Origin of the sequence: Pseudomonas sp. 2FE (assembly GCF_005503735.1) — a bacterium.
GTDB lineage: Bacteria > Pseudomonadota > Gammaproteobacteria > Pseudomonadales > Pseudomonadaceae > Aquipseudomonas.
Window position 1 is genome coordinate 56,046 of record NZ_SCMO01000006.1, and the last position, 57,671, is coordinate 113,716.

The 57,671-nt window shown below is 63.6% G+C and carries 47 protein-coding genes and 1 pseudogene (1 of these 48 only partly in view); 28 read left to right on the forward strand and 20 right to left on the reverse strand.

Annotated features, from left to right (window positions below; all coding sequences use genetic code 11):
- Positions 1-174: 174 nt before the first annotated feature.
- A complete protein-coding gene (locus tag FFS12_RS11895) occupies positions 175-468 on the forward strand; it encodes a hypothetical protein (RefSeq protein WP_137887018.1) in 294 nt (97 codons plus the stop codon).
- A 75-nt stretch (positions 469-543) separates the two neighbouring features.
- Here the strand turns inward: FFS12_RS11895 and FFS12_RS11900 are convergent, their stop codons facing one another.
- Positions 544-5,448, reverse strand: coding sequence for an alpha-2-macroglobulin (locus tag FFS12_RS11900; RefSeq protein WP_137887019.1), 4,905 nt, complete (start codon positions 5,446-5,448; stop codon positions 544-546).
- Positions 5,449-5,634: 186 nt separating this feature from the next.
- Here FFS12_RS11900 and FFS12_RS11905 point away from each other — a divergent pair, with 186 nt between their 5' ends.
- Together FFS12_RS11905 and FFS12_RS11910 are read left to right on the forward strand one after the other, a co-directional pair.
- Positions 5,635-6,978, forward strand: a complete 1,344-nt coding sequence (locus tag FFS12_RS11905) for an MATE family efflux transporter (RefSeq protein ID WP_137887020.1) — start codon at positions 5,635-5,637, stop codon at positions 6,976-6,978.
- A gap of 68 nt (positions 6,979-7,046) precedes the next feature.
- Complete coding sequence (locus FFS12_RS11910; protein WP_137887021.1) at positions 7,047-7,505, forward strand: DUF2214 family protein; 459 nt, start codon at positions 7,047-7,049, stop codon at positions 7,503-7,505.
- Between the two features lie 57 nt (positions 7,506-7,562).
- On the opposite strand, the gene speA is transcribed toward FFS12_RS11910, so the two are convergent.
- The 4 genes from speA to FFS12_RS11930 form a co-directional block, all read right to left on the reverse strand.
- Positions 7,563-9,476, reverse strand: a complete 1,914-nt coding sequence (gene speA, locus FFS12_RS11915) for an arginine decarboxylase (protein WP_137887022.1) — start codon at positions 9,474-9,476, stop codon at positions 7,563-7,565.
- 127 nt (positions 9,477-9,603) lie between these two features.
- On the reverse strand, positions 9,604-9,975 hold the full coding sequence (locus tag FFS12_RS11920; RefSeq protein ID WP_119953642.1) for a translation initiation factor Sui1: 372 nt from the start codon (positions 9,973-9,975) through the stop codon (positions 9,604-9,606).
- Between the two features lie 199 nt (positions 9,976-10,174).
- Positions 10,175-10,723, reverse strand: a complete 549-nt coding sequence (locus FFS12_RS11925; RefSeq protein ID WP_137820387.1) for an NUDIX hydrolase — start codon at positions 10,721-10,723, stop codon at positions 10,175-10,177.
- 3 nt (positions 10,724-10,726) lie between these two features.
- Positions 10,727-11,800 carry a DUF2333 family protein gene (locus FFS12_RS11930; protein ID WP_137820388.1) on the reverse strand — a complete coding sequence of 358 codons (1,074 nt, stop codon included), beginning with the start codon at positions 11,798-11,800 and terminating at the stop codon, positions 10,727-10,729.
- A 337-nt stretch (positions 11,801-12,137) separates the two neighbouring features.
- On the opposite strand from FFS12_RS11930, the gene FFS12_RS11935 reads away from it, so the two are divergent.
- The 14 genes from FFS12_RS11935 (at position 12,138) to FFS12_RS12000 (ending at position 30,524) form a co-directional block, all read left to right on the forward strand.
- Positions 12,138-13,784 carry a diguanylate cyclase gene (locus tag FFS12_RS11935; protein WP_137887023.1) on the forward strand — a complete coding sequence of 549 codons (1,647 nt, stop codon included), beginning with the start codon at positions 12,138-12,140 and terminating at the stop codon, positions 13,782-13,784.
- Between the two features lie 313 nt (positions 13,785-14,097).
- Complete coding sequence (locus FFS12_RS11940; RefSeq protein WP_137887024.1) at positions 14,098-15,882, forward strand: protein-disulfide reductase DsbD; 1,785 nt, start codon at positions 14,098-14,100, stop codon at positions 15,880-15,882.
- A 177-nt stretch (positions 15,883-16,059) separates the two neighbouring features.
- Positions 16,060-16,503: a type II 3-dehydroquinate dehydratase gene (aroQ, locus tag FFS12_RS11945; protein ID WP_137818538.1), complete on the forward strand. Its 444-nt coding sequence runs from the start codon at positions 16,060-16,062 to the stop codon at positions 16,501-16,503.
- Positions 16,504-16,528: 25 nt separating this feature from the next.
- Positions 16,529-16,990 (forward strand): acetyl-CoA carboxylase biotin carboxyl carrier protein, encoded by a 462-nt coding sequence (gene accB, locus FFS12_RS11950; RefSeq protein ID WP_137887025.1) that lies wholly within the window; start codon positions 16,529-16,531, stop codon positions 16,988-16,990.
- A 17-nt stretch (positions 16,991-17,007) separates the two neighbouring features.
- Positions 17,008-18,357: an acetyl-CoA carboxylase biotin carboxylase subunit gene (accC, locus tag FFS12_RS11955; RefSeq protein ID WP_137818540.1), complete on the forward strand. Its 1,350-nt coding sequence runs from the start codon at positions 17,008-17,010 to the stop codon at positions 18,355-18,357.
- Between the two features lie 173 nt (positions 18,358-18,530).
- Positions 18,531-19,409, forward strand: a complete 879-nt coding sequence (gene prmA, locus FFS12_RS11960) for a 50S ribosomal protein L11 methyltransferase (protein ID WP_137887026.1) — start codon at positions 18,531-18,533, stop codon at positions 19,407-19,409.
- Between the two features lie 121 nt (positions 19,410-19,530).
- Positions 19,531-20,751, forward strand: coding sequence for a DUF3426 domain-containing protein (locus tag FFS12_RS11965; RefSeq protein WP_137887027.1), 1,221 nt, complete (start codon positions 19,531-19,533; stop codon positions 20,749-20,751).
- 167 nt (positions 20,752-20,918) lie between these two features.
- Positions 20,919-21,917, forward strand: coding sequence for a tRNA dihydrouridine synthase DusB (dusB, locus tag FFS12_RS11970; RefSeq protein ID WP_137887028.1), 999 nt, complete (start codon positions 20,919-20,921; stop codon positions 21,915-21,917).
- On the forward strand, positions 21,914-22,234 hold the full coding sequence (fis, locus tag FFS12_RS11975; RefSeq protein WP_137818544.1) for a DNA-binding transcriptional regulator Fis: 321 nt from the start codon (positions 21,914-21,916) through the stop codon (positions 22,232-22,234). The genes dusB and fis overlap by 4 nt, the downstream gene beginning before the upstream one ends.
- A gap of 82 nt (positions 22,235-22,316) precedes the next feature.
- On the forward strand, positions 22,317-23,924 hold the full coding sequence (gene purH, locus FFS12_RS11980; protein WP_137887029.1) for a bifunctional phosphoribosylaminoimidazolecarboxamide formyltransferase/IMP cyclohydrolase: 1,608 nt from the start codon (positions 22,317-22,319) through the stop codon (positions 23,922-23,924).
- Between the two features lie 237 nt (positions 23,925-24,161).
- On the forward strand, positions 24,162-25,451 hold the full coding sequence (purD, locus tag FFS12_RS11985; RefSeq protein ID WP_137887030.1) for a phosphoribosylamine--glycine ligase: 1,290 nt from the start codon (positions 24,162-24,164) through the stop codon (positions 25,449-25,451).
- A gap of 124 nt (positions 25,452-25,575) precedes the next feature.
- Positions 25,576-28,386, forward strand: coding sequence for a hybrid sensor histidine kinase/response regulator (locus FFS12_RS11990; protein ID WP_137887031.1), 2,811 nt, complete (start codon positions 25,576-25,578; stop codon positions 28,384-28,386).
- Positions 28,387-28,440: 54 nt separating this feature from the next.
- Positions 28,441-29,037: a MarC family protein gene (locus tag FFS12_RS11995; protein ID WP_137887032.1), complete on the forward strand. Its 597-nt coding sequence runs from the start codon at positions 28,441-28,443 to the stop codon at positions 29,035-29,037.
- A gap of 221 nt (positions 29,038-29,258) precedes the next feature.
- Positions 29,259-30,524, forward strand: a complete 1,266-nt coding sequence (locus tag FFS12_RS12000) for an Hsp70 family protein (protein WP_137887033.1) — start codon at positions 29,259-29,261, stop codon at positions 30,522-30,524.
- A gap of 20 nt (positions 30,525-30,544) precedes the next feature.
- On the opposite strand, the gene FFS12_RS12005 is transcribed toward FFS12_RS12000, so the two are convergent.
- Positions 30,545-31,027 carry a GreA/GreB family elongation factor gene (locus FFS12_RS12005; RefSeq protein WP_137887034.1) on the reverse strand — a complete coding sequence of 161 codons (483 nt, stop codon included), beginning with the start codon at positions 31,025-31,027 and terminating at the stop codon, positions 30,545-30,547.
- Between the two features lie 201 nt (positions 31,028-31,228).
- Complete coding sequence (locus FFS12_RS12010) at positions 31,229-31,600, reverse strand: hypothetical protein (RefSeq protein WP_137887035.1); 372 nt, start codon at positions 31,598-31,600, stop codon at positions 31,229-31,231.
- Positions 31,601-31,978: 378 nt separating this feature from the next.
- Here FFS12_RS12010 and osmE point away from each other — a divergent pair, with 378 nt between their 5' ends.
- Together osmE and FFS12_RS12020 are read left to right on the forward strand one after the other, a co-directional pair.
- The gene (osmE, locus tag FFS12_RS12015) at positions 31,979-32,341 is read left to right on the forward strand and encodes an osmotically-inducible lipoprotein OsmE (protein WP_137887036.1); all 363 of its coding nucleotides are present in this window, start codon (positions 31,979-31,981) and stop codon (positions 32,339-32,341) included.
- A 97-nt stretch (positions 32,342-32,438) separates the two neighbouring features.
- Positions 32,439-33,182 carry a Mut7-C RNAse domain-containing protein gene (locus FFS12_RS12020; protein WP_137887037.1) on the forward strand — a complete coding sequence of 248 codons (744 nt, stop codon included), beginning with the start codon at positions 32,439-32,441 and terminating at the stop codon, positions 33,180-33,182.
- Here FFS12_RS12020 and FFS12_RS12025 read toward each other — a convergent pair.
- Positions 33,179-34,153 carry a cysteine synthase A gene (locus FFS12_RS12025; protein ID WP_137887038.1) on the reverse strand — a complete coding sequence of 325 codons (975 nt, stop codon included), beginning with the start codon at positions 34,151-34,153 and terminating at the stop codon, positions 33,179-33,181. The two genes, FFS12_RS12020 and FFS12_RS12025, sit on opposite strands and share 4 nt — an antisense overlap.
- A 332-nt stretch (positions 34,154-34,485) precedes the next feature.
- Between FFS12_RS12025 and FFS12_RS12030 the strand changes: the two genes are divergently transcribed.
- From FFS12_RS12030 to FFS12_RS12045, 4 genes and pseudogenes are all read left to right on the forward strand, one after another.
- Positions 34,486-34,830, forward strand: coding sequence for a hypothetical protein (locus FFS12_RS12030; protein WP_256657375.1), 345 nt, complete (start codon positions 34,486-34,488; stop codon positions 34,828-34,830).
- 237 nt (positions 34,831-35,067) lie between these two features.
- Positions 35,068-35,391 carry a hypothetical protein gene (locus tag FFS12_RS12035; protein WP_137887039.1) on the forward strand — a complete coding sequence of 108 codons (324 nt, stop codon included), beginning with the start codon at positions 35,068-35,070 and terminating at the stop codon, positions 35,389-35,391.
- A gap of 118 nt (positions 35,392-35,509) precedes the next feature.
- Positions 35,510-35,590: pseudogene (locus FFS12_RS12040) on the forward strand (TetR family transcriptional regulator); the annotation flags it as partial.
- 151 nt (positions 35,591-35,741) lie between these two features.
- Entirely contained in the window at positions 35,742-36,656 is a 915-nt protein-coding gene (locus tag FFS12_RS12045; RefSeq protein ID WP_137887040.1) for a glycerophosphodiester phosphodiesterase, read from the forward strand.
- On the opposite strand, the gene FFS12_RS12050 is transcribed toward FFS12_RS12045, so the two are convergent.
- The 9 genes from FFS12_RS12050 to FFS12_RS12090 form a co-directional block, all read right to left on the reverse strand.
- Entirely contained in the window at positions 36,634-37,398 is a 765-nt protein-coding gene (locus FFS12_RS12050; protein ID WP_137887041.1) for an SDR family oxidoreductase, read from the reverse strand. The genes FFS12_RS12045 and FFS12_RS12050 overlap by 23 nt on opposite strands.
- A gap of 771 nt (positions 37,399-38,169) precedes the next feature.
- Complete coding sequence (locus FFS12_RS12055; RefSeq protein ID WP_137887042.1) at positions 38,170-39,141, reverse strand: ornithine cyclodeaminase family protein; 972 nt, start codon at positions 39,139-39,141, stop codon at positions 38,170-38,172.
- A gap of 155 nt (positions 39,142-39,296) precedes the next feature.
- Positions 39,297-40,013, reverse strand: a complete 717-nt coding sequence (locus FFS12_RS12060; RefSeq protein WP_137887043.1) for an ABC transporter ATP-binding protein — start codon at positions 40,011-40,013, stop codon at positions 39,297-39,299.
- Positions 40,010-40,885, reverse strand: a complete 876-nt coding sequence (locus FFS12_RS12065; protein ID WP_137887044.1) for an ABC transporter ATP-binding protein — start codon at positions 40,883-40,885, stop codon at positions 40,010-40,012. The genes FFS12_RS12060 and FFS12_RS12065 overlap by 4 nt, the downstream gene beginning before the upstream one ends.
- Entirely contained in the window at positions 40,882-42,204 is a 1,323-nt protein-coding gene (livM, locus tag FFS12_RS12070; protein WP_372239462.1) for a high-affinity branched-chain amino acid ABC transporter permease LivM, read from the reverse strand. The genes FFS12_RS12065 and livM overlap by 4 nt, the downstream gene beginning before the upstream one ends.
- Positions 42,205-42,206: 2 nt before the next feature.
- A complete protein-coding gene (locus tag FFS12_RS12075) occupies positions 42,207-43,121 on the reverse strand; it encodes a branched-chain amino acid ABC transporter permease LivH (RefSeq protein ID WP_137887045.1) in 915 nt (304 codons plus the stop codon).
- 190 nt (positions 43,122-43,311) lie between these two features.
- On the reverse strand, positions 43,312-44,433 hold the full coding sequence (locus FFS12_RS12080) for a branched-chain amino acid ABC transporter substrate-binding protein (protein ID WP_137887046.1): 1,122 nt from the start codon (positions 44,431-44,433) through the stop codon (positions 43,312-43,314).
- Between the two features lie 423 nt (positions 44,434-44,856).
- Positions 44,857-46,140 carry an FAD-binding oxidoreductase gene (locus FFS12_RS12085; protein ID WP_137887047.1) on the reverse strand — a complete coding sequence of 428 codons (1,284 nt, stop codon included), beginning with the start codon at positions 46,138-46,140 and terminating at the stop codon, positions 44,857-44,859.
- A gap of 135 nt (positions 46,141-46,275) precedes the next feature.
- Positions 46,276-47,766: an aldehyde dehydrogenase family protein gene (locus tag FFS12_RS12090; protein WP_137887048.1), complete on the reverse strand. Its 1,491-nt coding sequence runs from the start codon at positions 47,764-47,766 to the stop codon at positions 46,276-46,278.
- 145 nt (positions 47,767-47,911) lie between these two features.
- On the opposite strand from FFS12_RS12090, the gene FFS12_RS12095 reads away from it, so the two are divergent.
- The 3 genes from FFS12_RS12095 (at position 47,912) to FFS12_RS12105 (ending at position 51,266) form a co-directional block, all read left to right on the forward strand.
- A complete protein-coding gene (locus FFS12_RS12095) occupies positions 47,912-48,814 on the forward strand; it encodes a LysR family transcriptional regulator (protein ID WP_137887049.1) in 903 nt (300 codons plus the stop codon).
- A gap of 170 nt (positions 48,815-48,984) precedes the next feature.
- Positions 48,985-50,013: a DUF1338 domain-containing protein gene (locus tag FFS12_RS12100; RefSeq protein ID WP_137887050.1), complete on the forward strand. Its 1,029-nt coding sequence runs from the start codon at positions 48,985-48,987 to the stop codon at positions 50,011-50,013.
- Positions 50,014-50,399: 386 nt separating this feature from the next.
- Positions 50,400-51,266, forward strand: a complete 867-nt coding sequence (locus FFS12_RS12105; RefSeq protein WP_137887051.1) for a hypothetical protein — start codon at positions 50,400-50,402, stop codon at positions 51,264-51,266.
- Between the two features lie 85 nt (positions 51,267-51,351).
- Here the strand turns inward: FFS12_RS12105 and FFS12_RS12110 are convergent, their stop codons facing one another.
- Positions 51,352-52,200, reverse strand: a complete 849-nt coding sequence (locus FFS12_RS12110; protein WP_137887052.1) for a mechanosensitive ion channel family protein — start codon at positions 52,198-52,200, stop codon at positions 51,352-51,354.
- Positions 52,201-52,516: 316 nt separating this feature from the next.
- On the opposite strand from FFS12_RS12110, the gene FFS12_RS12115 reads away from it, so the two are divergent.
- Positions 52,517-52,699: a hypothetical protein gene (locus tag FFS12_RS12115; protein ID WP_137887053.1), complete on the forward strand. Its 183-nt coding sequence runs from the start codon at positions 52,517-52,519 to the stop codon at positions 52,697-52,699.
- Between the two features lie 176 nt (positions 52,700-52,875).
- Here FFS12_RS12115 and FFS12_RS12120 read toward each other — a convergent pair whose 3' ends face one another.
- The gene (locus FFS12_RS12120; RefSeq protein WP_137887054.1) at positions 52,876-55,173 is read right to left on the reverse strand and encodes a YgiQ family radical SAM protein; all 2,298 of its coding nucleotides are present in this window, start codon (positions 55,171-55,173) and stop codon (positions 52,876-52,878) included.
- Between the two features lie 214 nt (positions 55,174-55,387).
- Between FFS12_RS12120 and FFS12_RS12125 the strand changes: the two genes are divergently transcribed.
- Entirely contained in the window at positions 55,388-57,295 is a 1,908-nt protein-coding gene (locus FFS12_RS12125) for a diguanylate cyclase domain-containing protein (RefSeq protein WP_372239463.1), read from the forward strand.
- A gap of 145 nt (positions 57,296-57,440) precedes the next feature.
- Here the strand turns inward: FFS12_RS12125 and alr are convergent, their stop codons facing one another.
- Positions 57,441-57,671 carry the 3' end of an alanine racemase gene (gene alr / locus FFS12_RS12130; RefSeq protein ID WP_137887055.1) on the reverse strand. It continues 843 nt past the right edge of the window, so the window shows 231 of its 1,074 coding nt (coding positions 844-1,074); the start codon falls outside the window, past its right edge; it ends in the stop codon at positions 57,441-57,443.

A 57,671-nucleotide genomic window follows, 5' to 3' on the forward strand; every position in this document is an offset into this window, starting at 1 on the left:
GCCCCGACAATACGGGCAAGGCGCCGGGAAAGTCCGTCTCGAGCGCGCCCGCGAAGCCCTAAGCCCAGGTACGCTAGCCGCCCTCGCGGGTCGACTAGCTAGCGTGGCCCCTAGGGAATTCCCTAGCAGGGCACACAGCCAAAGTCCCAGGCCATCAGTGCAAAGGACGACAACATGCAGGTAGAAGGCTTTTTCGATTGGCTCGGCCAGGCCCTCGGCACCCCGATCCGTTTTATCGTCGAAGGCTTGAGCGGCTTTCTGCAGCTGCTGGGCAATGCCGGCAGCCAGTTTATCGCCGGCCTCTCGCGCGCACTGGGCATCACGCCATCGCTGCTCAGCATTGTCGCGTTGGTGATCGGCCTGCTGCTGGTGTTCAACGCCGGGCGCGCCTTCATCCGCCGCGCGTTCATCCTGGGCACGATCATGCTGCTGCTCGGGCTGTGGTTGCTGAGCCTGCTTATCAGCTGACAGCCCTTGGGGTGCTCGCCCACAAAAAAGCCCGCAGTTCGATCATCGAGCGGCGGGCTTTTTGTCGAGGCGGGCTTAGCGCTCCTTCACCACCAGCGCCGCCGGGGCCTCACCGAGTGCCTGCCAGTTCGGCCGGTACATCGACTCCACCTGCGGCGGCGGCACGCGGTAGCGGCCGGGGGTCACGGCGCGGGCCAGGTAGAGCAGATGGGTGGTGCCGTAATCGCCCAGATCCAGCGCGGCGACATAGCGGTCGTCACGGAACTCCTGGTGTTTCAGGTTGGCGTTCTGCATCGACTGCTGCCACTCCTTCACCGCGCTGCTGGCGTCGGCCAGGCTGGCGGCGCTCTGCGCGAGGTTCTGGTTTTCCAGCTCGAGGCCGGCCGGCAGCAGGTCCACCACCAGGGCATCCGGCACCCGCTGCTGGGCTTCCACGGCGAGATGCACCAGCACCAATTCGCCACTCTGCAGCGCCGCCAGGTTCAGCGGCTGGCCCTCCATGTCCAGGTACTCGCGGCGGATGCTGAGGTTCTCGCCACCGACGGGCGGTGCGGCCAACGGATAACCGGAGAGGGTCAGCTGCTGGTAGAGCGGCTCGCTGCCGGCGTTGTGCAAGGTCAGCGGAGCGGCCAGCCCTGCCCCTTCCAGCTTCAGCGCCGGCTGGGCGGTGCTCAGCACCCGAGCAACGCCAGCGGTGCTCAGCTGCGCCGTCCAGTCGCGTTCAGGCTTGCTCAGCAAGCCACGGCCCGCCAGATACAGCGAGTTGCGCTCCTGGGTCGAGAGGTACTGATTGGCCGCCAGCTCATCGGCCAGGGCGAACAGCCGTTCCTCGCGACTGGTCGCCGCCAGGTCGTGCTCTTCCAGCAGGGCCAGGATCAGCGCCTGATCGCGCAGCGGGCTGCCGTAGTCCGCCAGCCAGTCATTGGCCTTACGCGCCCGCGCCAGGCCCGCCGCCAGGGCGTCGTCGGCGCGCGGCTGATCGCCCATCTGCTGCAGGGCTACCGCCAACTGCACCAACGGCAGGCCGGACAAGGCCTCGGCGCGGCGTTCATACAGCGTGCGCAAAGCCCCCAGCGGCGCCTGTTGGCTGCGCGCCAGCACGTAGCCGGCGTACGCCTGCACGGCGAAGCGGGTGTGTTCGGCGTTTTCGCTGTAGCTGACCTCGATCAGGCTGCGTTCCTGCAGGTAACGCAACAGCCGTTCGTTGGCCTTTTTCAGCGCCTCTGGCGGCACGGCGAAACCTTGCTCGCGGGCCCGCAGGAGGAAGTCGGTGACGTAGGCGGTCAGCCAATATTCCTCATCACCGTCGGCGCCCCACAGGCCGAAGCTGCCGTTATAGCGCTGCATGCCAAGCAGGCGTTCGACGCCCAGCTCGATCGACTGGCGCCGCTGTTCATCCGGCTCGCCAGTCAGGCCGAGGCGCTTGAGGCTGGCGGCGTCGGCGTACAGCGACGGATAGAGGCCGCTGGTGGTCTGCTCCAGGCACCCGTAGGGGTAGGCCTTGAGCGCGCGAATCTGCTCGCCGAGGTTCAGCGGCGGGCGGCTCGAGAGTGCCAACAGCGCCTCACGACCGGCCGGCTCGTAGGCATCGAGCGCACCGTCCGGCAGGCTCCAGGTTTCGCCCTTGAGCACCGCACGGAAGTGTTTGAGTAACGCTGGGTAAGCCGGACGAATGCCCAGCGTCCACTCGCGGGTAAAGGGCGGCAGGCTTTCACCGGGTAGCTCCAAGCCCTGCACCGTGACCTTGAAACGACCCTGTCCGTAACCACCCAGGGCCCGCACCGGAATGCGTAGGGTGATGCGTTGGCCCTTGCTCAATTGCAGCGGCGCCACTTGCCCGCCGGCGCTTTGCGCCAAGTCCAGTTGACCTTCGGCGCTCAGTTGCACGTCCAGTTGCTGGGTTTTATCGGTGAGGTTGCTCAGGTCCAGCGCCAGCGTGGTTTCATCGCCACCGGCGAGAAAGCGCGGCGCCGACAGCTCGGCGACCAGCGGCGCCGCCACCAGCGTTTTGCCCTCGGCCACGCCATAGCGTTCATCCGTCCAGGCTTGCGCCATCAGCCGCAGCTCGCCATTGAACTCGGGGATATCCAGGCTGACTTCGCCCTCGCCCTGTTCGTTCAAGCTCAGCGGCTGGCTTTGCAGGGCGACTATGGTGACGCTGGTGTCCGGGCGTTTGCCGCCCTTGGCCAGTGCCGCGTCACCGCCGAAGGCCAGGCTGGCCAAGCGGCCCTGACCGGCCTCGATCAGCTGACCATAGATATCCAGCTGGTCAACGCCGTAGGCCTTGCGCCCGAACAGGCTGGAGTATGGGTCCGGTGTCGGGTATTCGGTGATATTGAGGATGCCGACATCCACCGCCGCAACCAGCACCTGCACCTGTTTCGGCACGCTGCCATCGGCATTCTTGGCCTGCACTTTGACCGTCAGCGGCTGTTTGGGGCGCATCTTCTCCGGCGCCGTGAGCGTCAGCGCCAACTTGCGCGGCGCGCGCTCCAGTGGCAGATGCAGCAGGCCGACCGCCCGTTTGGGCGTGACCTTGGCCTTACGCTCACCGGGACGAATGATCAGGGCGCTGACATACAGGTCATGCCGCGCCCAGTCTTTGGCGATGGGGATGTCGAAGCTTTTGCCTTCGGCCGGCACCTCGATTTCCTGCCACCAGAGCGGCCCATCGCTCGACTCGACCAGCAGATAACCCTTGCCGGCCGACGGCGGCGTGACCCTGACCTTGGCCGTGTCGCCGTCGACATAGGCCGGTTTATCCAGCGCCAGCTTGACCTGGTCGGGGCGTACCGCACCGCCTTCGGTGTTGTCCTGCCAGCGGTAGCCGGCCCAGAAGCGCAGGCTGCTGACGATGCCGGTTTGCGGGTCTTCCAGCTCGACGCGATAAGGCCCCCACTCGACCGGGAAGCTGACCTTGGCGGTGCCGCCGGCCTGCACGCCGAGGGTCTCTTCGCTAAGGTTCAGGTACTTCTCGTTGTAGTGGTAGCTCCAGCCGTCGTTCTCGGAGTAGTTCCAGTAGTAATCGCGGCGCTCGCGAATCAAGCGCACCTTGAGACTATCGGCAGCCAGCTTGTTACCGGCCGGGTCGGCCACTAACAATTCGAATTCGGCCAGCCCATCGGCGTCGATCTCCTCACCCTCGAACAACCCCCGCAGCCCTGGCAGGCGCTCGGCCGGCCAGACCGGCTGGACGAGGCGCCGGGTGATCGGCCGGCCACCGGATTCTTGCAGGCTGGCCTGGAGGATCAACTTCAGCGGCGACTTGGCCTCGGCCCACTTGCTTGGGATATCCAGGGTGGTTTCGCCATCGGCGTCCAGGACGGTTTCGTCCAGCTCGATATCCTGGCTCAGTTCCTCTTCGGTCAGCGAGCCGAACTGGTAACCCGGTAGCGCCGCAACCGCTTCACGCAGGGGGCGCACATAGAGTTGCCCGCTCAGGCGATTACCCGCCGCCGGCGCGCCGTAGAGGTAGCGGCCGTTAACGCCGAACTGGGCGTTGTCCGCCGGCGCGAACGGCGTCTCACTGCCCTTCAGCTCCAGGGCCAGGCGCTCTGGCAAGAAATCTTCGACCAGGAATTCATACAGCTGCGGCTTGCCGTCGCCGAGATCGAACAGCAGTTGCCAGCGCCCGGTGGGGGCCTCACCAGCCAGTTGCAGTTGATATTGATAGAGGCCGGAAGCGTCCGCCTCCCAGACGAATTTGCGGCTGACTTGTTCGTCCGGACGGCGCACCTCGACGCTCACCGGCTGGGTTTTCACCGCGCGGCCATCGGCATCGCGCAGCAAGGCATTGAGCAGCACGGTTTCACCGGGGCGGTAGAGATCCCGCGGGCCGAACACGAAAAATTGCAGCGGGTGTGCCTGCGGCCCGGCGATATCGAACTCGGCCAGGTCCAACGCCGCAGCGTTTAGCCGCAGCAGGCTGGTCTGCTCACCCTGGCGGGCCAGCAGTACTTCGGCCTTAGGCGCCAGCGGCAGCTCGGCATGGCCGGCGCCATCGGTCTTGCCTGTGGCCAGTACGCGGCCGGAGCTATCCAGCAGGTCCAGCTCGACGCCGTCCAGCGCCTTGCCGCCCTCCAGGGCCTGGGTGAAGACGTCCAGGCGCTCCTGGTAGCGGTGCGCCGACAGGCCGATATCGCTGAGGGTGAAGAGCGTGGCGGGCTGCGAATAGGGGTAGGTGCCGGCGCCGCGCATCACCGCCAGGTAGACCCCGGGCTGCTTGAACGGCTCCAGCCCGGCAATCGGCAGCAGCAAGGTTTCGCGGGTGTTACGCGCGGGGTTCAGATCGAAGCGGCCGCCGTAGACCAGATCCGCCAGCGGCAAGAGCTCGCGGGCCTCCCAGGTGCCCAGGCTGGTGCCGCGCCCCCACTGGCTGAGAAAGGCCGGCAGGGCTTGCGGTTTGATGCGGAAGAACTCGACGTTGACCTTGTCGACGTTCAGGGTCAGCACCGGCAGGCCTTCGGCCAGGCGGGTCGGCAGCAGCGAGCCACGGCTGGCGAAACCGATGCTGGCCTCCAGGTCGCGGGTTTCCAGCTGGCTGATGAAGTCCTCGGCCAGCGTGGCGTCGTTCACCGCGCGCAGGCCGGCGTCCACCGTCAGCACCAGTTTGCGCTTGGGCTCCAGGTGGCGTAGGCGCAGCTCCATCAGGTTGTCGGACAGCTCCCAGGCGCCGTCGACCTTGCCGTTTTTGCTGTCGACCAGGTGCAGCTGCTCGGCGAACTTCTGCTCGGGATCGAGCGGCACACCGAAGCTCACCGACAGCGCGCTGGCGCCGTCCAGCTGGACCTCGGAGACGTCCACCACCGTCAGCTCGCGACCGGCGTAGCGCTTGGCCAGCGCTGCCGGGTCGGCGGCAGGCCGCGCCGCCTGCTGCACAATGGCGGCTGGCGGCTTGTTCGCAGTCTGCTCGGGGGTGGAAGAATCGCAGGCGCTGAGCAGGCTCAGGACCAGGGCCAGAAGCAATCCTTTCTTCGGCATCTAGGGCTCCGACATATCGGGGGAAACGGAAGCCGAGAACTATAGCCGAGCGGCACCGCTGATGCCGGTTAACCAGAGCACAGGTGGATAAGAAAAGCGTTATCCCAGCAGACGCCCCCAGGCACCTCAACACGCACGCGGCGGCGTGCCGCCCCTATAATGCGGCGTCCTCAGGAGCCCCTTCTTATGCTGCGCGACGCCTGGCAACACGCACCGACCCACCGACGAGTCTGGGCGCTGGCCGCGCCGATGATCCTGTCCAACCTCTCGGTGCCGCTGGTGGCGCTGGTCGACAGCGCCGTGGTCGGCCATCTGCCGCATGCCTATCAACTGGCGGCGGTGGCGGTCGGCGGTAGCCTGTACACCTTGCTGGTCTGGGCCATGGGCTTCCTGCGCATGGGCAGCACCGGCTTCGCCGCCCAGGCCGCCGGGCGCGGGGATGGCGGCGCATTGCGGCAGGTCCTGTGCCAAGGCCTGCTGCTGGCGCTGGGCCTGGCGCTGCTGCTGGGGTTACTGGCCGCGCCCTTTAGCGGCGGCGCCTTGGACCTGATGCAGCCCTCGGCGGAGTTGCAGCAACTGACCCGCGACTTTCTCGCCACCCGCCTGTTCGGCCTGCCTGCCGCACTGGCCAGCTACGCGCTGGTCGGCTGGTTTCTCGGCACGCAGAACGCCCGTGCGCCGCTGGCGATTCTGCTGACCACCAATCTGATCAATGTGCTGCTGGCGCTGTGGTTCGTCCTCGGCCTGGACTGGGGCGTGATCGGCGCCGCACGCGCCTCGGTGTTGGCCGAGTGGAGCGGCGCCCTGCTCGGCCTGGTGCTGACGCGCAAGGCCTTGCGCAGGTATCCCGGCCACGTCGACTGGGCCGCACTACGCCGCTGGCTGAACTGGCGACCCTTGCTGGCGGTGAACCGCGACATCTTCATCCGCACCCTGGCGCTGGAATTGGTGTTCTTGCTGATCACCGTACAGGGCACGCGCCTGGGTGACGCGACTGTCGCCGCCAACGCCCTGCTGCTCAACGGCTTGCTGCTCACCGCCCATGCCCTCGATGGCCTGGCGCATGCCGTGGAAGCACTGTGCGGCCATGCGATTGGCGCCCGCGATCGCATCGCACTGCGCCGCTCTCTGATAGTCGCCGGCGGCTGGTCGCTGTTGGCCAGCCTGGGTTTCGCGCTGTTCTTCCTGCTCGCCGGCCCGCTGTTTGTCCAGCTGCAAAGCGACATCCCCACGGTGCGCGCCACCGCCCAGCTCTACCTGCCCTACCTCGCGCTGCTGCCGCTGATTGCGGTGTGGAGCTATGTGCTCGACGGCCTGTTTATTGGCGCCACCCGGGCGCGGGAAATGCGCAACGCCATGCTGCTCAGCGTACTGCTCGCCCTACCACTCGCCTGGAGCCTGCAAGGCCTGGGCAATCACGGCCTGTGGCTGGCGTTTCTCGGCTTTATGCTGCTGCGCGGGCTGAGCCTCGGCGCGCTCGCCTGGCGCCTGAGCCGTGACGATGCTTGGCTTAGAGCGGCCCCCGCTTGAAAGGATTAGCTACGGCGTTTACCAACGATCAATAACACCAACCCCGTGACGACCTGAAAGGAGTTCCCATGGCCCAAGCCATCGCCGCGTACCTGCATTACCTGTCGATCTTTCTGCTGTTCGCCCTGCTGGTGCTGGAGCATCGGCTGTTCAAACTGCCGCTGGATCTGCAGCGGGCCCGCAGCCTGATCCGCATCGACATCGCCTACGGCCTGACGGCCGGCCTGGTGCTGGCCACCGGCGCGGCGCGAGTCATCTGGTACGGCAAAGGCGCCGCCTATTACCTGCACAACAGCCTGTTCCACGCCAAGCTGGGGTTGTTCATCCTAATCGCCCTGCTGTCGATTCTGCCGACCTTCACCTTCCTCAACTGGCGCAATGCGCTGAAGGCCGGCCAGGTGCCGCAAATCGGCCCACGGCAGGCCCAGCTGACGATCATCAGCATTCGCCTGGAACTGCTGTTGCTGCTGATTCTGCCGCTGTTGGCCAGCCTGATGGCGCGCGGTTATGGGGTGATGGGGCAGTAATTTCCGAACAGAAAAAAACCGACTTCGCGTCGGTTTTTTTCTGCCTGCGGAACTGACTCAGCTCGACAGGTAAGACGAACGCGTCAACCCCAGCCGCAGCGCGTCGAGGAACTGGGTGCGTTCGCCGGCGCTGAGCTTGGCGCTGGCGACCTTGTCGCGGTAGTGGGTCATCAACTCTTCCGGCGACAGGTGCACGTAACGCAGCATGTCCTCGATGGTGTCGTGGGTTTCGATCCCGGCGTGGTACACGCTGCCGTCCGGGTTCTGGTAGATGTTCACCGAGTCGGTGTCACCGAACAGGTTGTGCATGTCGCCCAAGATCTCTTGATAGGCGCCGACCAGGAAGATGCCCAGCAGATAGTCTTCGCCCTCACGTACTTCATGGACCGGCAGGCTGGTTTCGATGCTCTGCTCGTCGACGTACTGCTTGATCTTGCCGTCGGAGTCGCAGGTCAGGTCTTGCAGCACCGCGCGGCGCAGCGGCTCTTCGTCGAGGCGGTGCAGCGGCAGAATCGGCAGCACCTGGCCGATGGCCCAGGTGTCGGGCAGGCTCTGGAACACCGAGAAGTTGCAGATGTACTTGTCGGCGAGCTTGTCGTTCAGCTCATCCAGCACCTGACGATGGGAGCGCTGGCGAGCCTTCAGCGAGTTGTGCAGCCGGCGGCAGACGGCGAAGTAGCACTGCTCGGCCAGGGCCTTCTGCACCAGGCTGATCTTGCCGTCGGCGTACTGGCTGGCGACGTCGCTCATATAGTGGGTGGCGCGCCAGTAGGTTTCGGTGACCATCTCGAGATCGGTCGGGCCGAGCAGGTCGACCAGCCATTGCACGGTTTCCGGCAGGCTGTCCTGGTCGTCGATGACCGGCACAGCATCGTTGTGCTTCTCGACGTCGGTCACCTGCACCACCAACATCGCGTGGTGCGCGGTCAGCGAACGGCCGCTCTCGGAGAAGATATGCGGGTGCGGCAGCTCCTGGGCGTCGCAGAACTCCTTCAACATGCCGACCACCACGCCGGCGTAGTCGTCCATGTCGTAGTTGATCGAGCTGGCATTGCGCGAGTGGGTGCCGTCGTAGTCGACACCCAGGCCACCGCCCACGTCGATATGATCGACCGGCAGGCCCAGACCACGCAGCTCGCCGTAGTAACGTATGGCTTCCTTGAAACCGTGCTGGTAGTCCGCAAGATTCGCTATTTGCGAGCCCATATGGAAGTGCAGCAGACGGATGCCCTGATCCAGCTTGGCCGCGCGGAAGCGCTCGACCACCGACAGCAGCTGCGCCGCCGACAGGCCGAACTTGGACTTCTCGCCACCGGTATCGGCCCATTTGCTCGAAGCCAGGGACGACAGGCGCACGCGCAGCCCGATCTGCGGGGCGACCTTCAACTCGGCCGCCTCCTCGATCACCAACTGCACCTCGGATTCTTTCTCGATGACGATGAAGACGTTGTGGCCGAGCTTCTGCCCCATCAGCGCCAGGCGGATGAACTCGCGGTCCTTGTAGCCGTTGCAGACGATGGTGCCGCCCTTAGGCGCCAAGGCTAATACGGCCAGCAGTTCGGGCTTGGAGCCGGCTTCCAGACCGATGGAGACGTCCTGGGTGGCGATGATGTTCTCCACCACCGCTTCCTGCTGGTTGACCTTGATCGGGTACAGCGCGGTGTAGCGGCTCTGGTACTCGAGCCGGGCGATGTTGGCGTCGAAGGCACCGGTCAGCTGACGCACGCGGTCTTGCAGAATGTCCGGAAAGCGCACCAGCAAGGGCAGCGACAAACCGCTGCTGCGCAGCTCGTCGAGCTGGGCGAACAGGTCGATCGGCGCGCTGTTCGGGCCACTCGGGCGCACCTCGACGCGGCCCGCGTCGTTGATCGCGAAATAGCCGGCGCCCCAATGGCGAATGCCGTAGACGCTACGGCTGTCCGCTACGGTCCACTGGCTGCCGTCATCTTTACGTGTGCGTCGTACGGACATCGAGGTCCCCTTCTATCAAGAAATCAAAAGCTCCGACCATGCCGGACCGAAGCAGAATAAGCATTGGCAATGACGATTACTGAGGTGTTGACCGACGGCCCAAAGCAGAAGTTTAGAAAGTGCCGGGCTAGCCGCCAGATTTCTTCGCCTTGAAGCCGTGCTTGATCAGCTCATCCAGCAGCAGTTGCACGTGGTCGCCCTGAATCTCGATGACCCCGTCTTTCAGCGAACCACCGCAGCCGCAGCGCCGCTTGAGCTGGCTGGCCAGCTCCTTGAGCGGTTCTTCGGCCAGCGGCACACCGCTCACTGTGGTCACCGTCTTGCCGCCGCGACCCTTGGTTTCGCGGCGCACACGGGCGATCCCATCCCCGGCGGGGATGACACTCTGCTTGCAGATACAGGCATCCACCGGCTGGCTGCAGTCCGGGCAATGCCGGCCTGCATCGGTGGAAAACACCAAACCGCCAAGGGCGGCAAAGGACGAAGCTTTCTTGACCACCGGGCTATCCTCGTAGGGGTCAGAAGGGTCTATCTCGGCAGCTGATGATTGAAATAGACCTGAAAGCGACTGGCTGACGCTGGTCAGCCGCGAAGCCCCACTCTGGCAGGGGCAGCGCACCTGGGCCGGGAGGCTCAGGCTTGAAAAGCCGCGCAGTGTAACGGCAAAAACCAACAATGCTAAGAGCGAAATTGCGCCATTAATCGGCGGATTGGCGACCTCGGGCCAGATAGCGCTGCAGGGCGGCCAGGGAGTCCGGGCAATAGGGCTTTTCCCGGGTTTGCGCCAGGACCTCGGCGACAGGGAGGAAGCACGCCTCCAGCACCTCCTCCGGCTGCAAGCGCAGCGGCCCATCCGCCACAGCGGAAAACGCCGTGCACCAGAGCCGGCTTTCCGGCGCGTCATAGAAAAAGTGCGCGTGCTCGATCAGCGGCACACCGGCCACCCCCAGTTCCTCCTCCAGCTCACGGGCGGCGGACTCGGCGTAGCTTTCCCCCTCCAGCACCATGCCGCCGGCGGCCACGTCCCAGTAGCCGGGGTACAGCGCCTTGCTCAGGGTGCGCCTATGTACGCAGAGCTCACCGGCGGAATTGAACAGCAGGATATAGGTGCCACGGCCGATCAGGCCGCGCCGCCGCAGCTCGAGTCGCGGCATACCGCCCAGCGGACGGTCGGCCTCGTCGACCCAGGCCACGCGTTCCGCATCGGAGGCCGCCCGGTGGGCCGCCTCTCTGGCTGAAAAACCCATGACTCAACCCTGACTCAACAGCTGACGCAGGTCGATGATCGCGGCATTGGCCCGCGAGATGTAGTTGGCCATCACCAGCGAGTGGTTCGCCAGCACACCATAACCGCTGCCATTGAGGATCATCGGGCTCCACAGCGGCTCCTGCGAAGCCTCCAGTTCGCGGATGATCTGCCGCACGCTGACGGCGGCGTTCTTCTTCGCCAGCACATCGGCGAAGTCCACCTCGATCGCCCGCAGCAAGTGCGACAACGCCCAGGCCTGACCACGCGCCTCATAGAACACGTTGTCGATCTGCAGCCACGGCGTTTCATAGGCTTGTTCGCTGACCGCCGGCGCCTCAGCGTCGGCGACCGGCGCGGCATTGTCCTTCAGCCCGGTATTCAGGCGAACCTGACCGACGCTGGCGGACAAGCGCTGCGACAAGGAGCCCAAACGCGTGGCGGTATCGCCCAACCAGTTATTCAGGTTGTCGGCGCGGGTATAGAACCGCGCATTCGGCTGGCTCGGGTCGGACAGGCGCGCCAGGTAGCGATCCAACGACCTGATCCCCTCGCGGTATTCCGCCTCGCTCTCCGGCAGGGCCCAGCTTTTATTGTCGAAGTTGAAACGCGGCTCGGCCTTGGCCAGATCAGGGTCTTCGGTGGACTGTGTCTGCGAGCGGGCGAAGTCTTTGCGCAGGGCCCGCGACAGGTCACGCACCTGCACCAGCACGCCGTATTCCCAGCTCGGCATGTTGTCCAGCCACACACCCGGCGGGGCGAGGTCGTTGGACAGGTAGCCGCCCGGCTTGTCGAGCAGGGTGCCGACGACCTGTTTCAAGGTTTCCACCGTGGTGTAACCGCTGACCAGCTGGCGTTGCGCCTGCTCGGCGGCCGCCTGGGCATTCTGTTGCACCGGGAACAGCTCAGGTTCCTGGTTCCAATACCAGCCGACCACCAACGCCACGAGCAGATAGAGGCCCAGCAGCGAGCCCAGCGCCCGGCTGAGCCAGAGGCCGCCAAAGTAGCTACGCACATCATCCACCGAGTCATCGACACTGTCGCGCAAGCTGCCCGCGCGGTTCTTCCAGTTCAGCATGGCCATGTCCTTCAATCATCGAATTCAGCTGTTCGAGCACAACCCCGCTGCAGGGTTGCCGTCCTGCCTCGCACTATAAGGGAAGCGCTAGTCGATGCGCAGCGCCGACAGCGCAAACTTATAGTTCGCGCAGAACCTAGGCTGGGTAGAGCCGTTTTTTGGCGAAACCCAGCCTACGGATACCGCGATAGGTAAACCAAGCAACTGCCCAGCAGCAGCTCGAAGGTTGGCGGCAAATGCTCGGCGGTGCTAGCGTACCTAAAGACCAGTAGCGGCATAGCGCCAGCACCGGGCCGCTCTGCGGCGGCACATAAACATAATAAGAAGAAGCCAGGCCATGACCGAGCAAGAAGATCCCAGTCGCGACCGCCTCAAACACCACTTTGCCCAACGGGTCATCCATCAAGCGCGGCAAGTGCTGGAGGTCTGGCAACGGCTGCAGCACAGCGAATGGAACGCTGCGGAGCTGGCCGCGGCCAATCTGCGGCTGCGCCGTTATGCCGAACGCTTCGAGCAAGCCGAACACGCGCAACTGGCACAAGCCATCGCCAATTGCCTGGAGGCCAGCAGCGCCAACCGCGGACGCCTGACCAGCAGCCTGATCAGCGAACTCAACCAACTGATGCAGCGCCTGTCGCGTACCGGCCTGCGGCATGGCGACCCGTTCGAACACACCTTCCTGCCGCCGCTGCGCAAGCCGGTCTACCTGGCCTTGCAGGATACTGAGCATGCCGAGCGTCTGGCCCAGCAATTGGAGTTCTTCGGCCTGATTGCCCAGCCGTTCGACCACGCCGAGGCCTTTCGCGCCGCCATGCTCAAGCGCCACCCGGCCGCCATCCTTATGGAAGTCGACTTCGCAGGCACAGGCCTAGGCCTGCAACTGGCGGCCGAAATTCAGCAAGACCTGGAGCAGAAGTTGCCGCTGCTGTTCTTTAGCCACGCAGACACCGACACCCCGACCCGTCTGGCAGCCGTGCGCGCCGGCGGCCAGGCGTTCTTCACCGGCAGCCTGGACGCCTCCAGCCTGCTGGAACGGATCGAAATCCTCACCCATGTCGCGCAGTACGAGCCCTACCGCGCGTTGATCATCGACGACTCCCGCGCCCAGGCCACGCATACCGAGCGCGTACTCAACGGCGCCGGCATCATCACCCACACCCTGGTCGAGCCGATCCAGGCGATGGCCGCGCTGGCCGAGTTCCAGCCGGACCTGATCATCCTCGATATGTATATGCCGCAGTGCAACGGCACCGAACTGGCCAAGGTGATCCGCCATAACGACCGCTACGTCAGCGTGCCAATCATCTACCTGTCGGCCGAAGACGATCTGGACAAACAGCTGGAGGCGATGAGCGAAGCCGGCGACGACTTCCTCACCAAGCCGATCCAGCCGCGCCATCTGATCGCCACCGTGCGTAACCGCGCAAGCCGCGCGCGCAACCTGAAAGCGCGGATGGTGCGCGACAGCCTGACCGGTTTGTACAACCACACCCATATCCTCCAACTGCTGGACGACTCGCGCCTGCGCGCCCGCCGCGATGGCCAGCCGCTGACCTTCGCCATGCTCGATATCGACCACTTTAAAAAGGTCAACGACACTTACGGCCACCCGATGGGCGACCGGGTGATCAAGAGCCTGGCGCTGTTCCTCAAGCAGCGCCTGCGCAAGACCGACCATATCGGCCGTTACGGCGGCGAAGAGTTCGCCGTGGTGTTGCCGGACACCGATGCCAGCACCGCGCGCAAGGTGCTCGACGAAATCCGCCGACGTTTCGCCGAAATCCACTACCCGGCACAGCCACAGGAGCTGTCCTGCACCTTTAGCTGTGGCATCGCCCAGCTGCACGAGGGCATGGATATCAATACGCTGTCGAAACAGGCCGACGAGGCCCTGTATGTCGCCAAGCATGGCGGGCGCAACCGCGTGGAAGTCTTCAGCGACGAGACCGCACCGACTCGGCAGCGCGTATCGACCACAGCGTGACGCCCCTCACGCCGTCATCAGCCCACACTGCAAACGCAATAAATTTAGAGGCCTAGCGTTGCATCGTCGGTCGAGCCGCACCTGGTCCTGGGGCGACTCTCTGGTGCTCGCAGCACGCCCTGGAGCGCCCCGCCCCACCGACAACCCCAGTTCTTAGACTGCGACCCCAGGTCACGCCCAGCAGCCGGAACTCGCCCGAGCGATGCCACGCTCAGCAGCGCTCGCGCCAGCGGCCCGACCCTCCCGGCAGTGTCCCGGTCGCAGCGGGCGGCTTTCCGTTATCATTGCGCCATCTTCGACTTGCGAGACCTCCATGCGCCGCCTGCTCAGCCTGATCCTGCTGTTGCTCGCCCTGCCTGCCAGCGCGGGCCTGTTCGACAACCGCCCAAGCCCGGTGCTCGGTGCGCCGCTGAACAACAGCGCGGACTTCCTGCCGGTGCGCGAAGCCTTCCGCCTGAGCCTGGTGGACAGCAATGCCCAGTCGCTCAAACTGCGCTTCGTCGCCGCCGAGGGCTATTACCTCTACCGCCACCGCTTCCAGTTTCGGATCGAACCCGCGGATATCGCCAACGGCGCGGCTCAACTGCCACCCGGCGAGGCGAAGACAGACCAATATTTCGGCGAGGTCGAGGTGTATCACGGGGTACTCGATGTCGAGTTGCCGCTGAAAAATCCGAACCAACTGCCCTTCAGCCTGCAGGTGACCTATCAAGGCTGCGCGGATAAGGGCCTGTGCTACCCACCGGAAACCGAACGCCTGGAGATCGGGGATAACAGCCCGGCCAGCGCCCCCGTCGCTATCGGTGCCGCCACGCCCCCAGTGCCGCCGGCCGGCTGGAATTGGCACGAACTGGCGCTGTTCTTCCTCGCCGGCCTCGGCCTGACCTTCACCCCCTGCGTGCTGCCGATGCTGCCGATCCTGTCCGGGGTGGTGCTGCGCGGGCAGATCGGCGGCCTGCGCGGCTTGAGCCTGTCACTCGCCTACGTGCTGCCGATGGCCGCCTGCTTCGCCTTGCTCGGTGCGCTGATGGGCGTATTCGGCGCCGAACTGAATCTGCAGGCGCGCCTGCAATCGGCCTGGGTGCTGGTGCCCTTCGCGTTGTTCTTCGGCCTGTTCGCCCTGGCCATGTTCGGGGTCTTCGAGCTGCGCCTGCCGCGTCTACTCAGCGAGCCCTTGGACCGTCTGGCTGGCAACACCCGCGGCGGTTCGCTGTGGGGGGCGGCACTGCTCGGGGTGGTTTCCAGCCTGCTGGTTTCGCCCTGTGTTTCCGCGCCATTGGCCGGTGCGCTGCTGTATATCAGCGCCAGCGGCGATGCCCTCGGCGGCGGGCTCAAGCTGTTCGCCCTCGGCCTCGGCATGGGTGCACCGCTGGTGCTCTTCGCTGCCGGTGGCGGCGCCCTGCTACCGAAGAGCGGCATCTGGATGGTCATAGTGCGCAACGCCTTCGGCGTATTGCTGCTGGCGGTGGCGGTCTGGCTGCTCGAACGCGTGCTGCCCGGTGCCTGGGCGCTGGCGCTCTGGGGCCTACTGGCCGGCGGCGTGGCCTTGTTCCTCGGGGCCTTGGAGTTCGGCTATAAGTCACCCCGTCAGCGCTTGGCGCAATTGGCCGGCCTGGCTCTGCTGGCTTACGCCCTGAGTGCCTGGGTCGGCGCGCTGCGAGGCGAATCCGATCCGCTGCACCCGCTCGGCCGCCCATCGCTGGCCGGCAACTCAGCCAGCACGGTAGTCAGTGGCAGCTGGCAAACCCTTAAAACCGCAAACGAACTGGATGCCGCCCTCGCCGCCGCCAAAGCTGCCAAGCAACCGCTACTGCTCGACTGGTATGCCGACTGGTGCATCAGTTGCAAGGTGATCGAACGCGAAGTGCTGACCGCCCCGGAAGTCGTCCGCCAACTTGCCGGCTACCGACTGATTCGCTTCGACATGACCGCAAGTACCCCCGAACAGCGCGCCCTGCTCGATCGCTACCAGCTGTTCGGCCCACCTGCGCTGCTATTTTTCTCGCCCCAAGGTGACGAATGGGCGGATTTACGTGTCGTAGGTGAGATCGATGCGGGCAACTTTGCCGAACGGCTGCGCAAAGCCAGCAGCCGCTAAGTAGCTGTTCACTCTCGCTGCGCTTGACTCAGCTGCATTGAAAACTGCCTTTTAACGCAGAGCGTCATACATTTGCCGCAAATAGCGGCCATCGTGTGGGCTATTGCCGACATCTAGACAGTCTTTACCGCTCTGCGGCATAGTCCTGCGCAGCGTGACAATATGGAAGACAACGATATGGCCACCTTACTGGTGTTGCACGGCCCCAACTTGAACCTGCTGGGCACTCGCGAGCCCGGCGTCTATGGCGCCGTCACCCTCGAACAGATCAACCTCGATCTGGAGCGCCGCGCCCGTGAGGCTGGCCACCACCTGCTCTATCTGCAGAGCAATGCCGAATACGAGCTGATCGAGCGCATTCACGCCGCACCGGGCGAAGGAGTGGACTTCATCCTGATCAATCCGGCGGCATTTACACATACCAGCGTCGCATTACGTGACGCGCTGCTGGCGGTGAGCATCCCATTCATCGAAGTGCACCTGTCCAACGTGCACAAACGCGAAGCTTTCCGCCATCACTCGTACTTTTCCGACGTTGCCGTGGGAGTGATCTGCGGCCTTGGCGCCAGCGGTTACCGGCTGGCCCTGGAGGCTGCCCTGGAACAACTTGAACGCCCCTGACCTTACCCTTGGGAGTTGCTGCTTAATGGATATTCGTAAAGTTAAGAAACTGATCGAGCTGCTGGAAGAATCCGGTATCGACGAACTGGAGATCCGCGAGGGCGAAGAGTCCGTACGGATCAGCCGCCACGGCAAGCAACCGCAGTTCGCCGCACCGCAAATGTATGCCGCCCCCGCACTGGCGCCAGTCGCTGCTGCCGTCGCCGCAGCGCCAGCCGCCGAAGCCGCCGCTCCGGCCGCCGCCAAGCTGAACGGCAACGTGGTGCGCTCGCCGATGGTCGGCACCTTCTACCGCACCCCTGCACCGACCGCGCCGGCTTTCGTCGAGATCGGTCAGAGCGTGAAAAAAGGCGACATCCTCTGCATCGTCGAAGCGATGAAGATGATGAACCACATCGAAGCGGAAACCAGCGGCGTTATCGAATCCATCTTGGTGGAGAACGGCCAGCCGGTGGAATACGACCAGCCGCTGTTCACCATCGTTTGAACCGCGGAGAGCCTGCGATGTTGGAAAAAGTTCTGATCGCCAACCGCGGCGAAATTGCCCTGCGCATCCTGCGCGCCTGCAAGGAGCTGGGCATCAAGACCGTGGCGGTGTACTCCACGGCCGACCGCGAGTTGATGCACCTGGGCCTGGCCGACGAAACGGTGTGCATTGGCCCGGCCTCTGCCGCCCAGTCCTACCTGCATATCCCGGCCATCATCGCGGCGGCGGAAGTCACCGGCGCCACGGCGATCCACCCGGGCTATGGCTTTCTCGCGGAAAACGCCGACTTTGCCGAACAGGTCGAGAAGTCCGGCTTCGCCTTCATCGGTCCGAAAGCTGACACCATTCGCCTGATGGGCGACAAGGTCTCGGCCAAGCACGCCATGAAGAAAGCCGGTGTGCCGACCGTCCCGGGCTCCGATGGCCCGCTGCCGGAAGACGAAGAAACCGCCCTGGCGATTGGCCGCGAAGTCGGTTACCCGGTGATCATCAAGGCCGCCGGCGGCGGCGGTGGCCGCGGCATGCGCGTGGTGCATGACGAGGAAGAGCTGATCAAGTCGGCCAAGCTGACTCGCACCGAAGCCGGCGCAGCCTTCGGCAACCCGATGGTCTATCTGGAAAAGTTCCTCACCAACCCACGCCACGTGGAAGTGCAGGTGCTGTCTGACGGCCAGGGCAACGCCATCCACCTCGGTGACCGCGACTGCTCGCTGCAGCGCCGCCATCAGAAGGTTCTGGAAGAAGCGCCAGCCCCGGGCATCGACGAGAAGGCCCGTGCCGAAGTGCTGGATCGTTGCGTGCGTGCCTGCATCGAGATCGGCTACCGCGGCGCCGGCACCTTCGAGTTTCTCTACGAGAACGGCCATTTCTACTTCATCGAAATGAACACCCGCGTGCAGGTGGAGCATCCGGTGTCGGAGATGGTCACCGGCATCGACATCGTCAAGGAAATGCTCAGCATCGCCGCTGGCAACAAGCTGTCGATCAAGCAGGAAGACGTCGTGATCCGCGGCCACGCGCTGGAATGCCGGATCAACGCGGAAGACCCTTCGTCCTTTATGCCGAGCCCCGGCAAGGTCAAGCACTTCCATGCGCCGGGCGGTAATGGCGTGCGCGTCGACTCGCACCTGTACAGCGGTTACACCGTGCCGCCGAACTACGACTCGTTGATCGGCAAGCTGATCACCTACGGCGCCACCCGTGACGAAGCCCTGGCGCGCATGCGCAATGCGCTGGACGAGATCGTCGTCGACGGGATCAAGACCAACATCCCGCTGCACCGCGACCTGGTTCGCGACAAAGGCTTCTGCAAAGGTGGAGTCAATATCCATTACCTGGAAAAGAAACTGGGTATGGATAAGCACTGAGTAACCTGTCGCTGAAATGACAAGGGCTGCCCACGGGCGGCCCTTGTCATTTCAGCCCGTCGCAAGCTTGACCCATAGCAGTGGAAGCCCGTTCGCCCCTCAAGTAAGCTTGCCCGCCAATTGCGCCAGCCCACGCCATCGGCTAGCCGCGTCATCGTTCAAGAGGTTTGCCCATGCCCTGGTTACAAGTCCGTCTCGCCATCAGCCCGGAACAGGCGGAAACCTACGAAGACGCCCTGCTCGGCGTCGGCGCCGTGTCGGTGACCTTCATGGACGCCGAAGACCAGCCGATCTACGAACCGGACCTCGGCACCACGCCGCTCTGGTCGCACACGCACCTGCTCGCCCTGTTCGAAGCCGACACCGATGAAACCAACCTGCTCGCGCACCTCGAACTGCTGACCGGCGCACCGCTGCCGCCGCACCAGCTCGAACGCATCGAAGACCAGGACTGGGAACGCAGCTGGATGGACAACTTCCAGCCGATGCGCTTCGGCCGACGCCTGTGGATAGTGCCGAGCTGGCATGCCGCACCGGAGCCGGACGCCGTCAACCTGCTGCTCGATCCAGGCCTGGCCTTCGGCACCGGCACCCACCCGACCACCGCACTGTGCCTGGAGTGGCTGGACGGCCAGGACCTGCAGGGTTGCAACGTGCTGGACTTCGGCTGTGGCTCCGGCATCCTCGCCATCGCCGCACTGCTCTTGGGCGCCAAGCAGGCGGTCGGCACCGATATCGACCCGCAAGCGCTGGAAGCTTCGCGCGACAACGCCGGGCGCAACGGCATCGATCCGGCATTGTTCCCGCTTTACCTGCCGGCCGATCTGCCGCCACAACCGGCCGAAGTGGTGGTCGCCAACATCCTGGCCGGTCCGCTGGTGCAATTAGCCCCGCGAATCACCTCGCTGGTGCAGACCCATGGGCGCCTGGCACTCTCGGGCATCCTCGCCGAACAGGCGGAAGAAGTGCGGGCGGCCTACCGCGACGCCTTCGAGCTGGACCCCACGGCAGAAAAAGACGGCTGGGTACGCATCACCGGGCGCCGCCGCTGAGAGCCTGTTCAAGATCGTCGCGAGCGCAGCAGATCATCAACAGGCTCCGAGGCGCCATCCGCAGTAGCCTTGAGTTAGACTAACCGCCCCGATTGACTCGCGTACAACGCCGGATCGCCGCATGACCGCCAGTTTCGTCACCCAGTGCCCCCATTGCCGCACCAGCTTTCGCGTGAGTCGCGCGCAGTTGGGCGCAGCCCATGGCGCGGTGCGGTGCGGTGCCTGTTTGCATGTGTTCAATGCCGCGGTCCAGCTCGTTGGCGCACAACCGGCCGCCAAAGCGGCCGTTAGCCCGCCACCGACTGCCGCGCAGCCGCCCCCTGCCAGTCCTGCCACGCCGCCGGGCAAAGCCGCCGGCGACACGCTGTGGATCCATGACGACCTCGACCTCGACAGCCTCGATGAAGAGCTGGCCAAGCAGGAACAGCAGGAGCTGCACCTCTCGCAAGAGTTTCTCGCCCTGGAACCCGGCCCGAAATCGGCCGAGGACCTCCTCAAGGCGCCGGAACAAGCGCGCGAGCAGGACGACGAAGACTGGGCCGAGGCACTCCTGAAGGACCACCCCGCGCCGCCAGCCGAAGCGCCGCCGCCCAGCCTGGCGAGCGATGAGTCCGCGCAGCCCTGCGGCATCGCGGATGCCGCGGATGAGGAACCGGAGCACGACTTCAAGCTCAGCGCCGAGCGCGACGAACCGGAGGCCGGCTTGTCCGCCACCGACGAACATGACGATCCGGACAGCAGCTTTGCCGCCGTCAGAACCCTGCAAAACCCCGGCCGCAGCGAGCCTGGGCCGCGTGACGAAGGGCTGTTCAATCTGACCGAAGAGCCCCTGCACCTCGACTGGCAAGAGCAGCGCAAACCCTGGGGCCGCTGGCTGGGCTGGGGCCTGTTGAACCTGATCGGCGCGCTCGCCCTGACCAGCCAATACATCGCCTACCATTTCGACGAACTGGCGCGTCAGGATCAGTACCGCCCCTGGTTCGAGCAGTTCTGCCCAAGCCTCGGCTGCAGCCTGCCATCCAAGGTCGAGATCAGCCTGATCAAGAGCAGCAACCTGGTGGTGCGCAGCCACCCGGAGTTCACCGGTGCCCTGGTGGTGGACGCGATCCTCTACAACCGTGCGCCTTTCGCCCAACCCTTCCCCTTGCTGGAAATGCGCTTCGCCGACCTCAACGGCCAACTGCTTGCCAGTCGTCGTTTCAAGCCCAGCGAATATCTGGCGGGCGAGCTGGCCGGTCAGGCCGAAATGCCACCGCAAACGCCGATCCACATTTCCTTGGACATTCTCGATCCAGGCACCAAGGCCGTGAATTACAGCCTAAGCTTCCACTCGCCCGAGTAGCCGCCGCGCCCTGGTTTTTGGCATTTTCACGGCCATCCGCGGGCACCCTGAGCCGCCAACAACTGTTCATAATTTATCCAGAACAGCCTTTATCCAGCCCTCGAGAGCGGGTATTATGCCCACCCTTTTTCGCACTCCCAGATCCGCCTTTTCAGCAGGGAAGCCCCATGTCGGCGGTACGCATCGGTCCATACACACTGCCCAATCAGTTGATACTCGCGCCCATGGCGGGAGTCACTGATCGCCCGTTCCGTCAGCTCTGTCGCCGCCTTGGCGCGGGTCTGGTGGTGTCGGAGATGGTCACCAGCGATATGAGCCTGTGGAACACCCGTAAATCGAGCCTTCGGCTGATTCATGCCGGCGACCCGGAACCCCGTTCGGTGCAGATTGCCGGCGGTGATCCGCAGATGCTGGCGGATGCCGCGCGCGCGAATGTCGAACTGGGTGCGCAAATCATCGACATCAACATGGGCTGCCCGGCCAAGAAGGTTTGCAATAAGGCGGCCGGTTCGGCGCTGCTGAAGGATGAACTGCTGGTCAGCGCGATTTTACACGCCGTGGTGGCCGCGGTGGATGTCCCTGTGACCCTGAAAATCCGCACCGGCTGGGATCGCGAGAACAAGAACGGCATCGCCGTGGCGAAGATCGCCGAACAATCGGGGATTCAGGCGCTCGCCGTGCATGGGCGGACGCGCGCGGATCTGTACAGCGGCGAGGCCGAGTACGAGACCATCGCCGCGATCAAGCAGGCGGTGTCGATTCCGGTGTTTGCCAATGGCGATATCGACTCGCCAGAGAAAGCCCGGCACGTGCTCGCCGCCACCGGTGCCGATGCCCTGCTGATTGGGCGTGCCGCACAAGGGCGGCCATGGATTTTTCGTGAGATCGAGCATTACCTGCGCACCGGCGTAAAATTGCCGGCGCCAACGCTGCACGAGGTGGAACGCATTCTGCTAGAGCATCTGGCCGAACTGCACAGTTTCTATGGCGACGTGATGGGCGTGCGTATCGCCCGCAAGCATGTCGGCTGGTACCTCGCCACCCTGCCGGGCGCCAGGGAGTTTCGCGCCCAATTCAATCGTCTGGAGAACACGGACGTGCAATGCGCCAGCGTTCGGCAGTTTTTCGCCGAACGTCATAACGACGGAGAAGGGGTCGCTGCATGACGATGATGACTGAGACATTAGTGAGTGGAACTGCACCCGTGACCGATAACGTCAATTTGAAACAGCACCTGAACACGCCGAGCGCCGAGGGCCAGACCCTGCGCGGCAATGTGGAAAAGGCGTTGCACAACTACTTTGCCCACCTGGATGGGCAGGATGTCTCTGACGTCTACAACCTGGTGCTCTCCGAAGTCGAGGCACCGCTGCTGGAGACCGTGATGAATTACGTCAAGGGCAACCAGACCAAGGCCTCCGAACTGCTCGGGCTGAACCGCGGCACGCTGCGCAAGAAGCTCAAGCAATACGATTTGCTGTAAGCATGCATTCCAACGAAGAAGGGCGGCCTCTGTTGAGGGCCGCCCTTTTTTGCTGATTTCTCTGCTTTAGATGGAAATTGAGATGACCGACCAAACCACCCGCCTGCCCATCCGCCGCGCCCTGATCAGCGTTTCCGACAAGACCGGAATTCTCGAATTCGCCCGTGAGCTGTCAGCCCTCGGGGTCGAAATCCTCTCCACCGGCGGCACCTTCAAGCTGCTCAAGGACAATGGCGTGGCCGCCGTGGAAGTCGCCGACTACACCGGCTTCGCGGAAATGATGGATGGCCGGGTGAAGACCCTGCACCCGAAAATTCACGGTGGCATCCTCGGTCGCCGTGGCATCGACGACGCCATCATGGCCGAGCACGGGATCAAGCCGATCGACCTGGTCGCGGTCAACCTCTACCCCTTCGAAGCGACCGTCTCGAAACCGGGTTGCGACCTGCCAACCGCCATCGAGAACATCGACATCGGCGGCCCGACCATGGTCCGCTCGGCGGCCAAGAACCACAAAGACGTCGCCATCGTGGTCAACGCCAGCGACTACAGCGCCGTGCTGGACAGCCTGAAAGCCGGCGGCCTGACCTACGCCCAGCGCTTCGACCTGATGCTCAAGGCCTTCGAACACACCGCCGCCTACGATGGCATGATCGCCAACTACTTCGGCACCGTGAACCAGGCCGCCGAGACCCTGGGCACCGAAGCGCGTGGCGCCTTCCCGCGGACCTTCAACAGTCAATTCATCAAGGCCCAGGAAATGCGCTACGGCGAGAACCCGCACCAGAGCGCGGCGTTCTACGTGGAGGCCAAGCCGGTGGAAGCCAGCATCGCCACCGCGATCCAGCTGCAAGGCAAGGAGCTGTCGTTCAACAACGTGGCCGACACCGACGCCGCGCTGGAATGCGTGAAGAGCTTCGTCAAGCCCGCCTGCGTGATCGTCAAGCACGCCAACCCGTGCGGCGTGGCCGTGGCCCTCGACAGCGAAGGCGGCATCCGCCAGGCCTACGAGCTGGCCTACGCCACCGATACCGAGTCGGCTTTCGGCGGCATCATCGCCTTCAACCGCGAGCTGGATGCGCAAACCGCCAAAGCCATAGTCGAGCGTCAGTTCGTCGAAGTCATCATCGCGCCGAAAATCAGCGCCGAAGCCCGTGCCGTGGTCGCCGCCAAAGCCAATGTGCGCCTGCTCGAATGCGGTGAATGGGCCGCCGAGCGCACTGCCGCCTGGGACTTCAAGCGGGTCAACGGCGGCCTGCTGGTACAGAGCCGCGATATCGGCATGATCACGGCCTCCGATCTGAAGGTGGTGACCCAGCGCGCGCCGAGCGAGCAGGAAATCCACGACCTGATCTTCGCCTGGAAAGTCGCCAAATACGTCAAATCCAACGCCATCGTCTACGCCAAGAATCGCCAGACCATTGGCGTCGGCGCCGGCCAGATGAGCCGGGTCAACTCCGCCCGTATCGCCGCGATCAAGGCCGAGCATGCCGGCTTGCAGGTGCAGGGTGCGGTGATGGCGTCGGACGCCTTCTTCCCGTTCCGCGACGGCATCGACAACGCCGCCAAAGTCGGCATCACCGCGGTGATCCAGCCCGGCGGTTCGATGCGCGATAACGAAGTCATAGCTGCGGCCGATGAAGCCGGTATCGCCATGGTGTTCACCGGCATGCGCCACTTCCGTCACTGATTTTTGTCTGGGCGGCCGCGCTGAAGCAGGCATCTGCTGCGTTGGAGTCGGTCCCGCTGATGCTCATTGCCAAAAGGCAACTCCGCTCATCGAGACCGCCTCCGCCTTGCATCTACCCGCTTGATCGCGACCTCGATAAACGTCGCCAGTTTTTCTGACTTGTAGAGCGTAGGTTGGGCTGAGTTCCGCGAAGCCCAACGATCCAACGCGAAGTCCAATATTCGCAGGAGAGTTCCCATGAACGTATTGATCATCGGCAGCGGTGGCCGCGAGCACGCCCTGGCCTGGAAGGTTGCGCAAGACCCGCGCGTTGCAAAAGTCTTCGTCGCCCCGGGTAACGCCGGCACCGCCACCGAAGCCAAATGCGAGAACGTCGCCATCGACGTACTGGCTCTGGAACAGCTGGCTGACTTTGCCGAGCAGAATGTCGGCCTGACCATCGTCGGCCCGGAAGCGCCACTGGTGGCGGGCGTGGTCGATCTGTTCCGCAGCCGCAACCTCAAGTGCTTTGGCCCCACCGCCGGCGCCGCGCAATTGGAAGGTTCCAAGGCCTTCACCAAGGACTTCCTCGCCCGCCACAACATCCCCACCGCCGACTACCAGAACTTCACCGAAGTCGAGCCGGCGCTGGCTTACCTGCGCGAGAAAGGCGCACCGATCGTGATCAAGGCCGACGGCCTGGCCGCCGGCAAAGGCGTGATAGTCGCCATGACCCTGAGCGAGGCCGAAGACGCCGTGCGCGACATGCTCGCCGGCAATGCCTTCGGTGACGCCGGTTCGCGCGTGGTGATCGAGGAGTTCCTCGACGGCGAAGAAGCCAGCTTTATCGTCATGGTCGATGGCCACAACGTGCTGCCGATGGCCACCAGCCAGGATCACAAGCGCGTTGGCGACGGCGACAGCGGCCCGAATACCGGCGGCATGGGCGCCTACTCGCCGGCGCCGGTGGTCACCGCCGCGGTGCACCAGCGCGCCATGGACGAAGTGATCTGGCCGACCGTGCGCGGCATGGCCAGCGAAGGCAATGTCTACACCGGCTTCCTGTATGCCGGGCTGATGATCGACAAGGCCGGCAAACCGAAAGTCATCGAGTTCAACTGCCGCTTTGGCGATCCGGAAACCCAACCGATCATGTTACGCCTGCAATCGAGCCTGGTGCTGCTGGTCGAAGCCGCCTTGGCCGAAGCCCTGGATAAAATCGAGGCGCAGTGGGATCCGCGCCCCAGCCTGGGGGTGGTGCTGGCTGCCGGTGGTTACCCCGGCGACTACGCCAAAGGCGCGGTGATTAAAGGCCTGGACGCCGCCGTCAGCGACCAGGGCAAGGTGTTCCACGCCGGCACGGCGCTGCAGGACGGCCAGGTGCTCACCTCTGGCGGCCGCGTACTCTGCGCCACAGCCCTTGGCGAGACTGTCTCGGCGGCCCAGCAACAGGCCTATGCGCTGGCGGCGAAGATCGACTGGGACGGCTGCTTCTACCGTCACGACATCGGTTATCGGGCCATCGCCCGCGAGCGCGGCGAAGATTAAGCGCCTGAATTCATAGAACAAGCTGTAAGGCGTGCCAAGGCAGCCATTTGGCTGCCTTCCGCGTATTACCGCCAAGCAGGCGCTTGGCTATAATCGAGCCATTCACCTTCGAAGGGACTTCGCCGTGCGCGGGCTCAGGATCGCCATAGGACTCACCGTCAGTCTGCTGCTGACTGCGCTCAATCTATTCCCGGCGCAGGCGGCCGAGCCAGGGCAATGGTCCGCACTGATCGATAGCGAAGCCGCATTGCAACTGGACGATATCCGCTCCCCGCGCTATCTCCCGCAGTTCAGCCCGATCGATCTCCAGCAGCTCTACACCCCCGGTGGGCACACGGCGTTGTGGCTGCACTACCGTCTGCCGGCCAGTGAGCGGGAGCAACTGCTGCGGGTCTTCGCCCCGTACCTGGACTTCCTCGACCTGTACGTGCTGCAGGGCGATGAACTGGTCGCCAGCACCCGCACCGGCAGCCGCCTCCCCTTTGCCAGCCGCCCGCTGCCCAGCCGTGATTTCCTCCTGCCGCTGCCGGTGGCCAAGGAGCCGCTGGATCTCTACCTGCGCCTGGCCTCGGCCCATGCTCTGCGCCCGAGCATCAGCCTCGAGTCGGCCGCCGCGCTGGCCGCCAACGACACCCGCCCATTGCTCTATGGCCTGCTGCTCGGCGCCTTTGGCATGTTGCTGCTCTACAACCTGGTGCGTTTTGCCTACGCCCGCATCCGCAGCAGCCTGTGGCTAGCGGCCACCCAAGTCTGCTTGCTGGTAACCAGCCTGAGTCTGCTGGGGATCAGCAGCCCTTGGTTGGCTGACTGGCAGACCACCCAGCCACAGATCGCCAATCTGGCGATGCTGCTGGCGATGCTGTGTGGCCTGGCCTTCACCGTTAGTTTTTTCCGCAAGGTCTGTCCGGGCACTTCGCTACGGCGCGTGCTGATCGGCGAAGGCGTGCTGATCGGCCTGACCGGCATCGTGCTGCTGATCGCCAGTAATCTGCAGCTCAGCCAACTGGTGTATGTGCTTGCCGCCGTGACCAGCCTGAGCATCTTGGTCGTTGCCGCCTTTCACTGGCAGCACGGCTATCCGCCGGCACGGCTGTTCACCCTGGCCTTGCTGGTGTTTAGCCTGGCATTTATCGGTGCCCTGCCGGCGCTGTTCGGCTACTGGGCGGTGCCGTCCGACTGGCTGGCTTTCGGCCTGCTGAGCGTGGCCGCCCTCAGCGGCTTCATGCTGAGCATCGCACTCAGCGAGCGCCAGCGACGAATCATTCAGGACGACTTCAGCGTCAGCCGGGAGCTCGCCGCCAGCTCCGCCGAGCTGAAGGCCAAAGCCGAATTCCTCGCCAAGATCAGCCACGAAATCCGCACGCCGATGAACGGCGTGCTGGGCATGACCGAATTGCTCCTCGGCACTCCGCTCTCGGCCAAGCAACGCGACTATGTGCAGACCATTCACAGCGCCGGCAATGAGCTGCTGACGCTGATCAACGAGATCCTCGACATTTCCAAACTGGAGTCCGGGCAGATCGAACTGGATGACGTGCAGTTCGACCTGAATGCGCTGATCGATGATTGCCTGGACATCTTCCGCGCCAAAGCCGAACAGCAGAAAGTCGAGCTGATCGGCTTTATCCAGCCGCAAGTACCCCGGGTGATCAGCGGCGACCCGACGCGCCTGCGCCAGACCTTGCTCAGCCTGCTGGACAACGCCTTCAAGCAAACCGACGAAGGCGAGATTCTCTTGGTGGTCGCGCTGGACACCAGCGCCGCTGCCCCGCGTCTGCGAATTGCCGTGCAGGACAGCGGCCGCCCACTGGAAAGCAGCGAACGCGACGCCTTGCTCAACGCCGAACTGCACAGCAAAGACTTCCTCGCCGCCACCAAGCTCGGCGGTCGCCTCGGCCTGATCATCGCCCGCCAGCTGGTGCATCTGATGAGCGGCGCATTCGGCATCCAGTGTGGTGGCAACCAGGGCAACACCCTGTGGCTCACCCTGCCACTGGATGCCGAGCGCTTGGAACAACCCACCGCCGACCTCGACGGCACCTTGCAAGGCGCGCGCTTGCTGGTGGTCGATGACAACGACACCTGCCGCAAGGTCCTGGTGCAGCAGTGCAGCGCCTGGGGCCTGACGGTCAGCGCGGTGCCTTCCGGCAAAGAGGCCCTGGCCCTGCTACGGACCAAGGCGCACATCCGCGAATACTTCGATGCGGTGCTGCTCGACCAGGACATGCCCGGCATGAGCGGTATGCAGTTGGCGGCGAAGATCAAGGAAGACCCCAGCCTCAACCACGACATCCTGCTGATCATGCTCACCGGCATCAGTAGCGCGCCGAGCAAAATCATCGCCCGCAACTCCGGGATCAAACGCATCCTGGCCAAGCCGGTAGCCGGCTACACGCTGAAGACCACGCTCGCCGACGAACTGGCGCAGCGCACACAGGGTGGAACCATGCGCTGGGTGCCACCCCTGGTGAGTGCGCCGCTGACTGTGCCCAGCGACTTCCGCATCCTGGTCGCCGAAGACAACAGCATCTCCACCAAGGTGATCCGCGGCATGCTCGGCAAACTCAACCTGCAACCGGACACCGCCAGCAATGGCGAGGAAGCACTGAGCGCGATGAAAGCCCAACAATACGATCTGGTGCTGATGGACTGCGAGATGCCGGTACTCGATGGTTTTTCCGCCACCCAGCAACTACGCGCCTGGGAAGCCGCAGAGCGGCGCAGCCGCACCCCGGTGGTGGCCCTCACCGCGCATATCCTCGCCGAACATAAAGAGCGCGCCCGCCTGGTCGGCATGGACGGGCATATGGCCAAGCCGGTGGAACTGTCGCAATTGCGTGACCTGATCGAACACTGGGTCGCCGAACGCGAACTGCGCCGCCTGCGCGAAGCTGACGACGCCCCTCCTGAGCCCTCTGTGAATGGCGTCGGTTGACGCTACGCGGCCCACGCCTGGCGCGGGTCCCACCTCCAACGATGAGCCACGCCCATGCTGTCCGAGCTGTTCAGCCTGTACTTGAAGATGCTGGTGCTCTATGGGCCCTTCTTCGTCCTCTCCTGCTTTATCAGCCTGACCCGCGGCTACACGGTGAAGGAGCGCAAGAAGCTGGCCTGGAAGGTCGCCGGCGGCGTGGTGATCGCCAGCCTGTTGTTGTACCTGTTCGGCCAGAGCATCTTCACCGTGTTCGGCATCACCATCGACGCCTTCCGCATCGGCGCCGGCAGCGTGCTGTTCATTTCCGCGCTGGGCATGGCGCAGGGCAGCCCCGTGGTGCAGAGCGACAACCTGCAGCAGGACGTCACCATAGTGCCGCTGACCATCCCGCTGACAGTGGGCCCCGGCACCATCGGGGCGATGCTGGTGATGGGCGCCGGCCAACCGCATTGGGACGATAAGCTGGTGGCCGTGCTGGGGATTGTGCTGGCCAGCTTGACGGTCGGCGTCGTGCTCTACCTCTCCGACCGATTCGAGCGCCTGCTCGGCGAGCAAGGCTTGCAGATTGTCAGCCGGCTGATGGGCTTGTTCGTCTGCGCCCTGGCGGCGCAAATCATCTTCACCGGGGTGAAGAACTACCTGGTGCCGTAGGCCGGGTTAGGCGCGCCCCAGCTCGTAGCCATGCGGCAATCTACGACGCGCCGTAACCCGGCGATACACTCGCGCCAATGCCATCGCAATGCCGGGTTACGTGCTTTCAGGCTGCGATTAATTAACCGTCCCGTCCCCTTCATCGCCAAGCCGTAACCTTCTACAGCATCGCCCTGCCCTCTCGCGGTAAACTGCGCGGCTGTCTTTAACCGGAACACATCATGAATAACGCGCTTCCCGCTCGTGCCTGTGGCATCGATTTCGGCACGTCCAACTCCACTGTCGGCTGGCTACGCCCGGGCATGGAGTCGTTGATCGCGCTGGAAGACGACAAGATCACCCTGCCTTCGGTGGTGTTCTTCAACTTCGAGGAACGCCGCCCGGTGTATGGCCGGCTGGCCCTGCACGAGTATCTGGAAGGCTACGAAGGCCGCCTGATGCGCTCGCTGAAGAGCCTGCTGGGCTCGAAACTGCTGAAGAGCGAAACCGCCGTGCTCGGCAGTGCTTTGCCATTCAAGGACATCCTCGGCTTCTTTATCGGCGAACTGAAAAACCGTGCCGAAGCGGTTGCCGAGCGCTCGTTCGAAGAAGTGGTGCTGGGACGCCCGGTGTTTTTCGTCGACGACGACGAGAAGGCCGACCAGGAAGCCGAAGACACCCTGGTGGCCGTGGCGAAAAAACTCGGCTTCAAGGACGTCTCGTTCCAGTACGAACCGATCGCCGCCGCCTTCGATTACGAGAGCACACTCGAGCGTGAAGAGCTGGTGCTGATCGTCGACATCGGCGGCGGCACCTCGGACTTTTCCTTGATCCGCCTGGCCCCCGAGCGGCACATGCTCGCCGAGCGCCACGAAGACATATTGGCCACCGGCGGCGTGCATATCGGCGGCACCGATTTCGACAAACAGTTGAGCCTGAGCGGGGTCATGCCGCTGTTCGGCTATGGCAGCCGGATGAAGAATCAGGCCTACATGCCCACCAGCCATCACCTCAATCTGGTCACCTGGCACACCATCAACGCGGTCTATTCGCAGCAGGCGCAGACCGCGTTGCGCAACATGCGTTACGACGCGCTGGACACCCCCGGCTTTGACCGTTTCTTCAAGTTGATCGAGCAGCGCGCCGGGCATTGGCTGGCGATGCAGATCGAACAAACCAAGATCGAGCTGACCGAAGTCGAGCGGTGCACCGTGCTGCTCGACCGGATCGAGCCAGGCCTGTCGGTCGAGTTGGATCGTGCCGGCTTCGACGAGTCCATCGCCAGTTTGCTGGAGCGCGTTAGCGGCAGCGTCACGCAGTTGCTCGGCGCTGCCAACGTCAGCGCCGAACAGATCGACACGGTGTTTTTCACCGGTGGCTCCAGCGCCATTCCGGCCCTGCGCCAGAGCATCAATGCGCTGCTACCCAACGCCCGGCATGCCGAGGGCAATACCTTCGGTAGCATCGGCAGCGGGTTGGCCATCGAGGCGAAGAAGCGTTACGGCTGATTCGTTTACCTAGATTGGAATCAAACGACTTCCAGCACCTCAAATTCCTGCCGCTGCTTGGCCACGCTGATGTCCACCAGCGCGCCCTGCGCCTTACCCAGCAGGCTCTGGCCCATGGGTGAGCGCGGGGTGATGACCATGACTTCCTGGCCGGCATCCATGACCTTCAAACCGGCGGCATCCGGGCCGAGAAACAGCAAACGTTGCGCGCCACTTTCCAGCTCGAGCAGCACCAGCGCGGTCAGTTGAATACCGCGCGACGGCTCGAAGGCCCGCAGCAGCAACTGCCGATAAGCCGTTAATGCCTGCTCTATTTCGGCCACCCGCTTCGCTTGGCCGTGCGCCAAATAGCCGGCCTCCAAACCGAGGGTGTCATATTTGTTTTCGGCAATATTCTCCTCATGGGTTGCCGCCTCGTAGGCGGTTTGCAACGCGCCCTGCGCGACCTGCAAGTCGGCTACGAGCTTGTCGATAATCAGCTGATGGATACGTTGTTTATTCATGGTTCCGGCTGTGTGAACGCGTAGCGAGCGAAGGTTAGACAAGGCAAAAACAGGCGAGGAAGCGGAGTTTACAAGTAGTAGATGAGCATTACTCGTTTCACTCGCCCTTCGGGCCGTCCTGCGGACGTTCTTCCGCAAGCGGTCGTTTGAGCCCGATTTCAACGCGGCATGGCCGACGCGCAGCAGATCATGAACAGATTCCTAAGGATGCTCAGCGGGCACCAGGGTGATCTCGACCGGCTGACCTGGGTTGTGGATGCGCAGCCGAAATTCGTCGCGGCTCAAGTTCAAGACCTCGACTTTGTAGGGCCTGCCCTCCTCGATCAGGGTCAGCCCTGCCCCTGCGGTTTGCCAGGTACCGAAAGCCGGTTTGCTGTTAGCGGAGGCCAGCACCAACGTACCGTCCGAGAGAAAGACATAGAGCATGCCGCGCGCGACCGTGCTCGATTCGCTGACGCGCCAGACCTGATTGATAAAATTAACCTTCGCCGGCGCGGGCGGCTCGGAACACGCGCTGATAACCAGGCCCGCGATAACTGCCACAGTGATGCCACGAAGGCGCTGCATGTACATTAATTTAAGCTCCGTCTAGCGCTCGGTCTCTTTCCCACGAGCGCTGTGCCCACTAAACAAGCGCAATGCTCAAGCCATGGCAGCTCTGCCGTTCAGGCTCGCCGACCGGCAATATCCGATAGGTATAGCATTTGCGTCGAACTGCCGACATCGCCGCATCACGCCCTGGTTCCGGTTTAAGCCCGCAGAGCATTGCACCTTGCACGCCGTAGCGGGTGCGGCGAAGCCTCATGTCATCGGCGTCACGCCTACACTCAAAAGAGCCAATCCGGGCTGACGCCACGCCCCAGGCCTACCGAGCAACGCAAGCAAACGAGCCAAGTGTTTTTTGACTCCAAATCAAGCAAGCCCTACAGGCTAACCACAAGGAACGACACCATGTACCAGCAAACCCTCGCGGCTCTTTGTGTACTGGCTGCAGTGACGGGTTGCGCCAGCAAGCTGGAGAACCCGACCGATTACCTGACCTACCGCAACGAGCCGCTGGTCAAGAACGTCGAGAAGGACATGAGCAAGCAGGAGGTCCTCGGCATTGGCGGCCAACCCTCGGCGGAGATGGCGCGCACGGTGAGTCCGGGCTCCTGCAATGACTACATCCTCAACGCCGACGGCCATCGGCAACCCTATCACGTGAGCTTCGATTCGGCGGGCCGGGTGGACCACAAAGGCTTCATGAGCTGTCAGCAGATGGAAAGCAACGAGCGCGTGAAGGCGCGCCCCGTGCACGAAGGCGGCTATTAGCCAGCGCCGGCCCGCGAAGCAGCACGCGGCCGGCCTTAGATCCGCCGCGCAGCGCAAGCACCGGGCAAGCCTGCGCGGCAACTGCCATAGTGTTGGGATGGTCACCGCCACCTTTCGCTTCTACGAGGAGCTCAACGATTTCCTCCCGGCCGAGCGCCGCCGGCAGGCGTTCGCCTGTGTCTGCGCGCGGGCGGCGACCTGCAAGCATATGATCGAGGCGCTCGGGGTGCCGCATACCGAGGTCGAGTTGGTGCTGGTCAATGGCGAGTCGGTGGGCTTCGAGCGGCTGCTGGCGGACGGCGACCGGGTGGCGGTCTATCCCAAGTTCGAGACCCTGGATATCAGCTCGCTGCTCAAGGTCCGCGAGCAGCCGCTGCGGGTTTCACGCTTCGTCGCCGACGCCCACCTCGGCGCGCTGGCCCACCTGCTGCGCATGGCCGGTTTCGACACCCTCTACGACAACCATTTCCGCGACGAGCAGATCGCCGCTCTGGCCGTCGCCGAAGGGCGCATCGTGCTGACCCGCGACCGTGAACTGCTCAAGCGCCGGGTCATCAGCCACGGCTGCTATGTGCATGCGCTGAAGCCCGCGCAGCAGTTGCGCGAACTATTCGAACGGCTCGATCTGGCAGGCAGCGTGCGCCCCTTCAGCCTCTGCCTGCACTGCAACGCCCCCCTGCACAGCATCGACAAGGCGCAGATCCTCGAGCAACTGCCGCCGGCGGTACGCGAGCATTACCAGCACTTCCTGACCTGCGAGCGCTGCCGCCGGCTGTTCTGGGAAGGCTCGCACTGGCGCAGCATGCGTGCGCTGCTGCAGCCCTTGCTGGACGAGGCCTAGGCGGGCGACAGGCCCCGCTCACTCAGCCAAACGGGGTTGAACAGGCGCTGGAAGTAGAGCCCGCCGCGATCACACAGCAGGGTCACCACGGTATGCCCTGGGCCCAGCTCGTGCGCCACCCGCACGGCGGCGACCAGATTGATCCCGGAGGAGCCGCCGAGGAACAAGCCCTCCTCGCGTAGCAGGCGGTAAACCATGCTCACGCAGCTCTGGTCGTCGACCTGCACGGCGCCGTCGATCGGCGTGCCCTCCAGATTGGCGGTGATCCGCGTGGTGCCGATGCCCTCGGTGATGGAGCTGCCCTCGGCGTGCAGTTCGCCGCTCAGCACCCAGTGGTAGAGCGCACTGCCCATGGGGTCGGCGAGGACGATGCGGACCTTGGGGTCGCGTTCCTTGAGGTAGCGCGCGACGCCGGCCAGGGTGCCGCCGGTGCCGGTGGCGCAGACGAAGGCGTCCACCCGACCCTGGGTATCGCGCCAGATCTCCGGCCCGGTGGTCTCGTAGTGCGCCTGACGGTTGGCCAGGTTGTCGAACTGGTTGGCCCAAATCGCATTGGGCAACTCGGCGGCGAGGCGGCCGGCGATCTTCTGGTAGTTGTCCGGGTCCTTATAGGGTTTGGCTGGCACCGGGCGCACCTCGGCGCCGAGCGCCCGCAGCAGCTCCAGTTTCTCCGGCGACTGGTTGTCGGGAATCACGATGATGCAGCGGTAGCCGCGTGCGGCGCTGATATGGGCGAGGCCAATGCCGGTGTTGCCGGCAGTGCCCTCGACTATGGTGCCGCCGGCGCGTAGCGCGCCGCGCCGTTCGGCGTCCCGCACTATGAAGAGCGCGGCGCGGTCCTTCACCGAGCCGCCGGGGTTGAGAAATTCGGCCTTGCCGAGAATCTCGCAACCGGTCTCGGCGCTGAGCCGGCCGAGGCGGATCAGTGGGGTGTTGCCGATACTGCCGATAAAGCCTTCACGGATGTCCATGCTGCACCTCCACCTAGGGCACGGGGAAATGCCGTTTTCACTGTTTCAGTCTAGCGCTCACGTGGCGAAGGGCACGCCGAGGTTGCGCCGGCTTAGCTGCACGCCCCAGCGGCTCTGGCGCTGTTATTTCCCCGGCCGCGGGAGCTTCTGCGCTAGCGCCCGGCGAGAAGTGATTGCTCAGGGCGCATCCACGCCATTTACGCCGCGCAAACCCTCTTTGCGGCTGAGCGCCCGGGGCCTAACTCCCATTGCAGAGAGCCCAACAAAATATCAATTTAACTGATTTATTAAAGCGTATTTTTGCGATTTTTAATCAATTTAACGAGCGCAACATGGGCTCCACACCCACCAAGCATCACCTGGAGAAACCCATCATGAAACGCCATCTGATCCTGAGCCTGACCCTTTCCGTATTCGCCGCCAACACTTTCGCTCTGCCAGCCGCCCCGCTGCTGCAGCAGGAGCTAGTCAAATCCTCCACTGTCGCCGCCGATGGTGCCGAGCGTACTCCGGGGCAAAATCGCTTTCGTGTAGCCGCCGACGGCGCTGAGCGTATTCCGGGGCAAGACCGCCTCCGTGTAGCCGAAGATGGCGCTGAGCGTACTCCTGGTCAGCAGCATCTGCGGGTTGCCGAGGGTGGTTCCGACCGTCTGCTGGAACAGCGTCGTGCCGTTTAACTTGAGCGTCTGCGCCCCACTAAGAGCCCGGCCATTCGCCGGGCTTTTGCTGTTTGGCCAGCATTCGACCGGGGCTTTCCAGAGCCCCACAGAGCGCCTGCAAGCACCGTGATAGAGCCTTCCACAGCACCATTGACAGTGTCGATATGCACTATCGAGAGGCTCAACTTCTTATTCCCGGCGCAGAATTTAGTATTGCCTCCGAACCCATTACTCCCCCGCTCTTTGGAGATCAGCATGAAAACCAAATTACTGCTCAGCCTGACCCTCAGCATCCTCGCCGCCAATGCCTTCGCCTTGCCACGGGACGCGCAACCGACCTTTGAAGAAGTCAAAGACAGCCAGCAAGAAGCCCGCTCGCTAGATCGCAACCTAGCCGAAGGGGGTGCCGATCGCCTTCTGGAGCGCGTTCGTGTCGCAGCAGATGGCGCTGACCGCACGCCGGGCCAACGGCGCCTCCGCGTAGCCGCCGATGGTGCCGACCGCACCCCCGGCCAACAGCACCTGCGGGTGGCGGAAGGCGGTTCCGAGCGCGTGCTGGAACAACGCCGTGCGGGCTAATGCAACGGCTCGTCAGAATAAAAATCCCGGCCTAATGGCCGGGATTTTTATTCTGCAGGCTTAATCAATCTGCCAGCAGATTCGCGCTGAACAGAAACTGCAAACCCGCCAAGCCTTGATGGATGCCGCGCGCAACCTGATGGACAGCGGCCGCGGTTTCGGCAGTTGGAGCCTGCGTGAGGTGGCGCATAGCGCCGGCTGAGCGTTAACTCGAGATTTCCCCCGCCGTTGTCGGACTCAATGCCTGGTGGTTATCAAGTCCGCCTTGTTGCCCTCGCCCTCTCGTCACACCTTTGTCATAGTCTGAGCGCTTGCTGTGCCACGCCCGCTCCCCTCGATTGGAAAACGCCATGCTGCGCTTCGCCCGCTTTCTGCTCGCTCCGCTGCTCCTGATAGTTGCCGCTCTCGGCGTACTGGCTCTGACCAGCACGCCAACCAACACCCCGGCAGTGCTCGCTACCCTGGGTGACGAGCCACTGGTGATCGCCCATCGCGGCGGCCGCGGGCTGTGGCCGGAAAACAGCCTGTTCGCCTTTGAGCGGGCCAGCGCGTTGGGCGTCGACATGCTGGAAATGGATCTTCGGCGCAGCCGTGATGGCGAGTTGGTGGTGATCCACGACGCCAAGGTCAATCGCACCACCAATGGTTCGGGCCAGGTCGCCGAGCTCGACCTGGCCGAGCTGCAAGCACTGGACGCCGGCTACCGCTGGAGCGCCGACGGCGGCGAAAGCCATCCGTACCGCGACCAGGGCATCCGCATCCCGACCTTCGCCGAGGTGCTGGCGCACTTCCCGCAGAAGGCCAAAGTAGTCGAGATCAAGGTGCCGGATATTGGCATGGAAGCGCAGCTGTGCCAGTTGCTCGAAGCCAGCGGCCAACGTGACCGGGTGCTAGTCGGCAGCTTTTACGAGCGCAGCCTGCAAGCGTTTCGCGAAGTCTGCCCGGGCGTGGCCACCTCCGCCGGGCCGACCTCGGTGCGCCTGCTGGTCGCGTTGAATTGGATCGGTCTCGGCACGCTGCTGTCGCCGTCTTACCAGGCCCTGCAGATCCCTTTACGCAGCGGCAGCCTGGAAGTCGCCAGCAACAGCCTGTTAGACACCGCGCAGGCGCGCGGCCTCAATGTGCAGCTGTGGACCATCAACGAGCAGCCGGCGATGCGCCACCTGCTCGACATGGGCGCCCAAGGCCTGATCACCGATTACCCGGATCGCGCCCTGCAATTGCTCGGTCGCTCGACCCACGTCAGCGCGCTGAGCGCTCAATAGCGAAGCCCGCCCACGACTGGCTCACCGGCATCAACTCCAGGCTGTTGATGTTGATGTGGGCCGGTTGGTTGAGCACCCAGAAAATCGTCTCGGCAATGTCTTCCGACTGAATCGCCTCGGCGCCCGCGTAGGTTGCGTCGTACTTAGCCTGATCACCGCCGAAACGCACCAGGGAAAACTCGCTCTCGCACAGCCCCGGCTCGATATTAGTCACGCGCACGCCGGTGCCTTGCAGATCGCAGCGCAGGCTCAGCGAGAACTGCCGCACGAAAGCCTTGGTCGCGCCATACACATGGCTGCCCGGATAGGGATAACTGCCGGCAATCGAGCCCAGGTTGATGATGCCCGCGCCACGGCCATGGGCGATCAGCCGCGGCAGCAGCAGGCGGGTGCTGTACATCAGGCCCTTGATGTTGGTGTCGACCATGGTGTCCCAGTCATTCAGATCGCACTGCGGCGCCGGGTCCGTGCCCAGCGCCAGCCCGGCGTTATTGATCAGCCCACGCAGCTTGGCGAACTTCGCCGGTAAGGTGGCTATCGCCGCCTCCATCGCATGCCGGTCACGCACATCGAGTTCCAGCGGGTACACATCGGTGAGTGCCGACAACTCATCACAGAGCGCCTGCAGGCGGCTCACACGGCGGCCACTGAGCACCAGCGACCAGCCGGCCTGGGCAAAGCGCCGAGCACAGGCTTCGCCGAAGCCGGACGTGGCGCCGGTAATAAATAGGGTCGAAGTCATAGCGTTCTCCTTGATCGACTACTCGCCGCGAAACACGGCCAGGCACAACGCAGCACGTGGGTAGCGCGCAACAGCGTCGGGCTGCGCGCTCAATCAGCCATAGGGTACGCCATCGTTTTCAGCTTGGCGCGGCGGCACGCAAGCTGATCCACTCCCGCCAGCGAACATATGGTCAAAAAACGTACAGTTTTGCCGAAGCCACGCCAGGATAGGTTCAAGCCCAGCTTTACCCACCTTATCCACAGTTCGCTCCACAGGCTCCTGGGATAACTTTTCCACAGCGGCCTCAGGCTTGCGCTAAATCCTTGAAAAAGCAGCTTTATCCCTTGACTCCGAAGTGACAGACGTGCCGCCCATGGCAATTCAAGGCGCCTGATCAAATCCTGATCAATCGGCGCAAAGCCCTGCCGGCTATGGGCTCGAGACATTGCTCCCGCACTTACCCACAGGCCTACCCACAGTAGTTGGGGGCAACTCTGCAAAGTGCATCAAACGACAGTGGATAAAGTGGATAAACCGCTGCTTTAACTCTAAAAAACCCGCTGATCAAAAAATCACCAAAGCCCGCAAGAGCGCTACCGCTATGGCTGCCTGACAGCTTTACCCACCTTATCCACAGAACGCCCCACAGCTTTTGGGGAAAACTTTTGGCTATGTACTCGTTAAGTGTTGAGCTGGACTGCCGCTCTTTGTAGGAGCTAGCTCTGCTAGGTCGGCGTTGCTCTCAGGCTTTTGCGCAACAGCCAACTCAGACAGAGCCAAACTTCTGCGTTATTGCGGGGGCGACGTTTCGGTGGAAAGCTCAGTCTGAGCCCCCGCTTGCTCAAGCAAGGCGCGGGCGGCAATCAGGTCTTCCAGGGCATAACCCACCGACTTGAACAGGGTAATCTCCTCTGCGTTGTCGCGCTGCCCACGGCCTTGCAGCAGGTCACTCAGCTCGAGGTGAATGTCCGCCTCGGCAATCACGCCCTCGCCGAGCGCAAACAGCAGATCACCCGCCTCCTCCAGCGCACCTGCGCGGATGTCCACCACAATCCGCGCGCGGGCGACCGCGGCCGAATCGGTCTCACGCATGCTCGGCAGAAAGGCCCCGACCAAATCCAGGTGCGTGCCCGGTTTGAGCCAGGCGCCCAGCACCAGCGGCGTCCGCGAGTTAGTCACGCAGGTGATGCTGTCGGCCTGCTCGACACTGCGTTGCAGGTCCACCGCCGCGCTGACGGGATAACCTTCGGCAGCCAGCTTTTCGACCAGCGCCGCGACTTTTTCCGCACTGCGCCCCCAGATCTGCACCTGCTGGTAAGCGCGCACCGAGCAGTGCGCCCGCACCATATGCGCCGCCAGGGTACCGCTGCCGACGATCAACAAGCGCTGCGCATCGCGGCGCACCAGGTAGTCCGCGGCCAGTGCGGAGGTGCAAGCGGTGCGCCGCGCGGTCAGCTCCGAGGCTTCCAGCAGGGCCAGTGGCTGACCGCTGACGTCATCGAACAGGGCGAAAACTGCCGCGACCGAAGGCAGGCCGCGCGCGCCGTTGTGCGGAAACACCGTGACCAGTTTGACCCCGATACCCTGGCCGCTTTGCCAGACCGGCATGTGCAGCAAACTGGCCTCGTCAGGCAGCGCCTGACAGCCACGCACGGGCGCTGCGCAAGGCTCGGCCAAGCCTTTGCGCAAGGCTTCGATCAGCGGGGTATACGCCAACGCCGCAGCGACGTCGGCGTTGGTGAAGAAACGCAGGCTTTGCATGGAGAGTCCTCAGAACAGATCGGCTCGGTGTTCCCCCTCCCCCGGAGGAGAAGGGAGCAAAGCCGCGTAGGGTGGACATGCCGCTGAGCGGCTTGTCCACCGGCGTGGTCGCAATGGTGGACAAGGCTGCGCCATGTCCACCCTACAAAGGCCACTCAATGCCCGCCGAGATAGGCGTTACGCACTTCCTGATTGACCAGCAGCTCCTGACCCGTGCCGGTCAGGCGAATCTCGCCGTTGACCATCACGTAACCTCGATCGGAGAGCCGCAGCGCATGGTTGGCATTCTGCTCCACCAGGAAGATGGTCATGCCGGTCTTGGCCAGTTCGCGCAGGGTCTGGAAGATCTGCTTCACCACGATCGGCGCCAGGCCCAGGCTCGGCTCGTCGAGCAGCAGCAGCTTGGGCCGACTCATCAACGCCCGGGCGATGGCGAGCATCTGCTGCTCACCACCGGACATGGTCATCGCCCGCTGATTGCGCCGCTCCTTGAGCACCGGGAACAGCTCGAACATGCGCTGCATATCCTCCTGCGCATGCTCGTCGCCAATCGGGATGGTGCCCATCTGCAGGTTTTCCTCGACGCTCATGTCGGGGAACACCCGCCGTCCTTCCGGTGATTGCGCCACGCCGTTGGAGGCGACGTAGTGCGACGACTTGTGGGTGATATCCGTGCCGCGGTAGATGATCTGCCCGGCCGCCGCCCGCGGCTGGCCGAAGATCGACATCAGCAGGGTGGATTTACCCGCGCCGTTGGAGCCGATCAGGCTGACCGTTTCACCTTCGTTGATGTGCAGGCTGACCCGCTTCAACGCCTGGATCGGGCCGTAGAACACATCGATGGCTTTCAGCTCGAGAAGCGGCGCAGTCATACCAGCTCCTCCTCGTCGGCGCCCAGGTAGGCGGCGATCACCTTGGGATCGTGGCGGATCGCCTGGGGCGGCCCTTCGGCAATCACCTCGCCATGGTCGAGCACCACGATGTGATCGGAAATGCTCATGACCATACCCATGTCGTGCTCGATCAAGACCACGGTGAGATCGTGTTCGTCGCGCAGCAACCGGATGATGCGGCTGAGCGCCTCGGTTTCCGCCGGGTTGAGGCCGGCCGCCGGTTCGTCCAGGCAGATGATCTGGGGCCGCGTGCACATGGCCCGGGCGATTTCCAGGCGGCGTTGCTGGCCGTAAGACAGCTCACCGGCCAGGCGGTTGGCGCAGTCCACCAGCTCGACCACTTCCAGCCAGTAGAAGGCGTGATTCAGCGCCGCCTCCTCGGCACGGCGAAACCCCTTGGTATTGAAGATCCCGGCGAGCATGTTGCGGTTGATCCACATGTGCTGCGCCACCAGCAGGTTCTCGATCACCGACATTTCCCGGAACAGGCGAATGTTCTGGAAGGTCCGCGCCAGCCCCGAGCGATTGACCAGATGGGTGCCGCCGAACATCTTGTAGTAGAGGCGGCTGCCGAGGGTTTTCAGGGAGATGAAGTCTGTCGCCCGGAAGGGCTCACCGAGCACCTTGATCACGTCGGTGGTGGCACCACGGGCCTGCATCTTGATGCTGCCGCCGGTGGCCTTGTAGAAGCCGGTCAGGCAGTTGAACACCGTGGTCTTGCCGGCGCCGTTGGGGCCGATCAGGGCCGAGATGCTGTTGCGCTTGATGTTCAGGCTGACATCGTTGAGCGCCTTGATCCCACCGAAGTGCATCATCAGGCGGTCCACGGACAGGACGATTTCGTCGCTCATGGCGCTACTCCTTTACGCGGGACGAAACCACTGCGGCTGATCCGGATCAAGCCACGCGGACGCCAGATCATCATCAGCACCATCAGCAGGCCCAGCAGCAGCACCCGGTATTCGGCGAAGGTGCGCAGCAACTCCGGTGCCACCGTCAGCACGAAGGCGGCGATCACCACCCCCACGGTCGAGCCCATGCCGCCGAGCACGACGATGGCGAGCACCATCGCCGACTCGAAAAAGTTGAACGACGACGGATTGACGAAGCCTTGATAGGTGGCGAAGAACACGCCGGCCAAGCCGGCAGTGGAGGCACCGAGCATGAAGGCCGAAAGCTTCACCAGGACATGGTTCAGGCCCATGGCGCGGCAGGCGATCTCATCCTCGCGCAGCGCTTCCCAGGCGCGGCCGACCGGCATCCGCGTGAGGCGGTCCTTGATGTAGAGCACCAGCATCACCACTAGGAACAGCACGACGTAGATGAACAGGAACTTGATGTTGGGGTTATAGGCGAGGCCGAAGAACTCATGGAACGGCACCCCGCCATCCTTGGCCCGGCGCGCGAACTCCAGGCCGAAGAAGGTCGGCGACGGCGCCGGCATGCCATTCGGGCCGCCGGTGAAGGACAGCCAGTTGTTGAGGATCAGGCGGATGATTTCACCGAAGCCGAGCGTGACTATGGCCAGGTAGTCGCCGTGCATGCGCAGCACCGGAAACCCCAGTAACGCCCCGGCCAGCGCCGCCATCAGCGCCCCCAGCGGCAGCACCGTCCAGAAGCCCAGGCCGAGGTACTGATACCCCAGCGCCAGCCCGTAAGCGCCGATCGCGTAGAACGCCACGTAGCCGAGGTCGAGCAGCCCGGCCAGGCCGACCACGATGTTCAGGCCGAGGCCGAGCAGCACGTAGATCAGGCCGAGGATCACCACCGTCAGCAGGTACTTGCTGGCGAAGAAGGGAAAAATCACCGCCAGGACGATGACCAGCGGGATGATCCAGCGCAGGCGGGTCTTGTAGTTCGGCGGCAGCACGTGCACACCCGAACCGGTGGTTTCGAAGGTCTCGGCGATGGCCAGGCCTTTGCTGGTTTGCATGAACAGGCTGATGGCGAAACGGCCGAGCATCACCGCCGCGATGATCCAGCCGACCCGCTCGAACTGCAGATTGAAGTTGTAGCCGTCGAGCACTACGCCAACGATCGGGCCGAACACGATCAGCGCGATCAACCCGGCAAGAATCGCATCGACCAGGCTCTTCTTGAGATCCAGAGACTTGTTTTGAATGGCTGAGGACTTGAGATCCAGAGACTTGCTATGAATGGCTGAGGACATGCTTACACCTTTGCCACGTGTGGGCGACCGAGTAGCCCTTGTGGTCGAAAAATCAGAATCAGCACCAACAAGGAGAAGGAGAACACGTCCTTGTAGTCGGTGTTGACCATGCCGGAGAACTGCGCCTCGGCCACGCCGAGAATGATGCCGCCGAGCATCGCGCCGGGCAGCGAGCCGATGCCGCCGAGCACGGCGGCGGTGAACGCCTTGATGCCGATGATGAAACCGGCATAGAAGTCGAAGGTGCCGTAGTTCATGGTGATCAGCACGCCGGCCAATGCGGCCATGGCGGCGCCGATGACGAACACGTAGGAGATCACCCGGTCGGTATTGATGCCGAGGATCGAGGCCATCTTGCGGTCCTGTTGGGTCGCCCGGCACATCCGCCCGAGCTTGGTGTGCTGGATCACGTAGGTCAGCACGCCCATGCCGACGAACGAGGCGATCAGGATGAAGACCTTGGTATAGGTCAGCTGCACATAGCCCTCACCGATATTCAGCTTGAGCGCGCCGTCGAGCAGCGTGGGCACGCCTTGCTGGCGTGCGCCCTGGCTGATCTGCACATAGTTCTGCAAGATCAGCGACATGCCGATGGCGCTGATCAGCGGTGCCAGCCGGGTCGAGTTGCGCAGCGGTTTATAGGCGATGCGCTCGATCACCCAGCCGTACACGGCGGTCACCAGGATGGTGAACAGCAGTGTGCCGAGGATCAGCAGCGGAAAGGATTCCAGGCCGAAGTAGGCCAATAGTGCCAGGGTGATGGCCGAGAGATAGGCGGAGATCATGTACACCTCGCCATGGGCGAAGTTGATCATGCCGATGATGCCGTAAACCATGGTGTAGCCGATGGCGATCAGGCCGTAGACCGACCCGAGGGTCAGCCCGTTGATCATTTGCTGCAGGAAAATACCGTCCATTGACTCAGTCTCGTCTGTTGGGGCAGCCGGCCTTGGGTTCGGCCGGCCTCCGCAAGTGAAATCAGACGGGTACTGCTGAATAACCTCGGCACTGATTGCAGCGGTGAACGGGGTTGACGACTCAGCAGCTCCCGGAAGGCACTAACGGCTCAGGCGCGGGTGGCGCCTGAGCGGTTAGCCGAGCTAGTGCTTACTGCTGGTGGTATTTGCCCTGCGCGTCCCACTCGTAGACCACGTAGTCGGAGACCTTCAGGTCGCCCTTCTGGTCCCATTCCTTCTTGCCCAGCACGGTCTGCACCGGATGGGTTTTCAGCCATGCATCGGCTTTGGCGGAATCGTTCGCGCCGGCGCCGTTGAAGCCCGCCGCCAATGCCTGCAACGTGGCGTAGGCATACAGGGTGTAGCCTTCCGGCTCGAAACCGCCGGCGCGGAACTTCTCGATCACCGGCTGGCCATCCGGAATCTTCCGCGGGTCGGCGCCGAAGGTCATCAGCACACCCTTGGTGTACTGCGGCCCGCCTGCGGTGGTGACCAGTTCGTCGGTGACTATGCCGTCGCCGGAGAGGAAGGTGGCGGTCAGGCCCTGCTCGCGCATCTGCCGCACCAGCGGGCCGGCCTCCGGGTGCAGGCCACCGAAGTAGACCACCTCGGCGCCGGAGGCACGAAGCTTGGTGACCAGGGCGTTGAAGTCTTTCTCGCCGCGGGTCAGACCCTCATAGAGCACTTCCTTCACGCCGCGCTTGGCCAGCTGGGCCTTGGTCGCATCGGCCAGACCCTGCCCGTAGGTGTCCTTGTCGTGAAGGATGGCGACCTTCTTCGCCTTCAGCGTATCGACTATATAGTTGCCGGCGACTATGCCCTGCTGGTCGTCACGCCCGCACATGCGGAACATGCCGGACAGGCCACGCTCGGTGACCACCGGGTTGGTCGAGCCGGGGGTCATGGCGATCACGCCCGCCTCGTCGTACACCTCGGAAGCCGGGATGGTCGAGGACGAGCAGAAGTGGCCGACCACGGCCAGCACCTTGTCCTGATCGACCAGGCGGTTGGCCACGGACACGGCCTGCTTGGGTTCGCAGGCGTCATCGGCCTTGACCAGTTTGATCTTTTCCCCATTGATGCCACCGGCAGCATTGATGTCCTCCGCTGCCTGGGAAGCACCGCGCCAATACTGTTCACCGAAGGATGCGTTGGCACCTGTGTGAGGGCCTGCGACACCTATCACTACGTCCGCCTGTGCGACGGCAGAGATTCCTAATGCAGTGGTAACTGCGAGAGCCAGAAAGCCTTTTCTGAAAATCTTCTGCGACATGGAGTTTTGCTCCTGAGGGGTTTGAGTTGCGCTCGTACATCGGGGAGTAACGAGAGCAAGTGGCGTGCCATTAATTTTTATAGTTTGAGATCGCCCTTAACGTCTTTTTTGTGCGCTGCTTACCTCGCATTAAGTGTTTTAAATCAGATACTTACTCTAATAAAACAGGAAACCGAAAACATCCCTGAACGCCGCACCGGCACAATCCGCCAATACGATAAGTAACAATAGACAGAGGGCTGATACTTGCACATGCCTGGTGCGCAATCTATTCGCTTGCGCACTGTTGCGATCCACCTGAAAAACCGTGAAAACCCCGCGCGACTCAAGCCAATTCCGCGTTAACCCCAGCCCCCCAAAACACCTGCCCCCAGTGCCGCACAGCTAGTCCGGAAAGATCACCGCCAAACCGACCTCAAGCTATCAAATAACGACACGCAAACATTGCCCGGCGTGGTACAGCGAGAAGCCCGCCTCGTACAAATAGCTGCGCAGACCGGCCGCGGTAACGTTCTGCATGGGCTGTAAGGGCATCGGTAACGCTTGCGCATCGCCACTCACCAAGTAATCGGCGAAGGCCTTGCCCACCACGCTGCCGGTGGTGACCCCGCGGCCGTTGTAACCGGTCACTGCGACCAGGCCCGGTGCCGGCTCGAATAGCCGCATCAGGTGATCCGGGGTGAAGGCGATGCAGCCGGTCCAGGTGCTTTCCCACTCCACGCTTCCCAGCTCGGGAAAGTAATGCTGCTGGATCCGATCGGCCCAGGCCCGCAGGAACCAGGCCGGCTTACTCGTACCACTGCCGAGGCTGCCCAAGAGCAAACGGCCCGCGGCATCCCGGCGAATACTGCTGAGCACTTGCCGAGTATCCCAGGCTCCTTGGCCGCCCGGCAGGATGCGCGCGGCCGCCTCGCCGCTGAGTGGTGCGGAGGCGACCTGATAGTAGAAACCGGGAAAGAAATTGCGCCGCAGCTCGGTCCACTCGCCCTCGGTGTAGGCATTCGAGGCGATCACCACCTGCTCGGCATTGACCGCACCGCGCTCGCTGATCACGCACCAGGTCGAGCCTTGACGCTCCAGGCGGGTGACCGGCGAATGATGGAACAGCGTGCCACCCAACTTGCTTACCGCCCTCGCCAAGCCGCTGGTGTACGCCATCGGATTCAGCGTGCCGGCGCGCCGGTCGAGCAAGGCCGCAGCAATCCGTTGCGTACCGGTCGCTGCGTGACAAGCCGCGCCCGTCAGCATCTCCACCGGCGCGCCACGGCGCTGCCATTGCCGGCAGCGGCTTTGCAGATCGGCCAGACCGCGAGCGTTATGCGCCATGTGCAATGTGCCTTCGCGGCGTGCCTGGCAGTCGATGGCATATTTGTCGATCAGCGCAAACACCAATGCCGGCGCCGCCCCCATGGTCGTCACCAGCTTGCTGCCGACCGCCTGGCCCAGCCCGGCCTCGACTTCGTCCGGGGCAATCCACATGCCGGCGTTGACCAGCCCGACGTTGCGCCCCGAGCCGCCATGGCCGGTTTCGTGGGCCTCCAGCACACAGACGCGTTTACCCTGTTCGAGCAGGTGCAGCGCGGCGGACAGCCCGGTGATGCCGGCGCCAATCACGCAGACATCGACCTTCAGCGCGCCGCTCAGGGCGTTGGCTGTCGGCCGCTCAGGTGTCAGTTGTTCCCACAGGCATTCTTGGCGCAAGGGCATTCGCGGATCCTTAAGATGACAACGAACTGTAGGAGCGGATTTATCCGCGATGCTTTTGCCGATATTCCGTAATCGCGGATAAATCCGCTCCTAGAACAATTCAAGCGAACGCGTTGCCCCGCGCCAGCGGCAGGCTCAATCGAAGCTAATACCTTGCGCCAAGGGTAACTCGTGGGAGTAGTTCACCGTATTGGTCTGCCGGCGCATATAGGCGCGCCAGGCATCCGAGCCGGACTCACGACCGCCACCGGTTTCCTTCTCGCCGCCGAAGGCGCCGCCAATCTCCGCGCCGCTGGGACCGATGTTGACGTTGGCGATGCCGCAATCGCTGCCGAGCGCCGACATGAACAGCTCCGCCTCACGCACATCGGTGGTGAAGATGCAGGAAGACAGCCCCTGCGGAACGGCGTTGTTCAAGCGCAGCGCTTCGTCGAAATCGCGGTAGCCGATCACGTAGAGGATCGGGGCGAAGGTTTCCGTGCAGACCACTTCGCTCTGCTCCGGCATTTCGACTATGGCCGGCGCCACGTAATAGGCGTTGGGGAATTGCCCGGCCAGTTGCCGAGTACCGCCGAAGACCTTGCCGCCCTCGCTCAACGCCTGCTCCAGCGCATCCTGCATGCTGTCGAAGCCGTGTTTGTCGATCAGCGGGCCGACCAGGTTGCCTTCCAGCGGGTGACCGATACGCACCTTGGCGTAAGCGGTCTGCAAGCGGCTGACGATCTCGTCCTTGACCGACTCATGGGCGATCAGGCGCCGCAGCGTGGTGCAACGCTGCCCGGCCGTGCCGATGGCGCTGAACAGGATACCGCGTACCGCCAGATCGAGATCGGCGCTGGGCGCCAGGATCATCGCGTTGTTGCCGCCCAGCTCGAGAATCGAGCGGGCGAAACGGGCCGCCACTTTCGGCGCCACTTCACGGCCCATGCGGGTGCTACCGGTGGCACTGATCAGCGCCACGCGCGGATCTTCCACCAACGCCGCGCCCGCCTCCCGCGCACCGATCATGACTTGGCTGAGATAAGCCGGCGCCTCACTGAGTTGCTTGGCCACGCCATCGAACAGCGCCTGACAGGCCAACGCCGTCAGCGGCGTCTTCTCCGAGGGCTTCCACACCACCGAGTTGCCGCAGACCAGCGCCAGGGCGGTATTCCAGGCCCATACCGCGACCGGGAAATTGAATGCGCTGATCACCCCGACTACGCCAAGCGGGTGCCAGGTCTCGCGCATATGGTGGCCGGGGCGCTCGGAGGCGATGGTCAGACCGTAGAGCTGGCGCGACAAGCCGACGGCGAAGTCGCAGATGTCGATCATCTCCTGCACCTCGCCCAGACCTTCCTGGGTGATCTTGCCGGCCTCCCAAGACACCAGCTCGCCGAGTTCGGCCTTGTGCTGGCGCAGCGCCTCGCCGAACAAGCGGATCAGCTCGCCGCGACGCGGTGCCGGCACCTTGCGCCAGGCCTGGAATGCCTGCTCGGCGCGGCCGATCTGCTGCTCGACTTCGGCACGGCTTTGCAGCTGCACCGTAGCGATCCGGCTGCCGTCGATGGGCGTGTGGACGGCATGACTGCCCTGTTGATAACGCTGCGGGGCGACGCCCAACTTATCGAGCAATGAGGCAACCATGGGCTCTCCACCTGAAGTGATTGAGTAATGAGGGGGCAATGACAGCAGTAATAGCTGGACTGTTGCGCGCCAACAAACGACCTTTACTCCAGATATCATTCCGTTTAGTCATGCTTAAACCTTCCCCAATCCAATGAGGCTCGCCATGCTCAAGCGTCACCTGCCCTCGCTGACCGCCCTGCAATGCTTCGAAGCCGTGGCGCGCCACCTGAGTTTCACCCGCGCCGCGGAAGAGCTGAGCCTGACCCAGAGCGCCGTGAGCAAGCAGGTCGCGCAACTCGAGGAGCTGGTTCAGCACCTGCTGTTTCGCCGCGTGCGCCGCAGCCTGCAACTGACGCCCGCCGGCTCGCTGTATCTGGTCGAGGTGCGCAAGATCCTCACCCAGGTGGAGATGTCCACTCACTACCTGCGCTCCTACGGCGGCGAGACCGAAGTGCTGCGGGTTTCCACCCTGCTGACCTTTGGCTCGCGCTGGCTGATCCCGCGGCTCAAGGGCTGGCGCCTGCGGCATCCGAATATCCACCTGGATGTACGCCATGAGCTGGAGCCCGACGACCTGGCGCAAGGCCGCAGCGACGTGGCCTTCTTCTTCGGTCAGAGCGCGCGGCCCGGGGCCGAGTGCATCAGATTATTCGGCGAGGAAATGGTCCCGGTCTGCGCGCCCAGCGCTTTGCCGGCCGAACCTTTCAGCGATCCGACCCAGTTGACCGAACTGGTGCTGCTGCAAAACGCGACCCGCCCGGAGGCCTGGCACGAATGGTTCCAGAGCCAGGATCGGCATACCGAACACAGCTATCACGGGCCACGTTTCGACACCTTCTACATGTGCATCCGCGCCGCCCAGGTCGGCTGCGGTGTCGCGCTGTTGCCGCGGTTCCTGGTGGAAGAAGAGCTGGCCGAAGGCAAGCTGGTGATCCCTTGGCAGCACAGCCTGGCGAGCAGCAATGCCTACTACCTGGCCTATGCCGAACAGGCCGCCGAGGTGCCGAAGGTGCGCGACTTTGTGCGCTGGATACTCGAACACCTCGAGGTGCCGCCAGAGCTGTAGGCGGCGTTACCCTGCCGACGGCTGCCGGCTGCCGGCTGCTCGCTGGCGCACGAAGACCGCAGCGGCCAACAAGAATAAATGGAATGAACCCGGCGTTTTTTTTCACTTGCCGCTCACGCCTGAGCCGGCTTTTATACAGGCTCGCCTTCACCGTCAGAGCCGCCGACACCATGCCCACCTCCACACGCCTGCTTAACCTGGTCGCCTCGGTCATTGGCCAACCCGCCGCCGACTGGGTCTTCGCCCACGTCGAAATCCCTGAAGGGCTGCAGGGTTTCGCCAATAGCGAGCAAAGCCTGCACCGCGCCTGGCTGGCCGAGGCGCTCAACCTCTGTTTGTTCCACAAGCTGGTGGAGGCCGTGCCCGCCGGCCGAACTTATGTAGAAGAACAGCTTATGCAGGGCCGCCAGGTGAACTTCGACCACGGCGCCATTCGCACCGTCGACTGGCCGGAGAACGGTGACTTGCCACGCGGCCGCCAAGCCTTCACCCGCCTGCTGGAGCCGCTGGGCTTCACCGATGTGCGAACCTACCCGCTGACCAAGCTGAACATGACCGGCTATGCCTATCGACAGCAGGACTTGCCGGCGGAAATCGCCCAGTTCTTCGTCTCCGAGTTGCATCCGGGGCGCTTCGGCGAAGCCTTCCAGCAAGCGGTCAGCCGCGTCGTCGAGAGCAGCTGCGACCCGCTGCAAACCGAGCATCTCAGCATCCTCAAACGCCTGCGCCAGACTCGCCACTGCAGCCAGGAGCAAGCACAGACCCTGCTGCCGGCGCTGTATCGGGCCTTCGACTGCCAGCATGCCGTGGTGCGGGAAAGCGACTATCGACTGCTGCTCAGGGAAAGCGCGGAAATGGCCTGGATCGCCACCGAAGGCAATCGCTTCAACCACCTCACCGACCGGGTCGGCGATCTCGAACGGGTGGTCGCAGAGCAAAGGGCCAAAAACCGGCCGATGAAGGACAGCATCGAAGTCTCCAGCTCAGGGCGGGTCATGCAAACCGCCTACAAGGCGGTGCAGGTGCAGCGGACTTTTCTCGATGCCGCCGGCCAGTGCGTCCAGCGTGAAGTACCGGGCTCCTTCGTCGAATTCATTCAACGCGAGATCGACGACGAGACGGGTCAACTCGATCTGCATTTCGACAGCAGCAATGCCCAGGGCATCTTCAAGATGACCGATTCGCGCAGCGCTCGCTGACAGTAGGGCGTACTCGCGAAGCAGTACGCCAGCCGCCCAATCAGCAATGGCGGGCTGTTCGCTGCGCTCCCGAGGCCGCCCTACAGAGCTATCGCCACCATTGAGCCAATCAACAGGCGTTAAGCCCATCTGCGGCCTTAGCATGGCGGCAGCGCTACTATTTTGTAGAAGCCCACCTGTTTGGAGAAGCCCACATGCACCTCACCGACTTGATGCGCAGCCTGCTCGCCGCTTATGCCTGCGGCGCCAGTGGTGCCTGCCCGGATGAACGACACCCCGCCTAACGCTTGGTCGCCGACACCGCAACCATTACTCTGTGGGCATTCCCAAGCCGAGCCGAGGCAGGCGCCTAGTCGAGGATGGACGGTTCAGAGGGGTTGCAGGCCATGAGTAAGAGGAACCTCCTGCTAGGCAGCGGAGTGCTGCTAGTCGCCCTGCTGGCCTGGCCTGCGGTGAAGCTCCTGTGGTCTGGCTATGGCGACTTCGCCTGCTCCATCTACCCGCCTGGCTGCCCTCTGGCCTCACGCTCGGCCAACCTCGATCTCGTGCACATCACACTCTCGACCGGCACGGCCAAGGGCAGTGAGTTCAGCGCGGCGCCAGAAGGCAGCGCGCGACGGATCGTCAAGTTGGACATACCGCGCGCCTACTTGAGCTGGACTCCCTACATCCACGAGCAGCCGCAGCACGGCATCGAGTTCGATGCCGGCGGCCCAGACCTGGCGCCGCTGAGCCTATGGATGCAGCAGCTCAATGCGGGCGGCGCGAGCCCGCGGGGAACGCAGGCTGCCAGACACCGGTTAACACAACGGGTCAAAATCACACTGAGCCTAACGCTCGACTCGAATCAGCCTAGCTGCCTGGGCGACTTCTGTGGCAACACGCCCGTGGAAAGAGGCCTGAACTACGAGACCGGCACTATCTTCACCGAAGAAGTCAGCAGTGCCGCGGATAGCTTTCGCATCTTCCGCAGCGCCCCGCCACCGGCACAAGGCTCGGCCTGGAGCGACCAACAGTTGCTGATTGCCAATCCTGGGCAGACTGCGGAGTTGCTCTACATGGTCTGCGACATCGACCCGCAAGCCGCGTTCAGATGGTGCCGGGCCAACAGCATGCTGGATAAGGATCTAGCCCTTACTTACGAGTTCGAAGCGTCTCGACTGGGTCAGTTTCAACAGTTGGATAAGCAGGTTAGAACCCTGGTCAAAGGCCTGATTATCTCGGATCAGAGCTTCCCCGAATCACCGCAATAACCCCTCGCCCGGCATACGGCGCAAGCTCCTCCGTTTAATTGCGCCGTACCCAATCCAGGCAGCGCCACTGCCGGCCCAGTCGCAGCTAGCTCGCTTGCTGCATGATCACCGTCTGCGCCGGCATTGGCGCCGGGAAGCCACCTTCGCCGAGGGCATCTTTGATCGTTTTGTTGGCGTCGAAATACACCTGCCAGTACTGGTCGTTATGGCAGTACGGACGCACAGCCAGCACCGGACCGAGCAGATTGAACTCGAGGATCTCGACATCCACCGCAGGGTCGGCCAGGACGTTGGGGATCGCGGCGATACGGCCTTTCAGCAGCGCGATGGCCGCCTGGTAGTCCGCCGCGCCCGACAGCTGCGCCTTCAACTCCACCCGGCGGAAGGGGTTATGGGAGTAGTTCTGGATGTTGTCGGAGAAGATCTTGTTATTGCCGACCAAGGTCAACACGTTGTCCGGGGTGTTGATCGCGGTGGCGAACAGGCCGATTTCGACCACGGTGCCGGTCACGCCGCCGGCGCTAATGAAATCGCCAACCTTGAACGGCCGCAGCACGATGATAAAACCGCCCGCCGCCAGGTTCGCCAGCAGCCCGGACCAGGCCATACCGATGGCCAGGCCGACCGCCGCCAGCAACGCCGCGAAGGTCGTGGTCTGCACCCCGAAGAAACCGAGGATACCGATCACCAAGATGATGTTCAGCGTCACGGTGATAAAGGAGCCAACATAGCGCAGCACGGTCGGGTCGACCCTCTGCCGGCCCAATGACTTCTGCACCAGACCGACGGCGAAACCGATCAGCCAGCGGCCGATCACCCAAAATGCAACCGCCGAGAGAATCTTGATGGCAAACGCCGCGCCGTACTGCGAAGCCAGATTGACCAGCGAGTTGAATTTTTCCGTACCCACATTAACGATCGTTGTTTCGTCCATGGTTATGCGCCTAGTGCTGGGGAATGACTCAAAAAAGCTAGCACGCCAAACGCCGGCTGGCGGGAAACTTAAGCGCCGCGGATAAGGCCGCAGAGCGGTTAGCAGGGCCGCTGGCAGGGCTGTGCGGCGCTAAACCCTGGCAAACCCAGCGGCGCCGGAGCCCGGATCTGGCTGCTGAGGTGCGCTAGTCGGAGCGTTCCGGGGCTTTTGCGCGGATAATCGCGTTTTAATCGGAGTGAATCGTCGAGAACAAGCCAAAGTCGAAGGACTCACTGGCATAATCCATCCAACATCGCCCCACGAGAGAGGATCACCAATGGCCAAACCTAATTATTCCTTCGCCAAGCGTCAGCGCGATCTCGCCAAAGAGCAGAAGAAAGAGGAAAAACTGCAGCGCAAAAACGCCGCTCAGGCCGAACAGGCACAACTGGAGCAAGCCGAGTCGTCCGCCGACGAAGCTGCCGATCAAGCGCCGGCCGACGAAGCCCCTAGCGCCTGATCCCCGAGGCAGGGTTGAGACGGCTAAGCCCAGGCTTGGATCCCACCCGGCACTCTGCGACTCACCCGCGCACGACCGTCAACAACCCTTCGGCGCCGCTCTCGCGCAACTCGAAATGCAAAGCGCACAATGCAAAACGCCAGCCCTAAGGCTGGCGTTTTGCTGATCGCGGCGAATTAACGCGGCACGACGGGCCGTTTCACTGGCTTCTTGCCTTTCCCCTTGCTCGCATCGGCACGGGCCTTGGCTTCTTCCTTACCCTTGGCGAAAGCGGCAGCCTTGGCGGCCTCGCGCTTGTCCCAGGGGTTGCTGCCGTCACTGCCGCGCGGGGGTAAGCCGGTGTGCTGGGTCAACAGCGTCTGGGTCTTACCGACCTTGTGGCTGCCGGCCGGGGTGGAGTTCTTGCGCCGTGCGCTCTGGTAGCTGTCGGTGGCCGGCTGATGCAGCGGGATCAGCTGGTTCTTGCCTGGGCCGATCAGGTCGGCACGGCCCATGCGGGTCAGCGCCTCACGTAGCAGCGGCCAGCCTTTCGGGTCGTGGTAGCGCAGGAAGGCCTTATGCAGGCGGCGCTGCTGCTCGCTCTTGACGATGTTCACCGTGTCACTCTTATAGGTGACCTTACGCAGCGGGTTCTTGCCGGAGTGGTACATGGCGGTGGCGGTGGCCATCGGCGAGGGATAAAAGGCCTGCACCTGATCCGCCCGGAAGCCGCTGCTCTTGAGCCACAGGGCGAGGTTCATCATGTCCTCGTCGGTGGTGCCGGGATGCGCGGCGATGAAATAGGGGATCAGGTACTGCTCCTTGCCCGCCTCTTTCGAGTACTTCTCGAACATCCGCTTGAACTTGTCATAGCTGCCGATTCCCGGCTTCATCATCTTGTTGAGCGGACCCTCCTCGGTGTGCTCCGGGGCGATCTTCAGGTAGCCACCGACGTGGTGGGTGACCAGCTCTTTGACATACTCCGGCGACTCGACCGCCAGGTCGTAACGCAGGCCGGAGGCGATCAGGATCTTCTTCACGCCCGGCAGTGCACGGGCGCTGCGGTACAGCTGGATCAGCGACGAGTGGTCGGTATTCAGGTTCTCGCAGATGCCTGGGAACACGCACGACGGCTTGCGGCAGGCGGACTCGATCTCCGGGCTCTTGCAGGCGATGCGGTACATGTTGGCGGTCGGCCCGCCGAGGTCGGAAATCACGCCGGTGAAGCCTGGGACCTTGTCGCGTATCTCCTCGATCTCGCGGATGATCGAGTCTTGCGAACGGTTCTGGATGATCCGCCCTTCATGCTCGGTGATCGAGCAGAAGGTACAGCCGCCGAAGCAGCCACGCATGATGTTCACCGAGAAACGGATCATGTCGTAGGCCGGGATCTTCTCCTTGCCGTAGGCCGGGTGCGGAATGCGCGCATAGGGCATGCCGAACACGTAGTCCATCTCATCGGTGGTCATGGGGATGGGTGGCGGATTGAACCAGACATCCACCTCGCCATGCTTCTGCACCAGCGCACGGGCGTTGCCCGGGTTGGTTTCCAGGTGCAGCACGCGGTTGGCGTGGGCGTAGAGCACCGCATCGCCGCGGACCTTCTCGAAGGACGGCAGGCGGATCACCGTCTTGTCGCGGGTCAGCCGGGGGTTCGGCAGCAACTGCACGACCTTGGCTTCCTGCGGGTCTTCGACCGGGCCCTTGTCCTGCTCGATGGCGCAGGCCTGGGTGTCCTGGGTGTTGACGTAGGGGTTGATGATCTTGTCGACCTTGCCCGGCCGGTCGATGCGGGTGGAGTCGATCTCGAACCAGCCTTGCGGGGTATCGCGACGGATAAAGGCGGTGCCGCGGATATCGGTGATCTCTTCGATCTTCTGGCCGTAGGACAGGCGCTGGGCGACCTCGACTATGGCGCGCTCGGCGTTGCCGTACAGCAGAATGTCGGCGCAGGCATCGATCAGGATCGAATGGCGAACCTTGTCCTGCCAGTAATCGTAATGGGCGATGCGGCGCAAGGAGGCCTCGATCCCACCCAATACGATGGGTACGTGCTTGTAGGCTTCCTTGCAGCGCTGGCTGTACACCAGGCTGGCGCGATCCGGACGTTTACCGGCCAGGCCGCCGGGGGTGTAGGCGTCGTCCGAGCGGATCTTCTTGTCGGCGGTGTAGCGGTTGATCATCGAGTCCATGTTGCCGGCCGCGACGCCGAAGAACAGGTTCGGCTCGCCGAGCTTCATGAAGTCGTTTTTGCTGGTCCAATCGGGCTGGGCGATGATGCCGACGCGAAAGCCCTGGGCCTCCAACAGCCGGCCGATGATAGCCATGCCGAAGGACGGGTGATCGACGTAGGCATCGCCGGAGACGATGATGATGTCGCAGGAATCCCAGCCAAGCTGATCCATCTCTTCCCGGCTCATCGGCAGGAAAGGTGCGGGCCCGAAACATTCGGCCCAGTACTTGGGATAGTCGAATAACGGCTTGGCTGCGTGCATGTCGGTGACCGATGGCGTTCAAGAGGAAAATCGCGGGCGCGGAATATAGCACAAATTTTAACCAAATCCGACCGTAGCGCTGGGCCTTAGCCGCGCCCACAGAAGCGAAAGAGTTTGTCTGACACTTTGCGATTACAGGCACGGCTTATGGTTATACTCGGCCGGAAATAATAGCGCCCGGCCCTATAGAGGCCGGGCATATGGAGCCTGAGCGGTGCGGTGTTTAATCTCCCTAAGCATCTTATTGTGCCTGGCCGGCATCGGCGGCTCGGCCAGTGCCGCCCCCATAGTGTTGGAACGCGCCAGCAGCGGCTTGTCGCTGAATGCACAGATCGAGCTGCTGGAAGATATCGGCGGCCAGCTGACGATCGACGACATGACCGACCCGGCGGTGCAGCAACGCTTCCAGCCAGCCGCCGGACGCACCAGCGTCGGCCAGAGCCGCCACCCCTGGTGGATCAAGCTGCAGTTGGCGCGCGCCAGCGACGTGACGCGCGACTGGTGGCTGGCGGTCGGCGCCGTCACCCTGCTCGACCTCCGCGTTTATCTGCCGGACGACCGTGGCGGCTGGACCCAGCGCCAGGCCGGCGAGCGGGTCGCCTATGCCGCTGGCCGCGACCATGACTACCGGCGCATGCTGTTCCGCCTGCCCGAACTCGGCGAGCAGCCGCTGACGCTCTACCTGCGCAGCTACGACCCAGCCGGCAACTCCTTCCCGCTGAACATCTGGCAACTGAGCGACCTGGAACGGCAAGCGACTCACGAGAACCTCGCCCTCGGCCTGATCTACGGGGTGATCCTCGCTCTCCTACTGTATAACCTGTTCATCCTCCTAGCCCTGCGCGACCGCGCCTACCTCTGGTACGTGCTGGCCACGACCGGCGGTCTGGTGTTCATCCTCAGCATGACCGGGCATGGCTTCCAATACCTCTGGCCGGACGCCGCAGTGCCCGTCTGGCTCGACCGCATCACCCTACCCTCGCTGTGGGGCCTGTTCGTCACCCGTTTTACCCAGGAACTGCTCTACACCAAACGCGGCCTGCCCTGGGCTCATCGCCTCCTCGGCGCCGGCTGCGCCCTCTACCTGGTGGCCCTGCTGATCAACGCCCTCGGCCTGCGCGCCGAGGCCGCGTTGCTGATCGCCCTGATCCCCATCGCGACCGTACCCACCGCCCTGATCAGTGCCGGCATCCGCTGGCACCAAGGTTTCTTCCCGGCGCGCCTCTACCTGCTCGGCTACGGCGCCATCCTCACCAGCACCGTGATCCTGCTGCTGCGTGCCGCCGGCATCATCCAGCCGGGCAACTTCACCGCCTACCTGTTCCCCCTGGCGGTGGCCGCCGAATCGATCCTGTTCTCCTTCGCCCTGGCCTACCGCATCCAGATTCTCAAGCAGGAAAAAGCCGCGGCACTGGAGCTGGCCGACCGCGAGAAAACCGCGCGCCTGAGCCAGATGCAGGCCAGCGCCGACGAGTTGCAGACGGCCGTGGCCCTGCGCACCGCCGAGCTGGCCGCAGCCAATCTGAACCTGTGCGAGCGTGAGCAGGAGTTGCAGCACGCGGCCTTCCACGACCCGCTGACCGAGCTGCCGAACCGCCGCTATCTGATCGGACGCGTCGAAGTGGCGCTGGCCGATGCGCAACGGCGCGCGGAGACGGTGGCCCTGATGCTGATCGACCTGGATCACTTCAAGCCGATCAACGACAACTATGGCCACGACGCCGGCGACCTGATGCTGCGAACCATCGCTCAGCGCCTGCGCCAGCATGTGCGCAGCAACGACATGGTGGCGCGCCTGGGCGGCGACGAGTTCGCCGTGCTGATCGGCGGGCCGGAGGCGGAACAGCATGCTCGCGAGATCGCCGAACGCCTGCTCGCCGAGCTGGCCCAGCCGGTGCTCTACGGCGCGGCGCGGCTGGTGGTGACCATCAGCATCGGGGTGGCGCTCTACCCACGGCATGGTGAGCAGTTCGCCAGCCTGTACAAGGCCGCCGACGGTACGCTGTACCAGGTCAAGGCTCGCGGCCGCTCGGGCTTCGCCCTGTGTGGCGCCGATGGCGAGCTGAGCAGCGACGCCCGCCTGCAACTGGATGTGCTGAAGGTGCCGAGCGGGCTGCTTTGAGGAGCTGTCTACGAGCGTCACATCCAGGCTGGGTTTCATGAGGTGCATCCATGCACCTCACCCTGCGGGCAGCTGAAGCTGTGCAAAACGGCTTTCCTGCCGTTTTGTCGCTTCGCTCTACCCAGCCTACGACGCTACCGCCGCCTTATGCGCGGTAGCGCCGCGGTACCCGGGCGCTGACCTTGGTCAACAGCTCGTAACCGATAGTGCCGCAGGCCTGGGCCAACTCATCGACCGGCAATTGCGTGCCCCACAGCTCGACCGCATCGCCCAACTGCGCCTCGGGACAATCGGTCAGATCGACCGCCAACATATCCATCGACACCCGCCCCGCCAACGGCACGCGCTGGCTGCGCACCACCAGCGGCGTGCCGGA

Coding starts and splice junctions, on each gene's coding strand:
- FFS12_RS11895 (WP_137887018.1), top strand. CDS start 175: ATGCAGGTAGAAGGCTTTTTCGATTGGCTCGGCCAGGCCCTCGGCACC.
- FFS12_RS11900 (WP_137887019.1), bottom strand. CDS start 5,448: ATGCCGAAGAAAGGATTGCTTCTGGCCCTGGTCCTGAGCCTGCTCAGC.
- FFS12_RS11905 (WP_137887020.1), top strand. CDS start 5,635: ATGCTGCGCGACGCCTGGCAACACGCACCGACCCACCGACGAGTCTGG.
- FFS12_RS11910 (WP_137887021.1), top strand. CDS start 7,047: ATGGCCCAAGCCATCGCCGCGTACCTGCATTACCTGTCGATCTTTCTG.
- speA (WP_137887022.1), bottom strand. CDS start 9,476: ATGTCCGTACGACGCACACGTAAAGATGACGGCAGCCAGTGGACCGTA.
- FFS12_RS11925 (WP_137820387.1), bottom strand. CDS start 10,723: ATGGGTTTTTCAGCCAGAGAGGCGGCCCACCGGGCGGCCTCCGATGCG.
- FFS12_RS11930 (WP_137820388.1), bottom strand. CDS start 11,800: ATGCTGAACTGGAAGAACCGCGCGGGCAGCTTGCGCGACAGTGTCGAT.
- FFS12_RS11935 (WP_137887023.1), top strand. CDS start 12,138: ATGACCGAGCAAGAAGATCCCAGTCGCGACCGCCTCAAACACCACTTT.
- FFS12_RS11940 (WP_137887024.1), top strand. CDS start 14,098: ATGCGCCGCCTGCTCAGCCTGATCCTGCTGTTGCTCGCCCTGCCTGCC.
- aroQ (WP_137818538.1), top strand. CDS start 16,060: ATGGCCACCTTACTGGTGTTGCACGGCCCCAACTTGAACCTGCTGGGC.
- accB (WP_137887025.1), top strand. CDS start 16,529: ATGGATATTCGTAAAGTTAAGAAACTGATCGAGCTGCTGGAAGAATCC.
- accC (WP_137818540.1), top strand. CDS start 17,008: ATGTTGGAAAAAGTTCTGATCGCCAACCGCGGCGAAATTGCCCTGCGC.
- prmA (WP_137887026.1), top strand. CDS start 18,531: ATGCCCTGGTTACAAGTCCGTCTCGCCATCAGCCCGGAACAGGCGGAA.
- FFS12_RS11965 (WP_137887027.1), top strand. CDS start 19,531: ATGACCGCCAGTTTCGTCACCCAGTGCCCCCATTGCCGCACCAGCTTT.
- dusB (WP_137887028.1), top strand. CDS start 20,919: ATGTCGGCGGTACGCATCGGTCCATACACACTGCCCAATCAGTTGATA.
- fis (WP_137818544.1), top strand. CDS start 21,914: ATGACGATGATGACTGAGACATTAGTGAGTGGAACTGCACCCGTGACC.
- purH (WP_137887029.1), top strand. CDS start 22,317: ATGACCGACCAAACCACCCGCCTGCCCATCCGCCGCGCCCTGATCAGC.
- purD (WP_137887030.1), top strand. CDS start 24,162: ATGAACGTATTGATCATCGGCAGCGGTGGCCGCGAGCACGCCCTGGCC.
- FFS12_RS11995 (WP_137887032.1), top strand. CDS start 28,441: ATGCTGTCCGAGCTGTTCAGCCTGTACTTGAAGATGCTGGTGCTCTAT.
- FFS12_RS12000 (WP_137887033.1), top strand. CDS start 29,259: ATGAATAACGCGCTTCCCGCTCGTGCCTGTGGCATCGATTTCGGCACG.
- FFS12_RS12005 (WP_137887034.1), bottom strand. CDS start 31,027: ATGAATAAACAACGTATCCATCAGCTGATTATCGACAAGCTCGTAGCC.
- FFS12_RS12010 (WP_137887035.1), bottom strand. CDS start 31,600: ATGTACATGCAGCGCCTTCGTGGCATCACTGTGGCAGTTATCGCGGGC.
- osmE (WP_137887036.1), top strand. CDS start 31,979: ATGTACCAGCAAACCCTCGCGGCTCTTTGTGTACTGGCTGCAGTGACG.
- FFS12_RS12020 (WP_137887037.1), top strand. CDS start 32,439: ATGGTCACCGCCACCTTTCGCTTCTACGAGGAGCTCAACGATTTCCTC.
- FFS12_RS12025 (WP_137887038.1), bottom strand. CDS start 34,153: ATGGACATCCGTGAAGGCTTTATCGGCAGTATCGGCAACACCCCACTG.
- FFS12_RS12030 (WP_256657375.1), top strand. CDS start 34,486: ATGGGCTCCACACCCACCAAGCATCACCTGGAGAAACCCATCATGAAA.
- FFS12_RS12035 (WP_137887039.1), top strand. CDS start 35,068: ATGAAAACCAAATTACTGCTCAGCCTGACCCTCAGCATCCTCGCCGCC.
- FFS12_RS12045 (WP_137887040.1), top strand. CDS start 35,742: ATGCTGCGCTTCGCCCGCTTTCTGCTCGCTCCGCTGCTCCTGATAGTT.
- FFS12_RS12050 (WP_137887041.1), bottom strand. CDS start 37,398: ATGACTTCGACCCTATTTATTACCGGCGCCACGTCCGGCTTCGGCGAA.
- FFS12_RS12055 (WP_137887042.1), bottom strand. CDS start 39,141: ATGCAAAGCCTGCGTTTCTTCACCAACGCCGACGTCGCTGCGGCGTTG.
- FFS12_RS12060 (WP_137887043.1), bottom strand. CDS start 40,013: ATGACTGCGCCGCTTCTCGAGCTGAAAGCCATCGATGTGTTCTACGGC.
- FFS12_RS12065 (WP_137887044.1), bottom strand. CDS start 40,885: ATGAGCGACGAAATCGTCCTGTCCGTGGACCGCCTGATGATGCACTTC.
- livM (WP_372239462.1), bottom strand. CDS start 42,204: ATGTCCTCAGCCATTCATAGCAAGTCTCTGGATCTCAAGTCCTCAGCC.
- FFS12_RS12075 (WP_137887045.1), bottom strand. CDS start 43,121: ATGGACGGTATTTTCCTGCAGCAAATGATCAACGGGCTGACCCTCGGG.
- FFS12_RS12080 (WP_137887046.1), bottom strand. CDS start 44,433: ATGTCGCAGAAGATTTTCAGAAAAGGCTTTCTGGCTCTCGCAGTTACC.
- FFS12_RS12085 (WP_137887047.1), bottom strand. CDS start 46,140: ATGCCCTTGCGCCAAGAATGCCTGTGGGAACAACTGACACCTGAGCGG.
- FFS12_RS12090 (WP_137887048.1), bottom strand. CDS start 47,766: ATGGTTGCCTCATTGCTCGATAAGTTGGGCGTCGCCCCGCAGCGTTAT.
- FFS12_RS12095 (WP_137887049.1), top strand. CDS start 47,912: ATGCTCAAGCGTCACCTGCCCTCGCTGACCGCCCTGCAATGCTTCGAA.
- FFS12_RS12100 (WP_137887050.1), top strand. CDS start 48,985: ATGCCCACCTCCACACGCCTGCTTAACCTGGTCGCCTCGGTCATTGGC.
- FFS12_RS12105 (WP_137887051.1), top strand. CDS start 50,400: ATGAGTAAGAGGAACCTCCTGCTAGGCAGCGGAGTGCTGCTAGTCGCC.
- FFS12_RS12110 (WP_137887052.1), bottom strand. CDS start 52,200: ATGGACGAAACAACGATCGTTAATGTGGGTACGGAAAAATTCAACTCG.
- FFS12_RS12115 (WP_137887053.1), top strand. CDS start 52,517: ATGGCCAAACCTAATTATTCCTTCGCCAAGCGTCAGCGCGATCTCGCC.
- FFS12_RS12120 (WP_137887054.1), bottom strand. CDS start 55,173: ATGCACGCAGCCAAGCCGTTATTCGACTATCCCAAGTACTGGGCCGAA.